At 45.1% G+C, this 57,671-nt stretch carries 55 protein-coding genes and 1 riboswitch (2 of these 56 cut by a window edge); of the genes, 11 read left to right on the forward strand and 44 right to left on the reverse strand.

The window, feature by feature from the left end:
• Positions 1-421, reverse strand: the 5' portion of a protein-coding gene (locus ACTQ50_RS01075) for a radical SAM protein (RefSeq protein ID WP_441482582.1). 185 nt of this gene lie to the left of the window's left edge; the window shows 421 of its 606 coding nt (coding positions 1-421); the start codon lies at positions 419-421; the stop codon falls past the left edge of the window.
• Between the two features lie 164 nt (positions 422-585).
• Here ACTQ50_RS01075 and ACTQ50_RS01080 point away from each other — a divergent pair, with 164 nt between their 5' ends.
• Positions 586-909 carry a winged helix-turn-helix transcriptional regulator gene (locus tag ACTQ50_RS01080; RefSeq protein ID WP_441482583.1) on the forward strand — a complete coding sequence of 108 codons (324 nt, stop codon included), beginning with the start codon at positions 586-588 and terminating at the stop codon, positions 907-909.
• 122 nt (positions 910-1,031) lie between these two features.
• On the opposite strand, the gene ACTQ50_RS01085 is transcribed toward ACTQ50_RS01080, so the two are convergent.
• Together ACTQ50_RS01085 and ACTQ50_RS01090 are read right to left on the reverse strand one after the other, a co-directional pair.
• Entirely contained in the window at positions 1,032-1,727 is a 696-nt protein-coding gene (locus ACTQ50_RS01085) for an MATE family efflux transporter (RefSeq protein ID WP_441482584.1), read from the reverse strand.
• 2 nt (positions 1,728-1,729) lie between these two features.
• Positions 1,730-1,957: an MATE family efflux transporter gene (locus tag ACTQ50_RS01090; protein WP_441482585.1), complete on the reverse strand. Its 228-nt coding sequence runs from the start codon at positions 1,955-1,957 to the stop codon at positions 1,730-1,732.
• A gap of 357 nt (positions 1,958-2,314) precedes the next feature.
• Here ACTQ50_RS01090 and ACTQ50_RS01095 point away from each other — a divergent pair, with 357 nt between their 5' ends.
• The gene (locus ACTQ50_RS01095; RefSeq protein WP_441482586.1) at positions 2,315-3,676 is read left to right on the forward strand and encodes an MATE family efflux transporter; all 1,362 of its coding nucleotides are present in this window, start codon (positions 2,315-2,317) and stop codon (positions 3,674-3,676) included.
• Positions 3,673-4,167, forward strand: a complete 495-nt coding sequence (locus ACTQ50_RS01100) for a nitroreductase family protein (RefSeq protein ID WP_441482587.1) — start codon at positions 3,673-3,675, stop codon at positions 4,165-4,167. The genes ACTQ50_RS01095 and ACTQ50_RS01100 overlap by 4 nt, the downstream gene beginning before the upstream one ends.
• A 79-nt stretch (positions 4,168-4,246) precedes the next feature.
• On the opposite strand, the gene ACTQ50_RS01105 is transcribed toward ACTQ50_RS01100, so the two are convergent.
• The 16 genes from ACTQ50_RS01105 to ACTQ50_RS01180 all read right to left on the reverse strand — a co-directional run bounded on the left by ACTQ50_RS01105 (position 4,247) and on the right by ACTQ50_RS01180 (position 21,541).
• Entirely contained in the window at positions 4,247-4,768 is a 522-nt protein-coding gene (locus tag ACTQ50_RS01105) for a CarD family transcriptional regulator (protein ID WP_441482588.1), read from the reverse strand.
• 159 nt (positions 4,769-4,927) lie between these two features.
• The gene (locus ACTQ50_RS01110; RefSeq protein WP_441482589.1) at positions 4,928-6,292 is read right to left on the reverse strand and encodes an MATE family efflux transporter; all 1,365 of its coding nucleotides are present in this window, start codon (positions 6,290-6,292) and stop codon (positions 4,928-4,930) included.
• Between the two features lie 217 nt (positions 6,293-6,509).
• Positions 6,510-8,204, reverse strand: coding sequence for an AAA family ATPase (locus ACTQ50_RS01115; RefSeq protein ID WP_441482590.1), 1,695 nt, complete (start codon positions 8,202-8,204; stop codon positions 6,510-6,512).
• Positions 8,205-8,270: 66 nt separating this feature from the next.
• Entirely contained in the window at positions 8,271-9,992 is a 1,722-nt protein-coding gene (locus ACTQ50_RS01120) for an MATE family efflux transporter (protein ID WP_441482591.1), read from the reverse strand.
• A gap of 272 nt (positions 9,993-10,264) precedes the next feature.
• The gene (locus ACTQ50_RS01125) at positions 10,265-11,674 is read right to left on the reverse strand and encodes an APC family permease (protein WP_441482592.1); all 1,410 of its coding nucleotides are present in this window, start codon (positions 11,672-11,674) and stop codon (positions 10,265-10,267) included.
• A gap of 161 nt (positions 11,675-11,835) precedes the next feature.
• A complete protein-coding gene (locus ACTQ50_RS01130) occupies positions 11,836-12,180 on the reverse strand; it encodes a P-II family nitrogen regulator (RefSeq protein ID WP_441482593.1) in 345 nt (114 codons plus the stop codon).
• A 144-nt stretch (positions 12,181-12,324) separates the two neighbouring features.
• A complete protein-coding gene (locus ACTQ50_RS01135) occupies positions 12,325-13,161 on the reverse strand; it encodes a helix-turn-helix domain-containing protein (protein WP_441482594.1) in 837 nt (278 codons plus the stop codon).
• A 108-nt stretch (positions 13,162-13,269) separates the two neighbouring features.
• A complete protein-coding gene (locus tag ACTQ50_RS01140; RefSeq protein ID WP_441482595.1) occupies positions 13,270-14,397 on the reverse strand; it encodes a tyramine oxidase subunit B in 1,128 nt (375 codons plus the stop codon).
• Positions 14,398-14,640: 243 nt separating this feature from the next.
• Entirely contained in the window at positions 14,641-15,768 is a 1,128-nt protein-coding gene (locus tag ACTQ50_RS01145) for an NAD(P)/FAD-dependent oxidoreductase (RefSeq protein WP_441482596.1), read from the reverse strand.
• On the reverse strand, positions 15,761-16,093 hold the full coding sequence (locus ACTQ50_RS01150) for a (2Fe-2S)-binding protein (protein WP_441482597.1): 333 nt from the start codon (positions 16,091-16,093) through the stop codon (positions 15,761-15,763). Before ACTQ50_RS01150 ends, ACTQ50_RS01145 begins: the two co-directional genes overlap by 8 nt.
• A 14-nt stretch (positions 16,094-16,107) precedes the next feature.
• A complete protein-coding gene (locus ACTQ50_RS01155; RefSeq protein ID WP_441482598.1) occupies positions 16,108-17,685 on the reverse strand; it encodes an FAD-dependent oxidoreductase in 1,578 nt (525 codons plus the stop codon).
• Positions 17,686-17,698: 13 nt separating this feature from the next.
• Positions 17,699-18,028 carry a (2Fe-2S)-binding protein gene (locus tag ACTQ50_RS01160; protein ID WP_441482599.1) on the reverse strand — a complete coding sequence of 110 codons (330 nt, stop codon included), beginning with the start codon at positions 18,026-18,028 and terminating at the stop codon, positions 17,699-17,701.
• 98 nt (positions 18,029-18,126) lie between these two features.
• Positions 18,127-18,402, reverse strand: coding sequence for a hypothetical protein (locus ACTQ50_RS01165; RefSeq protein WP_441482600.1), 276 nt, complete (start codon positions 18,400-18,402; stop codon positions 18,127-18,129).
• Positions 18,403-18,415: 13 nt separating this feature from the next.
• Positions 18,416-19,063, reverse strand: coding sequence for a hypothetical protein (locus tag ACTQ50_RS01170; RefSeq protein WP_441482601.1), 648 nt, complete (start codon positions 19,061-19,063; stop codon positions 18,416-18,418).
• Between the two features lie 667 nt (positions 19,064-19,730).
• Complete coding sequence (locus ACTQ50_RS01175; RefSeq protein WP_441482602.1) at positions 19,731-20,012, reverse strand: hypothetical protein; 282 nt, start codon at positions 20,010-20,012, stop codon at positions 19,731-19,733.
• 29 nt (positions 20,013-20,041) lie between these two features.
• Complete coding sequence (locus tag ACTQ50_RS01180; protein WP_441482603.1) at positions 20,042-21,541, reverse strand: efflux RND transporter permease subunit; 1,500 nt, start codon at positions 21,539-21,541, stop codon at positions 20,042-20,044.
• Between the two features lie 193 nt (positions 21,542-21,734).
• Here ACTQ50_RS01180 and ACTQ50_RS01185 point away from each other — a divergent pair, with 193 nt between their 5' ends.
• The 3 genes from ACTQ50_RS01185 to ACTQ50_RS01195 all read left to right on the forward strand — a co-directional run bounded on the left by ACTQ50_RS01185 (position 21,735) and on the right by ACTQ50_RS01195 (position 24,156).
• Positions 21,735-22,307: a TetR/AcrR family transcriptional regulator C-terminal domain-containing protein gene (locus tag ACTQ50_RS01185; protein ID WP_441482604.1), complete on the forward strand. Its 573-nt coding sequence runs from the start codon at positions 21,735-21,737 to the stop codon at positions 22,305-22,307.
• 147 nt (positions 22,308-22,454) lie between these two features.
• Positions 22,455-22,592, forward strand: a riboswitch (FMN riboswitch).
• A gap of 209 nt (positions 22,593-22,801) precedes the next feature.
• Positions 22,802-23,437 (forward strand): ECF transporter S component, encoded by a 636-nt coding sequence (locus tag ACTQ50_RS01190; RefSeq protein WP_441482605.1) that lies wholly within the window; start codon positions 22,802-22,804, stop codon positions 23,435-23,437.
• A 104-nt stretch (positions 23,438-23,541) separates the two neighbouring features.
• A complete protein-coding gene (locus tag ACTQ50_RS01195) occupies positions 23,542-24,156 on the forward strand; it encodes an NUDIX hydrolase (protein WP_441482606.1) in 615 nt (204 codons plus the stop codon).
• Between the two features lie 213 nt (positions 24,157-24,369).
• On the opposite strand, the gene ACTQ50_RS01200 is transcribed toward ACTQ50_RS01195, so the two are convergent.
• The 4 genes from ACTQ50_RS01200 to ACTQ50_RS01215 form a co-directional block, all read right to left on the reverse strand.
• A complete protein-coding gene (locus ACTQ50_RS01200; RefSeq protein ID WP_441482607.1) occupies positions 24,370-24,861 on the reverse strand; it encodes a hypothetical protein in 492 nt (163 codons plus the stop codon).
• Between the two features lie 131 nt (positions 24,862-24,992).
• Entirely contained in the window at positions 24,993-25,394 is a 402-nt protein-coding gene (locus ACTQ50_RS01205) for a hypothetical protein (protein WP_441482608.1), read from the reverse strand.
• Between the two features lie 254 nt (positions 25,395-25,648).
• Complete coding sequence (locus tag ACTQ50_RS01210; RefSeq protein WP_441482609.1) at positions 25,649-26,569, reverse strand: mechanosensitive ion channel family protein; 921 nt, start codon at positions 26,567-26,569, stop codon at positions 25,649-25,651.
• The gene (locus tag ACTQ50_RS01215) at positions 26,554-26,691 is read right to left on the reverse strand and encodes a DUF6783 domain-containing protein (protein WP_441482678.1); all 138 of its coding nucleotides are present in this window, start codon (positions 26,689-26,691) and stop codon (positions 26,554-26,556) included. Before ACTQ50_RS01215 ends, ACTQ50_RS01210 begins: the two co-directional genes overlap by 16 nt.
• On the opposite strand from ACTQ50_RS01215, the gene ACTQ50_RS01220 reads away from it, so the two are divergent.
• Positions 26,662-26,757 (forward strand): DUF6783 domain-containing protein, encoded by a 96-nt coding sequence (locus ACTQ50_RS01220; protein ID WP_441482610.1) that lies wholly within the window; start codon positions 26,662-26,664, stop codon positions 26,755-26,757. The genes ACTQ50_RS01215 and ACTQ50_RS01220 overlap by 30 nt on opposite strands.
• 12 nt (positions 26,758-26,769) lie before the next feature.
• On the opposite strand, the gene ACTQ50_RS01225 is transcribed toward ACTQ50_RS01220, so the two are convergent.
• From ACTQ50_RS01225 to prfB, 9 genes are all read right to left on the reverse strand, one after another.
• Entirely contained in the window at positions 26,770-27,033 is a 264-nt protein-coding gene (locus tag ACTQ50_RS01225; protein ID WP_441482611.1) for a DUF1294 domain-containing protein, read from the reverse strand.
• Positions 27,034-27,203: 170 nt separating this feature from the next.
• Positions 27,204-29,366 carry a Tex family protein gene (locus ACTQ50_RS01230; RefSeq protein WP_441482612.1) on the reverse strand — a complete coding sequence of 721 codons (2,163 nt, stop codon included), beginning with the start codon at positions 29,364-29,366 and terminating at the stop codon, positions 27,204-27,206.
• Between the two features lie 30 nt (positions 29,367-29,396).
• On the reverse strand, positions 29,397-30,224 hold the full coding sequence (locus ACTQ50_RS01235; protein WP_441482613.1) for a DUF975 family protein: 828 nt from the start codon (positions 30,222-30,224) through the stop codon (positions 29,397-29,399).
• Between the two features lie 161 nt (positions 30,225-30,385).
• Positions 30,386-31,273 (reverse strand): DegV family protein, encoded by an 888-nt coding sequence (locus ACTQ50_RS01240; protein ID WP_441482614.1) that lies wholly within the window; start codon positions 31,271-31,273, stop codon positions 30,386-30,388.
• A 51-nt stretch (positions 31,274-31,324) separates the two neighbouring features.
• A complete protein-coding gene (locus tag ACTQ50_RS01245; protein WP_441482615.1) occupies positions 31,325-32,536 on the reverse strand; it encodes a hypothetical protein in 1,212 nt (403 codons plus the stop codon).
• A gap of 31 nt (positions 32,537-32,567) precedes the next feature.
• Positions 32,568-33,776 carry an aspartate kinase gene (locus tag ACTQ50_RS01250; protein WP_441482616.1) on the reverse strand — a complete coding sequence of 403 codons (1,209 nt, stop codon included), beginning with the start codon at positions 33,774-33,776 and terminating at the stop codon, positions 32,568-32,570.
• A 96-nt stretch (positions 33,777-33,872) separates the two neighbouring features.
• Entirely contained in the window at positions 33,873-35,090 is a 1,218-nt protein-coding gene (locus ACTQ50_RS01255) for a homoserine dehydrogenase (RefSeq protein ID WP_441482617.1), read from the reverse strand.
• A gap of 7 nt (positions 35,091-35,097) precedes the next feature.
• Positions 35,098-35,550, reverse strand: coding sequence for an ACT domain-containing protein (locus ACTQ50_RS01260; RefSeq protein WP_226822327.1), 453 nt, complete (start codon positions 35,548-35,550; stop codon positions 35,098-35,100).
• Between the two features lie 64 nt (positions 35,551-35,614).
• Positions 35,615-36,743 (reverse strand): peptide chain release factor 2 gene (gene prfB / locus ACTQ50_RS01265; RefSeq protein ID WP_441482618.1). Its coding sequence is split into 2 segments (ribosomal slippage): positions 35,615-36,667 and positions 36,669-36,743, totalling 1,128 coding nucleotides; the frame shifts between segments, so codons are not numbered across the junction.
• Between the two features lie 388 nt (positions 36,744-37,131).
• Between prfB and ACTQ50_RS01270 the strand changes: the two genes are divergently transcribed.
• Together ACTQ50_RS01270 and ACTQ50_RS01275 are read left to right on the forward strand one after the other, a co-directional pair.
• Entirely contained in the window at positions 37,132-37,500 is a 369-nt protein-coding gene (locus ACTQ50_RS01270) for a NusG domain II-containing protein (RefSeq protein ID WP_441482619.1), read from the forward strand.
• A gap of 4 nt (positions 37,501-37,504) precedes the next feature.
• A complete protein-coding gene (locus ACTQ50_RS01275; RefSeq protein ID WP_441482620.1) occupies positions 37,505-37,990 on the forward strand; it encodes a Gx transporter family protein in 486 nt (161 codons plus the stop codon).
• A 142-nt stretch (positions 37,991-38,132) separates the two neighbouring features.
• Here ACTQ50_RS01275 and ACTQ50_RS01280 read toward each other — a convergent pair whose 3' ends face one another.
• From ACTQ50_RS01280 to dapF, 6 genes are all read right to left on the reverse strand, one after another.
• Positions 38,133-39,314 carry an FAD:protein FMN transferase gene (locus ACTQ50_RS01280; RefSeq protein ID WP_441482621.1) on the reverse strand — a complete coding sequence of 394 codons (1,182 nt, stop codon included), beginning with the start codon at positions 39,312-39,314 and terminating at the stop codon, positions 38,133-38,135.
• Between the two features lie 37 nt (positions 39,315-39,351).
• Positions 39,352-40,164 carry a 4Fe-4S binding protein gene (locus tag ACTQ50_RS01285; RefSeq protein ID WP_441482622.1) on the reverse strand — a complete coding sequence of 271 codons (813 nt, stop codon included), beginning with the start codon at positions 40,162-40,164 and terminating at the stop codon, positions 39,352-39,354.
• On the reverse strand, positions 40,161-40,787 hold the full coding sequence (locus tag ACTQ50_RS01290) for an FMN-binding protein (RefSeq protein ID WP_441482623.1): 627 nt from the start codon (positions 40,785-40,787) through the stop codon (positions 40,161-40,163). Before ACTQ50_RS01290 ends, ACTQ50_RS01285 begins: the two co-directional genes overlap by 4 nt.
• Before the next feature lie 3 nt (positions 40,788-40,790).
• Positions 40,791-42,644, reverse strand: coding sequence for an FMN-binding protein (locus tag ACTQ50_RS01295; RefSeq protein WP_441482624.1), 1,854 nt, complete (start codon positions 42,642-42,644; stop codon positions 40,791-40,793).
• Positions 42,645-43,089: 445 nt separating this feature from the next.
• Positions 43,090-46,644 carry a penicillin-binding Tp47 domain C-containing protein gene (locus ACTQ50_RS01300; RefSeq protein ID WP_441482625.1) on the reverse strand — a complete coding sequence of 1,185 codons (3,555 nt, stop codon included), beginning with the start codon at positions 46,642-46,644 and terminating at the stop codon, positions 43,090-43,092.
• A gap of 347 nt (positions 46,645-46,991) precedes the next feature.
• Positions 46,992-47,840, reverse strand: a complete 849-nt coding sequence (dapF, locus tag ACTQ50_RS01305; protein WP_441482626.1) for a diaminopimelate epimerase — start codon at positions 47,838-47,840, stop codon at positions 46,992-46,994.
• Positions 47,841-47,990: 150 nt separating this feature from the next.
• Here dapF and ACTQ50_RS01310 point away from each other — a divergent pair, with 150 nt between their 5' ends.
• Positions 47,991-48,821, forward strand: coding sequence for a helix-turn-helix domain-containing protein (locus ACTQ50_RS01310; RefSeq protein WP_441482627.1), 831 nt, complete (start codon positions 47,991-47,993; stop codon positions 48,819-48,821).
• Between the two features lie 136 nt (positions 48,822-48,957).
• On the opposite strand, the gene secA is transcribed toward ACTQ50_RS01310, so the two are convergent.
• Entirely contained in the window at positions 48,958-51,534 is a 2,577-nt protein-coding gene (gene secA, locus ACTQ50_RS01315; protein ID WP_295307458.1) for a preprotein translocase subunit SecA, read from the reverse strand.
• A gap of 332 nt (positions 51,535-51,866) precedes the next feature.
• Between secA and ACTQ50_RS01320 the strand changes: the two genes are divergently transcribed.
• Positions 51,867-52,499 carry a 4'-phosphopantetheinyl transferase family protein gene (locus ACTQ50_RS01320; protein ID WP_441482628.1) on the forward strand — a complete coding sequence of 211 codons (633 nt, stop codon included), beginning with the start codon at positions 51,867-51,869 and terminating at the stop codon, positions 52,497-52,499.
• A 141-nt stretch (positions 52,500-52,640) separates the two neighbouring features.
• Here the strand turns inward: ACTQ50_RS01320 and hpf are convergent, their stop codons facing one another.
• The 5 genes from hpf to ACTQ50_RS01345 all read right to left on the reverse strand — a co-directional run.
• Positions 52,641-53,168 carry a ribosome hibernation-promoting factor, HPF/YfiA family gene (gene hpf, locus ACTQ50_RS01325; RefSeq protein WP_118582188.1) on the reverse strand — a complete coding sequence of 176 codons (528 nt, stop codon included), beginning with the start codon at positions 53,166-53,168 and terminating at the stop codon, positions 52,641-52,643.
• A 94-nt stretch (positions 53,169-53,262) separates the two neighbouring features.
• Positions 53,263-54,033 carry a phosphoribosylformimino-5-aminoimidazole carboxamide ribotide isomerase gene (gene hisA, locus ACTQ50_RS01330; protein ID WP_441482629.1) on the reverse strand — a complete coding sequence of 257 codons (771 nt, stop codon included), beginning with the start codon at positions 54,031-54,033 and terminating at the stop codon, positions 53,263-53,265.
• A gap of 174 nt (positions 54,034-54,207) precedes the next feature.
• On the reverse strand, positions 54,208-54,636 hold the full coding sequence (locus ACTQ50_RS01335; protein WP_441482630.1) for a hypothetical protein: 429 nt from the start codon (positions 54,634-54,636) through the stop codon (positions 54,208-54,210).
• A 139-nt stretch (positions 54,637-54,775) separates the two neighbouring features.
• Complete coding sequence (locus ACTQ50_RS01340; protein ID WP_441482679.1) at positions 54,776-55,966, reverse strand: YgeY family selenium metabolism-linked hydrolase; 1,191 nt, start codon at positions 55,964-55,966, stop codon at positions 54,776-54,778.
• An 86-nt stretch (positions 55,967-56,052) separates the two neighbouring features.
• Positions 56,053-57,671 carry the 3' portion of an N-acyl-D-amino-acid deacylase family protein gene (locus ACTQ50_RS01345; RefSeq protein ID WP_441482631.1) on the reverse strand. 85 nt of this gene lie beyond the right edge of the window, so only the last 1,619 of its 1,704 coding nucleotides appear in the window; the start codon falls outside the window, past its right edge; its stop codon occupies positions 56,053-56,055.

Genomic DNA, 57,671 nt, shown 5'->3' on the forward strand with positions numbered 1-57,671 from the left:
CTTCATACTCTTTGAATTTCTGGTCGCACTCAGCCAATAACTGCCTGTAGCGAAGCGGCTCAATATTCGTATCCTTTTCTTCACTGGTGGGACAGTAACGTGCAAATGCGTATACATTTACTCCTGCCTTTACGACTGCATCAATGATTCCCGGTTTGCGGAACCAGTCATGGGTTTCCCGTAAACCGTCAATGGAAAGCTGATGTTTTTCACAGCCATACTCTTTCAAGCGCTGACAAACTTCATCTGTTAAATGAAATGGATTTCCCAGAATAGTAAAAGAGATATGATGCTCTTTCATCAGTTCCAGCAGTTTCCAGAAATCCGGGTGCAGGATCGGGTCACCGCCTGTAATATAGAAATACGGGATTCTATGATAAACTTCACAAAAGTCCAGACAATTATAAAAGGTGTCCTGCATTTGTTCCCAGCTCATGGAATCCAGTTTTTTGCAGTTATTTTCCGAAAAAATATAACCTTGGGGGGTACACCTAGGTTACAAAAAAGTAACCTATTGCCCTGATTCGGATGTTACATTATAATTGAATATAACATTTGAAATGAAACTGATGGGAGGTTTTATGTATGGTAACAAAAGACGAAATGCCAGCCTGTCCGGTGGCCACAACAGTTTCTTTGATCGGAAGTAAATGGAAACTGTTAATTATGAGAAATCTGCTTGCCCGTCCCTGGCGTTTTAACGAATTGAAAAAAGACCTGGAAGGAATCAGCCAGAAAGTCTTAACCGACAGTCTGCGTTCTATGGAAAATGATGGTATTATCAAAAGAACTGTGTATGCAGAAGTTCCGCCAAGAGTTGAATACTCACTTAGTGAACTTGGAGAGTCCTTGCGTCCGATCATTAAGTCTATGGAAGAATGGGGAATCTCATATAAAAATAATCAATAACCAGCAAAAAACAGGAAGATACTTTCGCCCAAAAGCTCTTCCTGTTTTTTCGTCTTAATAATATCTCCAGTCTTTCACATAACATCGGATTCCGATTTATAGAAATACTTTTTCAAACACCTTTAAGTTTTATCCACCAGTTTCTTCCGATAATACCTGTAAAACAAAGTTCCCGTGGTACAGACTGCCGCGAAATCTGCAATCGGCTCTGCCAGAAATGCTCCGATGGTGGGAACCGGGACAATATGAGGTAAAAGAAATATCAGCGGAATGAGCAGAATAATTTTTCTCCATATGGTTAAAAATATAGCAGTTTTTGCCTGGTCAAGAACTACGAAACTATACTGGCATGCAACCTGGATCCCGTAAATGCAAAGCAGACAAAGATAGGTCCGAAGGGGTGTTACAGAGTATTCTCTAAGCGCTGTATCGTTTGTGAATATTCCAATCACGCTCTCTGGAAAAAGCATGCATGCGCCCCATATCATACAGCTTCCTGCAATACAGGAAAACAGAAGATATTGAAAGGTTCTCCTGACGCGGGCGGTAAGACCTGCTCCAAGATTATAGCTTAAAACGGGCTGCGCTCCCTGCACCAGTCCGGGCAATAAAAGCATGACAAACTGCATCACGGAATTTAATATGCTCATTGAGGCAACCGCCATGTCTCCTCCATAACGCTGAAGCACTGTGTTAAAGCTGATTGCCACCATATTTTCCGTTATCTGCATGAGGGCCGGAGAGGTTCCCATAATGCGCTCTGCCAGTTTCTTATTGTTTTTCCCAAGCGCAATGGCAGCCTTTGGTGCACCGCCCATACTCACAAGTGCGGCAAATGCAGATAAAAAAAGATCACAGGTGTTGTTACACCAAGCCCTGCAAGTGCCTCTGCCCCCACATTTTCCATATGACCAATAAACATTTTATCTACCAAATTGTATAAAATATTGATCAACTGGGATAAAACCGCTGGAACTGCCATTTTTATGAACAATGGACCAATTGGCATTGTTTCAAGTATATTGGAATCCGTATTTTTGTTTTCCATAATAGCTTCACCTCTTGCTCCATTATAATAAAATGCAGCAGGGACTTGAAGTTACTAGGAAATTTATTAGCGAAAATAAAGTTACTGTTCACTCCGTTCACAGCAACATGCTTCGCGATGCACAGAAATCATACATTCGCATGATTTCCACTAAATTTTTCTTGCATTTCCTGTTCTTCTTCGTTTATAATATCCCTGTAAAAATAATAAAAGTAACAAAAGCCGGCTTATAGAAGCGTGAAATCATGAGGATTTGCTTGTCCTCACGGGTTTCACGCTTATTTTTTTTGCAATGGGAAGTTCTTATTGCTGCAAACTGCCGGACAGGATTCTTTTACACTACCCTAAGGAGGTCTTATGAACACCCAAAACAAACTGGCAGAAATGCCAATCCGTCCTTTGCTGTACACAATGGCAGTTCCGTTAATGCTGTCCTTGCTTGTACAATCACTTTATAATATTGTTGACAGTATTTTTGTCGCTAAACTATCTGAAACTGCACTGACTGCTGCGTCACTGGTATACTCGGTTCAGTTTTTGATGATTGCAGTAGGTGTAGGAACTGCTGTCGGGCTGAATGCCCTGCTTTCCAGAAAAATTGGGCAGCATAAGTCAGAAGAGGCATGTCAGGCTGCTACTACCGGACTTTTTCTCATGCTTATTACAGCCCTTGTCTTTTCCCTGGCAGGTATTTTTTTCTCAGATAGCATTGCTGCCAAAATGACATCAGATCCAGAACTGAGAGAGCTTTGCCAGCAATATCTCTCTATCAATCTTGTTTACTGCTGGGGAATTTTTCTGCAGACTTATGGACAGCGATTATTACAGGCTGTGGGAGACACCGTTTTATCTATGATTTCCCTGATCATAGGAGCGATTTTGAATATTATCCTTGATCCTATTATGATCTTCGGTCTGCTTGGATGCCCTGCAATGGGAATCCGGGGTGCGGCAATTGCAACTGTTATTGGCCAGATGGTAGGGGCCGTTGCAGCCCTGCTGTTCAATCGGTTCAAAAATCCGGTAATCCATGTGCGTCTGAAAAATTATCATTTCAGCTGGCAGGATGTAGCAGATATTTACCGCGTGGGACTTCCCACTATCATTATGCAGGCAATTGGAAGCGTTATGACTTTTGCAGTAAACAGCATTCTGCTTCACGTTTCTACAACCGCAGTTGCTTTCTTTGGCATTTATTATAAACTGCAAAATTTCCTGATGATGCCCATCAATGGTCTGGGACAGGCTGCAATTCCCATTGTTGGATATAATTATGGAGCGGAAAAAATCCAGCGCGTACAGCAGACATGGAAGGTTTTGCTTCCTACAGGAGCTGTCATTGCCCTGTTGGGAACCGTTATCTTCTGGTGTTTTCCTGGAAAACTACTGCAATTATTTTCCGCCAGCCAGGAAATGCTCACACTGGGAGTTCCTGCACTTAGAATCATCTCTGTTTCCTTTGTTCTGGCTTCCATCACAATACTGTGCGGATATTTCGCTTCCGGACTTGGAAACGGCGTGATCAACATGGTCAGCGCCGCCATCCGCCAGCTGGTTTTACTGGTGCCATGTCTCTGGATTTTTATAAAAACCTTTGGCATTTCACAGGGCTGGTATGCATTCTGGATTGCAGAGACCATCGCCTGCATTTACAGTTATTGCATGTCACATAAATTATTAAAAACAATTTCATCATTTAAATTGGAGGTAAAAAAATGAACCAAATCTTTCACAGAACAAGTATCAGAAATTATTTAGACAAACAGGTTGAACCAGAGAAAATAGACCAGATGCTTCGGGCAGCTATGGCTGCCCCATCCGCTGGGAATCAACAGCCATGGGAATATTATGTTGTCACCGATTCTTCCATCCTGGAAAAGTTAGCGAAAACAAGTCCATATGCAGGATGCACAGCGTCCGCTCCTCTGGCATTCGTAGCTTGTTACAGAAAGACATGTAAAATGCCTGAATACGCTCAGATTGACCTGAGCGCATCTGTTGAAAACCTTCTGCTAGAGGCTGATTCACTTGGTCTTGGCGCTGTATGGCTTGGAATCGCTCCGTTGGAGGAACGAATGGAAGCCGTCCGAGGTGTGCTGCAAATCCCGGATAATTTAACTGCATTTGCCATCATCCCCTGTGGCTATCCTGAATCTGTACATCCACAACAGGAACGCTTTGATTCCAAACGAGTCCATTATATTTTATAATTCGAAGTTCAAAAAGGGCGTGAACCTCTTCTAATTTGATTCACGCCATCATTTTATGCCTTATTAAACACATTTCTTTTTAATCTTTCTGCCTGCTTTTGTTTATATAGTCAACTATCGTTTCACAAACTTCCTGTTTCGGTTTGCCGAGTGCAGCTCCCAGTTCCATATATAGCAGATTCTCTGCAACCTGAAAATATCTGGCGTCTGTTGCGGTGCACTTTTTTCCCTGGGACAGCCTTTTCTGTTTCCGCTGGTAGATCATTTTTATAATGGCAACTAAAGCTTCGGGATCATTTGCTTTTACCGCTTCTTTGTATTTCTGCTCTCGCATTTTCTCGTTGTCTGTCCAGGCTGTGGGAATTTCGGGAATCCGCTCTATTAAATCCCAGGCTTCGTCTTTTGTCAGGCATAACCTAAGTCTTGAGACCTGACTGGAAACAGGAACATAGATTTTTTCCTTTTCATCTTCTATGGGTTTCATTAAATAGTACAATTTATCGTTCTTTTCGTCCTGAGGACTGGGATATAAAATGTCCTCTATTTCACATATGCCAGTAACCGGTTTGCTGACAAAATCTCCAACTTCATATTTCTGCATGTATGCCTTCTCCCCGCATTCCTTTCATAAAAGCGGACAGCATCTAGGCTGCTTTCCTGCAACGCTACGCTGTCCGCTGTTATTTTTATTATAAAACTAATTTTTCCCTTTTTCAAAAGTGATTTTCAACAAAAATATGTTCTCTTTATTTAGGCATTATTACAATGTATTTACCTTATTTTTTCTGATTCTTTTCAAGAATATATGTCCCACCAGGCATGCAACTGCTTCGGTAATCGGGAAGGCCCACCAGATTAGAAAGACTCCCATCTGACCGTTTCTAACAGGGATGGAAAAAATTCCTGCCAGTGGTAAGATAATCACAAGCTGTCTTAAAAGGGAAATCACCAGTGATTCCAACCCGCTATTTAATGCCTGATAAATTCCCTGGTATGCCACATTGATTCCTGCAAACAGGAAGCTGATGGAAATGATCCGCATGGCACTGATAAAGAATTCTCTGGAAGATCCGGCATTGAACAGGGTGGCAAATGCGCCCGGGAAAATCTCGGTGATTGCGATGCCGAGGATCATTAATGCGATGGTATAGGTGATGCCGTATTTGATTCCATCCTGGATTCGCTTTTTGCTGCGCATTCCATAGGCAAATGCAACGATCGGCGTGATCGCATCTCGGAGGCCAAAGGCGAGGAACAGGACGAACTGCTGGACTTTATAGAATAATCCATAAGCAGTCTGGGCAGATGGATTAAATTTCAGGATCAGGTTCATCATATAAACCATAATGGACATCAACGCCTGGGCAATGATGGCCGGAAGTCCAATTGCGTAGATTTCTTTTATGATTCTGCCATCTGGCTTCATGTATTTTGCGCCGTGCTCAAATTCTCTGTTCAGCTTCATATGGAAAATAAACAATAACACTGCGGATGCCACCTGACCAATGACAGTGGCGTATGCCGCACCTTTTACGCCCATTTCCGGGACCGGTCCCAGACCATAGATCATAATCGGGTCGAGAATAATGTTAATAACTGCACCGGCGATCTGTCCGATTGTGGAATACAGGGAACGTCCTGTTGCCTGCAATAACTTTTCAAATAAAGAAAAGAAAACGATTCCAAAGGAAATCACACAGCATATTCTCAGATAGGATACGCCCATCTCCAGCACTTCTGCATCTACTGTCTGGGATGAAATATATGCTTTTACCCCGAAGATACCGAACAATAGACATACTGCGTAAATAACAACACCAAGCAACAGACTGTTCCCTGCTACTTTTGCTGCCTTTTTGCTGTTCCCCTGTCCCAGTGTTCTTGCCAGAAGCGCATTGGTTCCCACTCCGGTTCCGACTCCAAGCGCTACCATAAGCATCTGGATAGGAAATACCAGCGTCAGCGCATTCAACGCCGCCTCACTTCCAACTCTCATATTTCCTACGAATGCACTGTCCACAATATTGTAGACCGCCTGTAATGCCATAGATAAGATCATGGGGATTCCCATCTGGATCATCAGCTTATTCACTGGCATGTCCTTCATTTTGTTACTCTCTGCCATTTTGTTATTACTCCTCTCTTTTCCGCATAAAAAAAGTGTACCCTGTCACATAAGTTGGACTTACGCTGACAAGCTACACACTTTTTAATGGCCAATATGAAATAAAAAAACGAGCAGCAGGAAACTGGATTTACGCTCTCTGCTACTCGTTCAATGTCATTATATTGTCTGAATTTCAAAAAGTCAAACAAAATTTTCTCTTAAAATTGATTACTTTTTATCCTATCAAGACCTTTTTCCCATGAAAAGCAAAACCATAGCACCGAATCCGCTCTGCGTTAATTCCTCTTGCCTCCAGTTCCTTTGCATACGCCTTGTCCTGAATCTGCTTCTTCGCAGCTGCCACAGTTTCTTCTAAGGAGTCCTCTCCCTCTTCCCGTACCTTAAATTCCAGAATAAACGCCAGATCATCATCTCTTGCGGGTTCCAACATAACATCATAGCGTCCGTAACCGCTTTCCCTGTTAGAAGATATCCGGTATCTTCCCATTAATTCAACAATCAATCCCAGCACAAATCCATGGTAAAAGCGCTCCGGTCTGTCAGACTTTGAATTTTGAGGGCTCGTGGAGCTTCCCACATCAAAAAAGCTGAAGGTTGCCATGGAAATATCATTCATGTAATGGTTCATTTCTTTTACATTACCACTCAGCAGTGCGCGGACAAATTCATTATAAGGCACATCTTCATCTGAAAACCAGTCTCTTATCATATTCTCAAACATCATCCGGACTTCCCGGTTTGTAATGTTTAAATGATAGATAAAGCGATCTGTCTTTTCATCAACGTGTACCTGCATTACTTTCAGATAACCGCTTGCAAGGAATAAACTCCAAATGGCATTTTTCTTCTTGCCAAGCTGTTCAAAGATGATTTCTTCATCGATTTCTGTTACAAGCTCCCTTCCCTCCAGAAGTTCTTCCATAATCATTTTAGTTTCAGCATTTCCCTTTTGAATCAGGGACGTGATCAGTTCATTAGAGCTGGTATTTACCCAGTAGGGCTTGAATTTTTTCTCTTCAAGGAAGCAGGTAATGGACCAGGGATTGTAGATATCACACTGATTTCCAAAAGAGAATCCGTCGTACCAGTATTTTACTTTTTCTTTCTGTTCTTCCAAACCATACGTTTCAAGTGCCTGGAAAACTTCAGTCTGGGTAAAGCCAAACTGCGTGCTGTACTTTTCAGACGTTGTTGTTACCACTGTAAGATTATTTAAGTCAGAAAAGATTGATTCTTTACTAACTCTGGTAATTCCCGTAAGCAGCCCTCTCTCCAGAAATGGATTGCTCTTAAATGTAGCATTGAACAATCCCCTCATGAAGTCCACCAGTTCTTTCCAGAACCCATTTACATAGGCCTCCTGGAGAGGTGTATCATATTCATCCAGAAAAATCAGTACCTTTTTCCCATAATAACGGCTTAAATAATCAGACAGAGAACTGATAACCAAAGCAGCCGTAGTATCCGACATTTCCAATGTCACAGAATCAAAAAATTCCAGATCTTGAGGTGACATAAAACCTTCATTCCGAATATGGGAATATTTTCCATACAATCTTACCAGGCTCTGTATAATGCCTTCTTTAACTGCTGAAAATGTGCTTCCTTTAATATTGGCAAAGCTCATGTAGATTACAGGATAGGTGCCCTGCAGTTTACGGTATTCTTCCCTCTTCCAGATAGATAAGCCCTGGAATAAATCGCTTCTTTTCTCATATGCTACCGAAAAAAAGCATTCCATCATACTCAAATTCAGCGTCTTTCCAAACCGCCGCGGACGTGTGATCAAGGTAACGGAGTCCTTATTCTCCCACCACTCCCTGATAAAATCAGTTTTATCCACGAAAAAGCAGTTATTTTCTCTAATGTACGCAAAATCCTGTGCTCCCAAGGACACAGTCTGGCTCATGAGTGGTCACCTCCATCTGGTAATTTGTTTAAGCTCAGTTTAACATGCTGCGATATGCAAAACAAGTTATATTGTCACATAAAGATAATTAAACACCAGCTTCCTCTGATATTCATAATACTTCGCCTTTTTCTTGATCATCTCCATTACAGCCCGGTCAACTTCGTCGCCGCGGAGGTCAAAGGGGTTGTAGGAATTGACATTGTCGCGGATCCGCAGGATGCATTCGCCGTTGTTGTCCATTACTTTTACGGATACATAATATTTCTTATCTGTTTCGCCGATGCCGAATTTCATAATGTTCAAAAGCAGTTCTTCCACGATCAGATGGATAAAGAAGGACTGTTTAAAATCAAGCTCCCATTCGTCGCATAACTGGTTCAGATTTGCGGACATTTTTTCCATACTGCCTTCTTCGATGGGGTAATATTCTTCGAAAACACGGTTGGTAAAGCTGTATTTTTCTTCTATGTAGTCTTTTATTTTTCCCAATATCTGGATTGACAAAACCAGCAGCAGGCATATGCCCTCACTGATTACATATACCAAAGCCAGCCCCACGATTCCCATTCTGCTGATCAGCAGGAATCCCGCTGCCAGCATAAGGATAAAGTTGCGCAAAAGGGATAAAACGGAAGCATATCTGGTCTTTCCGATCGTCTGCCAGAAGGAAGTAGTTACCACATTGATTCCTGCCAGAGCCACACTGACTGCATAAATACGGAAGGCTGCGGCTGCTGTTTCCAATGCCGGGCCATCATTTAATCCAAAGAAAACCAGTATCTGCTTTGCTCCAGACACAAAAAGCAAGGCAATGATAAGCCCTGCGGCTGCAACGATCCGCAATCCGTCATGGTACACAGCCAGCATTCCTTTCCAGTCCTTTTCCCCGCCTAAAATGGAGATAACCGTGGAAGCGGCTGCTCCGGCTCCGTCAAACACGGCGCTTGGAATGGTGCTCATGGTATAGATAACGCCAAATACGGCTACAGAAAAAGTACCGTCTTCTGAAGCGCCCTTTAACAACATGGTATTAAACACCAGCATAACCACCGCCTGAAAAATAAAAGCAGAGCCTACGCCAAATCCATTTTCCACATATTCTTTGATCTCCTTCCAGGTTGGAATATGAAAATGGAAGCTTAAAAGCGCCTGCTTGTTCCAAAAATGAGTAAGCAGCACCAGAGTTCCTACTGTTTCCGCAATACATAAAGACGCAGAAGCCCCAACAAGTCCCCAGTTCAGCACTTTCATAAACAGCAGATCCAGGCTTAAATTGGTGACAATAACGCCAGCTGAAGAAATGGCAGCCAGCTTTGGCGCGCCGTCTGTCCGCACTGCAATAGAGAGAATATTATATAACACATAGATCGGGGCAAAGGCAAACACCACGGTCAGATACTGCAAAGCCTGTGGCAAAAGCTCCGGTGTGGCACCAAGCAGACTGCATAATGCGCTGCGAAATACGAGAGATACTGCTGCGAAAAGCACACCTGTTATCAGTCCTGCACTTAATACGGAGCCGAAAACCCGATTTGCACCTTTCAGATCTGCTTCACCAAGTTTTTTCCCAATTAAGACGCCTGCACCACCGCCTAAGGTGATTCCCATAAGTAAATAAAGCAGAAATACCGGTGTGGCAATGTTCGCCACAGCCAGGCCGGTACTGCCTATAAAATTTCCTACCAGGGTTGCATCCACAAGGGTAGATACGGTCACTCCAAGAGAGAAGCATACACCCCAGAATAGGAAGGTTCGGTATGCACTTTTTGCATAATTTGTTTCCATGAGCACGTTCCTCCAGCCCTAAAACCTGTATAAAAACATGAATCGTCAAACTATATAATAAAATTATATCTTTCCTTCTCACTTAAAACAATACCATTTGCATAAATAACCTTTATCCTGCCTAAAAAGACGCTGCTGTCCACAGCCTGACAGTAATCGCTTTGCAGAACATTGCCAGTACACAACACTATTACACAAAAAAAGACGTCCTCTTTACCCACAAAGAAAACGTCTCATTCTTTATAAATTATTTATCTGCCGCGTTCTGCCCATTACCGCCACATTCCCCGCCTTTTCCGAATGGTATAATACATACTGTTCTCCATGGCCATAACTTTCTGAAGGGGTACGCTCTTGAAAACGGGCATTTTCATTTTGTATTTGATCCAGAAGAAGGAATAGATTCCAAGCACCAGGAAGGTGATGCCGGTTACCAGCCAGATCATGTTCCGCTCTACCGGATCTGTGGAAATATTCAGAATCATATATACAGTTCCGCAGATTCCGATAATTGGGAAAAGAGGGCCGCAGGGAACCTTGAAGGAACGAGGTGCCTTGGGCAGTCTTTTTCGCAGGATCAGCACATCCATATGCGCCAGGATGTAGGAGATCATCCAGAAAACAGAGCCAACCAGGATCAGGAAGGAGATGGCATCAGAGGATCCGTCACTGAGGGCGGCAAATACAAAGATGAATACACTTACAAAAATCACTCCGAAATAGGGCACCCCATGTTTATTTGTCTTTGCAAAAATACGGGGCATCATGTTCATTTTCGCCATACCCTGGCAGATACCGGCAAGACCGTTTACAGTAGAGTTCTGGGTACTGACAACAGCAAGGGCAGAAACAAGAGTCATCCACACTTTTCCTGCATTTCCCAGAAGATTTCCACCGTAAAGCAGATGGGGCGCTGCGGAATTTTCCAGTTCCGCCCATGGGGTGTAATTGTGGAAGCCAAGCACCATCACCGACTGCACCAGACAGATCAGGGCAAGTCCGATCATCATACCAAGGGGCACATTTCGCTTGGCATTTTTTACATTCTTGGATACCGGAATTACATACTCTGCACCGATAAACAGCCAGAAGGCAACTGCCACTGTGGACACAACACTCTTGAAATCCGCTGCCATGCTATAGGGCTGCTGCACCACTTCCCCAGTTCCAAGCCCCAGCATTCCAATCACACCCAGAATCAGCATAGAACCCACCAGAAGAAAGGCTACCAGATCCTGGATCTTGGCAAACATATCCACACCGTACAGGTTGGCAATCATAACCACCACCGTCATAATAAGCGTATACATCAGACTTGGAATCGGTAAATGAATAGTGGACGCCATGGCATAAGCAAAAATAGAAGCCTCAACGCCGGACGACATGATATTGCAGATCAGGTATCCGCCCACCATAGAGATCAGCGTGGGAAAAGGTCCCATACAGGCCAGTGTATACTGCGCCAGACCGCCTGTGGTATTTGGCATCAGTGCATTCAGCTCAGAGAGGGATGCCACCGTGGTCATATTCAGAAGACAGGCAATTACCATCGCCCCGATAAATACCACACCAATACTTCCAGCTCCCTGTCCTAGGGAAACCAGACAACTGGTGGCAATAACCAGTCCCACTGAGATGGAAACCACACTCCGCAGTCCCAAAGTTCTGTCCTTTTCTTCCATCCTGAATCACTCTCCTTTGTCACCCATGATATGCTCACTCTACGCTCAGCCGACACACAGCATTTGGACAATTGCTATTCCTGCAGCAGGTCATTTCAAGTGTTGCTTTGCACCGATCTGCGGGAAATAACACCTGTCTAAATGCGTTCGCCTTGAACGCCCTAAAGTGCATCAATTCCCTCATCACCAGTTCTAACCCGAATAACATTCGTAATATCATAAACAAAAATCTTTCCGTCCCCGATATGTCCAGTGTACAACTCCTGCTTGATCAGCTCCACAATCTCCGGCACCTTGGGCTTCTCTACAACCACCGCGATCTGCTGCTTCGGAAGCAGCTCCATCTCATAATTTTCATCCACTTCATACTCCTTGGTACCTTTCTCAATACCACATCCCAGCACCTGTGTCACGGTCATTCCTCTGACACCAGCTTTACTCAAAGCAGATTTCAAACCGTTAAATTTTGACATTCCTGTGATAATCTCAATTCTTGATAATTCCATAACAATCGTCCTCCTGCCTAGTCTATCTACTATTACTGCTCGCAGTTTTCAATAAAAACATTTTGCAAAATATAACCTATAAATAATAATTGTACATCCATATTTTTCAAATGTCTGAGGCTGAAACTTAAAAGATTTAATTTTCTATTCTATTTTCACCACTGTTGAATTTTTACTTCTGGTCTTCGCCGCCAGATAATTCTTATACTTCTCCGGCGTCGTCCCTGCAAAAACCCGGAAATCCTTCAACATATGGGACTGGTCATAATACCCGCAGTTCAAAGCCGTCTCCTCACTTCCCGCCTGCTCCGGCGACTTGGTGATCTCTCCCAGAAAGGCCTGAAAACGGATAAACCGCTCAAACTCTTTTGGCGAAATCCCATGTATCTCCTTAAACACTCTGCGGATGTAACACTCTGAATATCCCGTCTCACGGCTTAACATCTGGATGGAAATATTTCCATCTGTGGCGTAAATCCTCTGCCGCATATATTCTTCCAGCACATGGGACGAATCCCTTGAATTCTCCCTCTGATTATTGGAAAGATACTGCATCAGGATCTGCGCCCTCTGCTTTACATCCGATGCCTCTGCCAGACTCTCTGTAAGTCCGCTTCCATACTCATTCAGGTCGATCTCCACATCAGCATTTACCACTTCTTTTATGGAAAGAGATTTTGGCAAAATACATTTTCCCGGCAAAAATCTGGCCCCAAAATAATATCTCCCATCATCGAACTCCCAGTCCTTGGCCTTCAGCACCGTTCCACCAACCAGAACCTTTACATCCTTTTCCCCGATTCCGAAGACAAGATCTGTGCTCCCATCCGGCACTGCCCGAAAATTCCCCGAATTCCCGTTTTTCACATTAAACTCGTAAAAACTGGAAATTCCCATTCTCCTGTTCAGTATCTCCTGATAGTCTTCCGCGTCCAGTGTCAGGTAAGGCTGCACTGGGGTTACAATCTTCTTGTCTTCCATAGGCTCAGCTCCTGAATTTTATCCCTGCGAGAGCCATCCCAGGGAGCTGACCTGCCAGACTTCCTTTCAGAAGTATTCTGCGCCAGCTTACTTTGGCATAAGCTTTCCTCACGCCATCTCGGGTTTGTCCCACAGCGGTAATTTTATTCCGATGCCAAGCTTCACTGCATTGCGATAAACGGTTCCACCCCAGGCAATATCCTCAACAGGCATGCCTCCAACAGAATATACGATAATCTCATCATCACTTGTTCTTCCCGGATGTCTCTTCTCAATGATGTCTGTGATGTCGATAATGTCTTCCGCCTCTATTTTTCCATCATGCTTCAGATCCGTGAACTTGGTTCCAATGATCTGCACCTGCGGATAGGTGGGATAAGGATACTCTTCCTCCCAGGCCTCATAAAGCTTGGAGTTATCCACCACCAGCTTGCAGCCAGCAAGAAAATCATCGTCAAATCTTGCAGCTGACGGCATGCTGATCAGTGCACCCTTTTTGATCCAGTCCCCGCTGATATAAGGGAAGGAAGAAACATCGTCGCGGACAGTTGTGGTAAAGCTGATGATATCGCTGTCCTTTACTGCTGCCTCCACAGAATCACAGATCTCAATATTTTTGATCTGTGGCAGTTCCTCCCGGATAAACTTGGTAAAAGCATCCAGAGACCGCTGGCTTCTGCCCTTGATCTTCACCGTATCCAGGTTCGGGCAAACGCTGACAAAAGCTGCCAGAGATGTTTTTCCCATAACACCAGGTCCGATAATGGAAACTACCTTTGAGTCTTTTCTTGCCAGATATTTGGCTCCCACTCCTGGAATTCCGCCGGTACGGTAAGCACTTACCAGGTTCGCTGACATCAGCGCCAGCGGAGCACCGGTATCCTTATCGTTCAGCATCATCATCAGAATGGAACGGGGCAGGCCCACCTTCTTGTTATCTACGTTGGAGCCATACCACTTCATTCCAGCCAGCTGATAACTGCCGCCCAGGTACGCCGGCATTGCCATAAATCTTCTGTCATCTGCGTTCTTCGGCATTCCAGGGAACTGGGGATCATCTGGGAACATGATCATGCAGCCATGGGAATTGTGGTTTGCACCTCCCATTACGTAGTCACCTTTGTACAATGTAACCAAAAGATCCTCCATCACATCCACGCAGGATTTCATATCCTTTACGCCTGCTTTGATCATATCCGGTTCACTTAAATATAAGAAATCAATCTTGGAATCCATATCGCAAATCTCCTTTCTGAGTCTGTATCTGTCATATATACTCATCCAGGAGCCGCTTTATTTCGCTTGGCTTCGCTAGGATGGAGTATAGCACATCTTTTTATTTTTGTACACTGCCATTTTAACGTGTGAAATTTTTAACTTTTTCCAATTTATCCAAACATGTTATCAGAATTTGGGCAATGGTTATTGCGCCGGCGGGTGAGTAATAACCATTGTCCGAATGCGTCCGCCTTGAATCCCCTAAATTGCCGCATGAAACCTATCATACCTGAATGCTGATAAATCCAACTTTGTCTCCTCCTCCAATGCGGTCTCTGCCAGCAATTTTCCTACGACCGGTGAAATTCCAAATCCATGTCCGGTAAACGCACAGGCCACGATCAGCCCCGGCACCTCGTCCACATTTCCCAGAACCGGCACACCGTCAATGCAAACATCCTCATAACCAGCCCAGGTTCTCACGATCTTTGCATTTGCCAGCTTCGGGATATACTTCATAATTCCACGGCAGATACAAGGTGCTGTGATCCCCGAAGTCATATTATGTCCATTATCCTTATTCACCGTCTCAAAACCGGAAGCCCCGCCAAATACGAAGGAACCGTGATCTGTCTGATGTCCATAGAAATCAGCATCCGCTGTGCCCAGCATCTGCCCGAACATTTTTGGCTCTGCCTCAGTAACCAGCGCCTCGATCAGATCATTTGACATAGGAATGTCAATCCCTACAGTGCCAAGAATCTTTCTGCTTGCGTAACCAGCTGCCACAATTACCTTATCGCCCTGGTAAACGTTTTTCCGGGTAATAACCTTTCTCAGTTTTCCCTTCACCTTCTGAAGCTCTACCACTTCTTCCCCGGTGAAAAACTGAACGCCCAGCCGCCTTGCTGCCCTGTAATAGCCCAAAGTAGTCAAAAGCGGGTTCGCATGTCCATCTGTGGCACACCAGCTGGCTCCAATTACCTCATCACTTAAGAAAGGATTGATCTCCCGGACCTCTTTTCCGTCGATCATCCTTACATCCAGTCCGCAGGCCGTTGCCCGGTCTGTAAGTCCCTGAAGGATTTCCATATGATGAGCCGTTTTTCCTAGTCTCAGGTTGCCTTCCTTATGATATTCCACATTGATCCCCAGTTCTTCTGAAAGAACCGGCCACATATTTTTTACCGCATACATTGCCAGCGGCAGCTCCCTTGGATCTCGTCCGGACTGGCGGACACCACCGCCATTTCTTGCAGAGCCGCCATTTCCAATACTCTCGTCACGGTCAAGGACGATAACGGAAGTTCCTTTTTTCGCCAGATAATAGGCGGTAGCGCATCCAATTACGCCGCTTCCCACAATGATCACATCTGCTGTCTTACTCATCGTCCTCACCTTCCTTTGCGTAAATTTTCATCTCTAAAGGTCTAATAGGTGCTCTTGAAGTTGCTGGTTCCAGAAGTGCCGGAGAAACTCCAAGCTCCGTCGCCACGATCCTTTTTACCAGTTTGGCACAGGTCTGTCCCTGGCAAAGCCCCATTCCACAGCGGAGATATCGCCGGATTTCTGTGATGGTAAACATTCCATCGTGAACAGCTCTTCTGATCTCTCCTTTTGTTACTTCCTCACATCTGCATATAATTCTGTCATCGTCAGGCTCCGGGACGTATTCTCCCAGCTGAACGGTTCTGTCATAAATACTTTCCATCATACAATCCCTCCGCCTTATTTTGCTCTGTAAAATCTGGCCTTCATTGCCATGTCTGCCGGAACCTTTATGGTAAGAAGACTGGTATGGTCAAAGGCTTTCGCACTCTTTACCGATACCACCTCTGCCTCACAAACCGGCTGGCCGTTCCTTCCAAGTCCCAATCCTTTTTCCCCTTTTTCCGGTAAAGGAAGGAATTCATACGGAATGGTGACTGTGGCAAAACCAGGTTCAAAGGTTTCATCTACCAGGAAGATTGCCTGTCCGGAACAGGATGCTACGCACATTCCGCAGCCCACACAGGCGGCGTTTTCTTCCACTGCCGGAAGCGAGGTAATGTGTGCTCCGATCTTGATGCAATGCTTTGGACATGCATCCTGACAGGGGTTACAGGGAATGTTCTGTGTGCACTCCATTACCGGGTGAACACCTGCTCTGTGGGTAACACCTGGGAAACGCTCGATTTCCTCATCTGCCACATAGCCTTTTGTGAGAAGATTCATGGAAACGTCGATTCCCTCCTCTGTCTTTTCGATCAGCTTGCCTCTGTTCTTTGGGGCAAACATGCCCTGGCGAAGTCCGTCAAGAGCTGCCTCGTTTACCTTTGCCCCTTCTTCCAGTTCTGCCTCATCTATGTAGCCCAGATATTTGGAAGCTGCGATTCCTGCAATTCTTCCTTCGATCATGGCGGAGCTTGCTTCCTCGATTCCGGATACATCACCTGCTACGAAAATTCCTTTAATAGAAGTCTCTCCATATTCATCTACGATCGGCACCTGACCGCCCCGCTTCGGATTGTCTTCCATCTCACAGCCAGCCATTTTTAACAGCTGGGACATTGGGGAAAGGCCAACTGCCAGGCAGATGGTATCCACATCAAAATGCTTTTCCGTACCTGGAATGAACTGGAAATGGCTGTCCACCTCTGCAATGGTAACTCCGGTCACATGATCCTTTCCTTCTGCTTTCACAATGGTATGGGAAAGATAAAAGGGAACTCCGGTTCTGGCAACCTTTGCGGCATGTACGCCGTAACCGCCGATTCTCGGTGCCGCATCCACCAGCGCAACCACGTCACAGCCACACTGTTTCAGCTGGAAGCTGACTACCAGACCAACATTTCCGCTTCCCAGCATCAGGATCCGGTTGCCAGGCTTTACGCCGTGAAGGTTCATCATGGTCTGGGCTGCGCCTGCTCCGATCACACCGGGAAGCGTCCAGCCTTCGAAGGTGACCATGTTTTCCGCTGCGCCTGTGGCAATGATGGTGGCATCTCCTTTATAATGGAAAATTTCCTCGCCCTTTTTTACCACGATTTCTTTGTCCTGATACATTCCAATTACGGTAGAATTCAGCTCTACATCAACACCTGCACTGGCTGCCTCTGCCAGAAGTTCTTCCCCGATGACAAAGCCTCTGATCTTCGCCTTGTGCTCTTTGGAGCCGAAGAATTTATGAATCTGCTTAAAAAGCTGTCCACCAGGCTTTTCATTCTCATCAAATACAACTACCTTCAGTCCTCTTTTTGCTGCCTCAATTGCCGCTGACAGACCAGACGGGCCTGCGCCAACTACGATCAAATCATATCTTTTCATCTTGTCTGCCCTCCTATTTCTGTTCCTCAAACGGCTCTGCTGATACACCGTATTGTGTCTGAACCTTCATTCCTGCCTTCAGCGGGGTTACACAGGTTCTCACGTTTGGAACTCCGTCTACCACCATGACACAGTCGGTACATCTTCCAATGGCACAAAAGATACCTCGCGGTGTGTGCTCTTTCTTTGTATAACGGTGGATCAGGATTCCAGCCGCCTTCAATGCCGCCGCGATCGGTTCCCCTTCATAGCCCTGGATTTTTTGTCCGTCATATGTGAAATTTACTAATCTGCCCTTCTGCGGGACTCCTAAGATCGGATGCTCCGTAATACGTGTGCCCATGGTATTTCCCCCTTTTCAAGTACGAAAAAAGGCGCCTGCAAAACGAATTGCAGACGCCTTTGTCTTTATTGTTGGTTATTTTTCTTAAGTTGTCCGTATTATAGTTTATGTGAATGGATATGTATTGTAAAAAACGATACTATCACCTTTTGCTTTCTCCAATTTCCACTCTCATCTATATATTCTTCTCCTGGTTTTCGCCAAGCTCCAGATGCATCTCTATACATATCTTCTACATCTCTCCATGCTCCAGAAGAATCCCTATACATATCATCACTTCTATGCCAGGCTCCGAATGCATCTACATAATCATCATCTGGCTCCCTCCAACTTCCTGTCGAATCCATATATTTTTCTTTTTTCCAATATGGCATATGTTTTCTCCTCCTAATAATAATATTTTTTAAATTGTATATAATCTCCCCCATCATGTCCGGGTTTCACTATTCCAAAAGAAAATGCCCATCCATCAATTTGATCTGCCTTTAAATCCCATTCTAAAATACCATCATATTTATTTTCATTTATTTCATAATATGGTCTAAATCCGTTTTCATAATATCCACTTATATATAAATACACTTCTCTACGACTAATTTCACTTATGCATTTCCATTCATCAGGTGAAGAATACTCAAAAATTCTTTTTTTTACCAGTTTCTCTACACCATCAACAATTACACAATCATTAAATATTCCTATTGCTTTTCCCTCAGCAGCATTTATAATTAAAAAAAATTTATTTTCAGGACCTTCAGATATATAATAATAGTTCCACTCATAGTACCACTCATCCAGATTTATATAGAGTGGTTTATTAAATGAAACATTGAAATAACTTTCAAACATTTCTCGACAACTCTTAATATTATGAAAACAAATCCGATTCAATTCCGCTTTCTTTTTTTCTTCCTCTTGTGAAGAAAAATAAAAATATACCCCACCTCCAATTACAAGCAACGCTAAAACAATTCCTACTATGGGATAATTTGAAATTATCACCAACAGAATAAATATCATAACAATCCAGCCCATGCACAAAACTCCTTTTCACTTTCATTTACAGTAAAAATTTTCAACTTCATCTATCTATTTACATTAGCATTTTCATCCTTACTCTCTTATCATTTATTCAGCTTATTTGAGTCTATAAGCATGTTTTCTATCTTAGACAACAACCTTATAATTACAAATTATTTTCTCCTTTTGGCATGCAAAGCTTTTGCTTTCAATCTTATTTTAGTACAAATGTTTACTATTTTTAATAGTAAACATTTGTACTATATCAAGGTTTCCGTAGCCTATTTAGGTAGAAGTAACATTTTTGAGTTATATCCAGCGCATTCGTGATCTTCGTGAAGATGCAGATCAATCTCAAACTCAAATTGCAGAATATTGAAGAACCTCTCAGACGATGTGTTCTAGATATGAGCGCATTGCCAATGAAATTTTTCTTTTGACCTCCTTCTTATTTTTCAATATAGTACCAAATTTCTACTATAGACAGCCCGTGAATGATGGTGTGTTAAGGACAGTTAGGTAAAAATCGGGATTTTGTGAGCATAGCTCAAGCCCCATAAACACTGTCTGAGCCTTTAGGCGAGTTTGTTTATGGGGCTTGAAATAAGTGGCGGAGCAAAATCCCGATTTTTGCCGTTGTCCGCAACACACCACCGTTCACGGGCGTCCGCCTGCCACACACCTACTTAAAGAGGGAAAAATTGCTGATTGCCGTATCTACATTCTTCATAACTGTATTTACATTATCCATAACACCATTCATACTTTCCAGCAAATCTCCAGTTTCGGAAAGCAGGGTATCCACCTTATCCAGCTTCTCCTCATAGGAGCTTACTTTCTCCTCATAAGCCTCCAGCTTTTCTGACAGCATCCGTTTCTCCTGAAAATTCACCACCAGCCCGGCGCCCTGGATAAGGATCAGAACCGATAGGCATAAAATGATAATTTTGTTATAATTTTTCATAATAAATTGCTCCTTATATGATTTTTTTATCATTTCTTTCCCTGTTTCCGCTTCTTTCGTTCAATACATATTCCATCTGTCACATACAGGAAACAAGGCAGAACAAATAATACTGCGATCATAGAACAAATAGTACCTTTTCCAAGGAAATATCCCAACTGGGACAATAGTCCATGGGTGGAAATAATTCCAAGCAGGAACCCAACTACCGTCAGGATCACACCTGAGGTCAGGATAGACACCGTTACATTGGAGACCGTCTCCACAATGCTCTCTTTTTTGTCCAACGTCTGCCTGTTTTCCTTATAACGCTCCGTGAACAAAATCGCATAATCCACAGTAGCACCCAGCTGAATGGAACTGATAATCAGGTATGCAATGTAGAAAATAGACTGTCCGGTAATATAGGGAATGGACAGGTTGATCCAGATCGCAGTCTCGATGGTCAGCACCAGGATCACTGGCAGAACCACCGATTTCATAGTCAGAAGCAGCACCACAAATACCGCACCGATGGCAAGCAGATTTACCTTCACCATATCCGCTGTGATGGTATCCATCAGGTCATAGGTACTTACACCCTCACCAGCCAGATAATATTCATCCGGGTAATACTCCTGGGCAATATCACGGATTTTTTCCACCAGGGAAAAGGTCTGGTCGCCCTCATAATCTACGGCTACGTTCAGAACAATACGGTCGTACTTGTCAGACTGCAGCTTTTTCAGAAGGGTATCCGGAATGGAGCTTGCCGGTACAGCCGGTCCAACCATCTCACGCAGGGCAGTCATGGAATTTAATTCCGGGAGATCATTCAGCTCATCGATCAGCTTCTGCTCCGTCACGGTGTCGTCCTTTGGAACCATCAGCACATAGTTATCACTTTTTCCAAATACATCCTCAATCTTGGCGGTATCTTTTCCCAGACGGGTCTCGCTTCCAAAAATATGGGAAGATCCATAGTAATAAGCATTGCTGTTGCTGCCTATGTAAGACGGAATGATCAGGCACACAAAGATGATTCCCACTGGGTACATAGCCTTGCTGATCACTTTTCCAAGACCTCTGAAGGACGGCATGAAAGATTTATGTCTGGTTTTGTCCATCCATTTAAAGCTGACCAGGATCAGGCCCGGCACGAAAAGAAATACAGTCAGAAGACTGATGGCAATACCTTTTGCCAGTGCCAGACCAAGGTCAGGACCGATTCCGAAACGCATCATCACCAGGGCCAGGAAACCGATTACGGTGGTCAGACCACTGGACAGAATGGAGCTTGTGGAAAGAGCCAGGGCTTCCTTTTTGTCCTCCACTTTTATCATTACACGGGCATTTGGGATGGCGCCGTCAAACTCTTCGTTCATCACATCCAGGGCCACCGTAGATGGGGAAGTCTCCGGAAGGTAGTCGTTCATGTCGTAATCAACTTTTACCAGGTTCCGGCAGTAACCGCCCAAAAGCGCCGCGATTACAAACAATACCATAATTCCATATCGGCATTTGATTACACCGCTGTAAAATTTTTTCATTTTCTTCTCCTTTACTATTTTTTCGTAATATCCGTTTTCTTTTTGATATCATCTTTTTAATATTTATTTGACATTTGTCTTTTAATTTATTATGATAATGATATGGAGAAAAAATGCAACGTACAGTTATCTGGTGATTGTAAGATAATTGACGTAGTATTGAAAATGTCCATTTCGAAATAAAGGAGATATTATGGCGAAGGATAAGGATTTAAGATTTGTAAGAACCAATCAAATGTTATGCAATGCCTTTATTGAGCTTCTCAGCAAGAAGAAATTCGAAGACATTACGGTGAACGAACTGTGTGAAAAGGCGCTGATCCGACGCGCCACCTTTTATACCCATTTTCTGGATAAATATGACTTTTTTGCCTACTTCGTCCGGCAGAACCGGGATAATTTTATCCAGAACTGGACGGAGCCCATGGAAAATAAAAATCTGCGGGAATTTTCCATCCACATGTTCCGGCAGGTAGTCCATTATCTGTCTGCTCATATGGCCATGGTCCAGAATGCGTTCAGCAGCAACGCATTTTCCATTCTGCTGGACATTCTGGCGGAGGAGATCCGGGTGTCCTTTCTGGAAGAGCTGTCCCGCTCAGGATCTGCAGACCATCTGCAGCAGATCCTTCCTGAAATCGCCGCCTCCTATTATTCCGGTGGGATCATTCAAATTTTAAGATACTGGATCACCGCCAAAGGCCAGGTTTCGGAGGATACGCTGGTGGAGCAGTATTCGGCTTTGTTGGGGACGTTTTTGGCGTAAAGGAAAGGGAAATCAAATTTGCAAAGCCAACGTTTCTTGTTCTGTGTACAATATAGTTTAACTTTCAAACCTGGCGATTTTTTCAAAAAAATTAAGAATCCATATTGAAATTACAAGATATCTATTGTATAATCCACCATGAAAAGAAAATTTCTTCGGGGCAGGGTGATCGAAATCCTTTGAGGTCGAAATTCCCTACCGGCGGTATAGTCCGCGACCCGCTACGGCGGCTGATTTGGTGAAATTCCAAAACCGACAGTAAAGTCTGGATGAGAGAAGAACGCGCAGAATATTTAGATCGGTTGATATTTATTTGTACGTGCTCATAGCCCTGGAAGAGATTCCGGGGCTTTTTTATGTGGTTGGAATCATTTTCTATGCATTGGAAAAATGCCGTGTAAACAGTAACAACTATTTTCCTGCATGCTGAAGTAGATTTTAACCCATACTTGCAGAAATTTTCTTTAAATATTATAATTTAAGGAGCGATGAGTATGAGCGAACAAGTAATCAGAAATGGAAACGTAATGGAGCGAAGCCGCACCAGAACCATTGCACAGGTGGCAATGTTAGGTGCTGTGGCAGGTGTGTTGATGAATTTTGAGGTGCCGCTGCCATTTCTTGCACCGTCCTTTTACCAGCTGGATTTCTCCGAGATTCCAGCATTGATCGGTTCTTTTGCAATGGGACCTGTAGCAGGTATGCTGATCGAACTGGTGAAGATCCTGGTACATCTGGTAACCAAAGGAACTATGACAGCAGGTGTTGGTGATGTGGCAAACTTCCTCTTCGGTTGTTCTTATGTAATTCCTGCCGGGCTGATCTATCGTTATCAGCATAAGAAGACAAGAGCACACGCAGTAGCAGGTATGGCCGTTGGTGTAATTCTTACCACGATCCTTGCTTGTTTTGTAAATGCATTTGTACTGCTTCCTGCTTACGGCAAAGCATTTGGAATGCCAGTGCAGGCCTTTATTGAAATGGGTGCAGCAGTCCACAGCGGTGTAACCAACCTTCTTACTTTTGCAATTATGATCCTTGTACCATTCAACTTATTTAAATACACATTAACCTCAGTGATCGTGTTCTTTATTTATAAAAGAATCCGTGTGATTCTCCGCGGTGACTGATGAAGCTGTTCCAGGTTAGATTCGCGGGGCTTGCTGTCCAGATCGATAAGTAACTTCGTCAGACCTCTGCATTGAACAGCAACAACTGACGAAAAGAGGTTCCTATGGGAAAAATCAACAGCATTACCAAACAGACAGATAATCGTTATGTAAACCTTTATAATGTAAAAGCCACCAGCGTACACAACACCCCGGTAAACTATTTTGTAGCTTCTCGTGCCAAAGACGTAGACAGCTTGAAAATGGTAACTCGGAAGAATAATCCGGATGGTGTGATCATTTACAGTATTTATGGCGAAAAGCATGATAAAGTGGTTTTAATCCGCCAGTATCGTTATACTTTGGGCGATTATATTTATGAATTTCCAGCAGGTCTTGTAGAGCCAAACGAGAATTACCATGAAGGTGCCGTCCGGGAAATGTATGAAGAAACAGGTTTGAAACTTGATCCAATTCCGGTAGCAGAAGCTTACCAGAAGCCTTATTTTACCACGGTTGGAATGACAGACGAATCCTGTGCAACTGTATACGGCTATGCCAGCGGCGAGATCAGTTCCAAGGCGCAGGAAGACACCGAAGAGATCGAAGTGGTTCTGGCTGACCGTGAGGAAGTAAAGCGAATTCTGAAAGAAGAGAATGTAGCAATCATGACAGCATATATGCTGATGCATTTTCTGGAAGATAAGGAACCCTTTGAATTTTTGAATAAGATAAAATAAAAGCAGGGAAATCAGATTTTGATATGAAAGCTGAAGTTTTCATAATGTAAAATAAGATTAACTTGTAAAAAGATCCCCGAAATCATATCTCAGTATTATAGACTGGTTAAGTCTTTAAGAGGTAGAAGTTTCGGGGATTTTATTATTAATGTTCACGCTTTTCGGTTACGACAATGCAACTTCCCAATCAAGTATACGTATCGGTAAATACATTTATTCGTAATATTCAATATCCTGATCAGAAGTATCCTCTGTATAGTCTCCATTATCGGAACTGGTATCACCGCCATTGTCAATATAATCCCAGTTCTCACTGTCATCCTGTCCGGAATCATCGGAGGTATCTTCTGTATAATCCGGGATATCGGATGTGTCACTTCCTGAGCCATCTTCAGAATCATCTGTAGGATAAGTGATCTGGTCACTATCAGAAGAATCGCTGTCCGAAGAATCATAGCTGTCATCGTAGGAACTATCGTCCTGACTGTAATCGTAAGAATCATCATAATTACTGTCCTGACTGTAAATTGGAAATTCTTCCTGCTGTGCAGCCTCTGCTTCTGCGGCTGTTTCTGGAGCCTCTGTTAACGTAGTTTTAGCAGTCGGAACTCTGCTCTCCTTGGGAACGACTACGGAAATTCCAACCATAGCTACACTGAGCAGAATTGCAGTGGATGCAATGTGGAACTCATCTCTGTATTTCATAAACTTTACACCTCGTAAGTATCTTTTTTAACGGTTATTCAACAGATGTCCACATTATAACACATTTGCGGCAGGTTTTGTAATAAATAATCCTGGGAATTATCTCATGTTTATTAAGTGTTTCTAAAAAATCACCAGTATTGTCTCACATATCCCACAGCTTTCTCCTCCTTATTCCTGGCAGCAATCTCATTATATTCTTTTAAGTAAGAAAAAGAATCCCCAAGCATATGGCGAAGAGGCATGGCATAATGGATCTTATTCTGGTCTTCCAGCCCCCAAAGCACAAACTCCGTTCCATACGCGGTCTTCTTCACCACATCATATATCTTCTGTACTGTCTGGGCATGATTATTAAATTTCACTATGGAAGAAACGTCTGTGTCGCACTCCATAAGATCGTCTGGATTTAGTACCTGTCTGCCATCAAATAATGCAGCATTAAATAAATCTGCAAAGCGTGCATTATCTCTCCAGAAATTCTTTAGTATGATATCCAGTTTTACTTTGACTTTTCCTGCCGTTTCGGGCACCTCCCTGTGCTGCAGAAGATGTCCTGTTGACGGGCTTACACTTTTCGCGTCTGCATTCAGATCTTCTGCTTTTAAATTAAGATTATCGGGTTAAAAGCATGAATTTCTGAAATGAAATAGATATTATAGGACGCATAAAATGCCTTGAATATTAGTAGAAATATGCTTTGTTAATATACTAGCATACTTTCTATCAATATACAAGGCATTTATAAATTTTTTTCATATTTTATATTGTCAAAGTATTAACCGTTTTATTTGGAACTTTTCTCCACAGTAGTTGTCTCCACCACATGCACATCCATCTGTGGATAAGGAATGGAGATTCCGTTGGCGTCGAAGGACTCTTTGATCTTTTCGTTGAGGCGCCATTTGGTCTTCCAGTACTTGTCGGTGGGAACCCAGACGCGGAGGCCCATGACTACGGCGCTGTCGGCAAGTTCATCTACGAAGACGATCATGTCTTTGTCGGACTTGGTTCCGGGATCTTCCTGTAAAATGTGCTGCAGAAGCTTTTTGGCTTTTTTAATGTCGGAATCGTAGGAAATTCCCACTTTGATCTCCAGGTTGCGCAAATTCCGGGCAGTTACATTAATAATGGTGCTGTTGGACAGCTTTCCATTGGGAATGATCACATGTTTATTGTCAATGGTGATCAGAGTAGTGTAAAAGATTTCAATCTTATACACAGTTCCCTCTGTACCGTCAGCCTGATCCTGAATAATATAATCTCCTACCTGAAAAGGTTTGAACAAAAGCAGCATCACACCGCCTGCCAGATTCTCCAGACCGCCCTGCAGGGCAAGACCGATGGTAACACCGGCAGTTCCCAAAAGAGCAGCCACTGAGGATTCCTTCACACCGAAATTGGTTGCAATGTTAAATACCAGGATCAGATAGAGAAGAAATCTTCCAAAAGAGCAGATAAACTGGGCTACGCCTTTATCTATTCCTGCCTTTTCCATAGAACGCCTGGCAAGCTTCAGAAACCACTTGATCAGTTTGGTTCCCACATAAAAAGCCACAATGGAAAGAACCACTTTCATTCCGAAGCTGATCAAATCCGGAATATGACCGTTAAAGTAAGTCTTGATCTGTTCCCAGTTGGAGCTTACCTTATCCACTGTTTCCTGCACAGTCTCCTGGACTGCGTTTTCTATTACCTGTCCTTCCAAATTCTCATCTCCTTTTCGTCAGTCCTTTCCCTGAGCATGTTTGATTTTGCCCGAATAAGGGCACCGCAGCGGGCTGTGGTAACCGAATTCGGGTGAACTATACTGCAAAGTGGGACGTGCAGATTGCAGGAATGATTTTTCAAACGGACTCTAACACGTTTTCCACCGGCAATTCATTTTTTCGCTAAATTATCCACCGTCTACTGCAAGACTCTCCACAGTATCAACTGCACCGCCAGGATCAGCGGCACGCCCAGGCGGAATTTCCACTTTCTGGTCTTATGATGGAAAAACTGCATTCCAAGAAGGGCGCCGGCGGAGCCGCCAATGGCAGCCACCGCCAGAAGCTGGGCTTCCGGGATGCGCCACTGCTTTTTGATTGCTTTCTGCTTGTCTATGCCATACATCCCGAAAGCTATAATATTAATTATAATTAGATATACAAAAAGTATATTTTCCAACATTTTTTATCCAACTCTCTAATAACTCATACCCGGCATGAAACCTATGAGAATTAAGTTTGCGTCTTTCTATGCAGCGCGAAGCGTGTTGCTGTGAACAAAGTGAACAGTAATAATCTATAGTCTGCAGGGCATTGCCAGAAAGGAGAGAACTAGATTTTTCCCTCTTCTCTTTATTTATTCAGCCCTTTCATAGAAAGGCTGATCCGGTTCTTCTTCTCATCTACGCCAAGGACGCGAACCTCCACAACATCTCCAACGCTGACTGCTTCCAGCGGATGCTTGATAAATTTCTCACTCATCTGGGAAATGTGAACCAGTCCGTCCTGGTGAACTCCGATATCAACAAAAGCACCGAAATCAATTACGTTGCGGACCGTTCCCTTCAGGATCATGCCCTCTTTCAGGTCCTTGATATCCAGTACATCGGTACGAAGGATCGGCTTCGGCATCTCATCACGTGGGTCACGGGCCGGTTTCTCCAGCTCTTTTACAATATCGCGGAGTGTGATCTCACCGATTTCCAGCTCTTCTGCTGTCTTCTTGTAATCCTTGATCTGTCTGGAAAGTCCAGCCAGCTTGCCGCCAGCAATATCCTCAGCGGAATATCCAAGCTTCTCGAGGAGCTTAGAAGCTGCCTCATAGCTCTCCGGATGAACGCTTGTAGCATCCAGAGGATTGGAGCCGCCTGTTGTAATACGCATGAAACCAGCACACTGCTCAAATGCCTTCGGTCCAAGCTTCGCTACCTTCAAAAGCTCTTTTCTGCTTGTGAAGCGGCCGTTCTCCTCACGGTAAACAACGATGTTCTTTGCAATGGCCTTGGAAACACCGGAAATATACTCAAGAAGGGATGCAGATGCAGTATTTAAGTCTACACCGACTTTATTTACAGAATCCTCAACCACACCAGTCAAAGCCTCGCCCAGCTTCTTCTGGTTCATGTCATGCTGGTACTGGCCAACGCCAATAGACTTCGGATCGATCTTAACCAGCTCTGCCAGCGGATCCTGCACACGTCTTGCAATGGAGGTCGCACTTCTCTGTCCTACATCAAAATTCGGGAACTCTTCTGTCGCAAGCTTACTTGCAGAATAAACAGAAGCACCAGCCTCATTTGTGATCACATACTGAACCTTTGCCTCCGGGATCTCCTTCAGCATATCTACGATCACCTGCTCAGACTCTCTGGAAGCAGTACCATTTCCAACAGAGATCAGGGAAATACCGTATTTCCTGATCATAGCTTCCACCGTATCCTTTGCCGCGCGGATCTTCTTCTCATTGGTAGGAGCAGTAGGATAAACAACTGTAGTATCCAGAACTTTTCCAGTTGGATCTACAACAGCCAGCTTACAGCCAGTACGGAAAGCCGGGTCCCAGCCAAGTACAGTCTGTCCAGCGATTGGAGGCTGCATAAGAAGCTGCTCCAGGTTTTTGCCAAAGACTTTGATGGCGCCGTCCTCTGCTTTCTCGGTCAGATCACTTCTGATCTCACGCTCGATTGCAGGAGCGATCAGACGCTTGTAGCTGTCCTCTGTCACTTCCTTCAGGATTGGTGTGGTAAACGGGTTTTCACGGGTGATCACCTGCTTCTCCAGGTAACGGAGGATGTCTTCCTCCGGAGCTGCCACTTTGATCGTGAGGATTTTCTCCTTCTCACCACGGTTCAGGGCAAGCACACGATGTCCGGCCAGCTTCTTCACCGGCTCCTCGAAATCATAGTACATTTCATAAACAGACTGTGCCTCCGGATCCTTTGCCACAGAACTGATGGTTCCTTTCTTCGCAGTAAGGTCGCGGATGTGGATTCGGTAATCTGCCTCGTCAGAAATATGCTCGGCAATAATATCCTTCGCACCAGCGATGGCATCTGCCACAGAAGCCACCTCTTTTTCCTCAGAAACAAAGGCTTCTGCCTCTTCTTCAATAGACTTGTTGGTCATCTGGAGCATAATGATATTTGCCAGCGGCTCCAGGCCTTTTTCCTTGGCAATGGTTGCTCGTGTACGTCTCTTCGGACGGTACGGGCGGTAAAGGTCCTCTACGACTACCAGTGTCTGTGCTGCCAGGATCTGTGCCTTCAGCTCTTCTGTCAGCTTGCCCTGGTCCTCAATGCTGGAAAGGACCTGGTTCTTCTTGTCTTCCAGATTTCGAAGATAAGTCAGTCTCTCGTTCAGGTTACGAAGCTGCTCGTCATTTAAGGTTCCGGTAGCTTCTTTTCTATATCGTGAAATAAAAGGGATGGTGTTTCCCTCATCGATCAATTTAACAGCAGCTTCTACCTGCCATTTCTGCACCCCAAGTTCCTGGGTGATTGCCTGTAAAATATCCATTTTTTCAATCTCCTCTTGTTGCTTGTATTTCTAATTTCTGTAACCGTCATTATTTTCTGTATCATATCCGTTTCCAGAATCATTGGTCCAGTTATGAAAGCCGCCGTCAGCAGCTCCATCTCCTGGCAGTCTGTAGTCCAGTTCCCCATCCAGATCCCGGTAAAATGCCACCATGGACATTTCCATATAAGGCATGATCCAGAAAAGTGCAATATAGAACGTGAACACAGATAATAACAAAAGCGGGATAAAGCTGAGATTCAGCTTCACATATCTCCAGATATTTCCCTTCATCAGCCTTGCGCTCTCTTTCAGTGCCTGGATTCCTCCAAGCTCTGTGTCATCCGCCATGAGAAAATAGGTCATGGCAAATGGAAGGGAAATAAGAAATTTCAGCAAAGTGCTTACAGCCAGCAGTCCCAGAGTCATGGAAAGCCACTGGATCTGGGAATCCACAGTCAGTCCCGGATCTGTGGTAAAGCTCACATAATAGTAAGGGATCGCTGTGACCAGCTGGATCAGCGCCAGCACAAAGCCTGCAACGATCACCCTGTCTGGCTGGTTTTTGAAAAAGTAGCCCAGATCTCCCAGAGAAAACTCCTTTCCCCTGGAAATATTCAAAAGCATATACCCCAGACCAGCGGAAATGATTCCCACGATCAGTGACACCACCAGCATAAATACTTCGCTGAGAACCAGATCCAGCGCGGATGTGCCAGAAAATAAATTGGTAGAAAGGATTGTTCCTAAAGTATTCAGACCATACACTGCCAGAAGCCCAAGGATCACAGTTCCAACATGTCCCTGCAATGCCTTTTTTGCCTGCAGTTTGATTTCCTTCGTACTTCTTTTTTTCATAATCATCATTCTCCTTTACAGTGAAACAGCAGGCCGGGATTCTGATGCATCCCGGCCAGATATATTGCAGCACCATTTCGCTGTTTTCACTTTTGCTCCATTAAGCCATGCCAGTTGTTCCCAATATAGCATTCTTCCATCTGACATCTGTAATTTTTTAATTACGCCGTCCTCTTGCTTCCCCAGAAAAACAGCGCTACCGTACCAGGACCTGTATGGCTTCCGATGGTGGTTCCGATGTTGTTAATCTCTACTTTCCCATTTAATTTCGGGAAACGCTCTTCCACCAGCCTTGCCACTTCCCTGGCATCCTCTATGCACGCAGACTGGGAAATATAACATTTCCCATTATAGTCAAGTCCGCCCTCAGCGTACTCTTCCATTTTGTCTACAATAGCCCGGATCACCTTTTTCTTGGTACGGATCTTAAATCTTGGGATCAGTTTCCCCTGATCATCCATATTCAGCAGCGGGCAGATATTCAGCATAGTGCCGAAAAAGCCGCTGGCCTTGGAAATACGGCCTCCTCTGATATAAAACGTAAGGTCTGTGGAAAAGAACCAGTGATGCAGGTTCAGCTTGTGTTCCTCCGCCCAGGCATGAACTTCCTCAATGGATCTGCCCTCATCCCGAAGGTCTGCAAGTTTATCCATAAAAAGCCCATATCCGGAGGATGCTCCCAGAGAATCCACCACCAGGATCTTACGCCCCGGATATTTCTCCTCCAGATCCTCTTTTGCAACGTTAGCTGAATTGATAACACCAGAAATTCCCGAAGACAGGCAGATGTGGAGCACATCTTTGCCCTCTTTCAGAAATCCTTCGAAATATTCTTCAAATTCATCTGCATTTACCTGGGAAGTCTTGGTGGATGCACCATCCTGCATGGCCTTATAAAATTGGTCAAATGGCATAGACTGTCCCAGATCATCTGCATATTCTTTTCCATTTAATTCATAATGAAAGCAGATATAGGAAATATTTCTTTTCTCAAAATGTTCTTTCGTAAGGTCTGCTGTAGAACAGCAGCTGATCACATAGTCGCTCATATTTCCCCTCCTGTTACTAATTTCTGCAAAACCTCCAGATCGCGTTCTCCCTTATTCCGGAAGAATTTCATTTCTGTACGCAACACTTGCCACTGTATCCGGATCTTCATCCTTGTTAAACCAGAACTGTGCCCGGTTGTCAATCTTGGTATCTGCAGTCTTATAAATATTCAGGTAATCTCCGTCCTCATCACACGCATAGCCCTTTTCCTCAGCAGCTGCGATCAGGTCCGCCTTCTTCGCACCCAGGGTAAATCCGCCGGAAAGGGTAAGGGTAAGAGCATCACTGTCGTAATTTCCTACCTCAAGCTCCCGTACAAAACAGTTCTCGATGGCAGTTGCATTCTGGGTAAAATTGTAAACACTGAAATGCACACTCTGGTTATTCTTCATCATGTCTACAAATTCCAGATCCCGGCCAGCCACATAAGCACCGTCTTCCACGTCCTGAAGCTCCCAGCCATTCTCAAGGAATGCAGATACCGGAGCTGGAAGGGAATAAAGATCTCCGCAGAATTCCACCTGTGGGGCCAGCAGATCATCTCCAAGCTCTGTAGGATCGGTATAGGAAGATACGATTTCCGGAACTTCTTCGCTTACACTTCCCTTGTCATATCCTTCTGGCTCTACGAAGTTTCGCATATCTACCTGCTTCAGAGTATTGTCGTCCTTATATACATAGAAGTGAACTTCCTCGTAATAATCTTTCGAGTAGGAATACTTGGTATACAGGTCTCCCTCGTAAGTATCGCTTGGATCACCATAAGCAGCTTTGATATCATCAAAATTGGATTTTCCCATTACGATTCCGCCAGGCAGTTCTACAGGAGTAGCCGCCACATCGAAATCATAGCTTGCATCAATATCAATTCCTGCCACCAGACACTGGTTTAATGGCAGCTGATTGATTCCAAGATTGATCACATCTACGGAAACGCGGTCGTCCCCTTTGTAAAAACTGATGGAACCATAGGAATTAGTTCCAACGCCCATCTCCGGGTCCTCGTTCTTGCCAAGTGTCCAGTCTGCTACAAAATCCTCGTAATACATAGGGAACTGGTAAACCTTATCCCCGATCTTCACCTGAAAATCGTACAGGCTGTCGGACAACTCTGTAACCGTTTCTGCACCAGCCTCAGGCTCATCCGCAGCCTCTCCTGCTGCCTCTGTATTTTCGGCTTCCTGTGCCTCTGCATAAGCCGCGGACGGAACCGCACACAGGCACATTGCTGTAAAAAGCACTCCCAATACTTTTCTTTTCATACAGAAATTCCTCCTTAGAATGTATATTCGATCAGTCGGCAAGGCCGAAAGCATCGTGTACTGCATTCATAGCCCGGATTCCGTCTTTTTCGTTGATGAGGACGGTAATACGGATTTCGGATGTGGAGATCATGTTGATGTTTACCCCTTCATTGTAAAGGCTCTCAAACATCTTGGCAGCCACGCCAGGATTGCTGAGCATACCGGAGCCAACAATAGAAAGCTTGGCAATATTGCGCTCAGAGTGAAGCTCCTTGAAGCCAAGGCGCTCCTGGTTCTCCTCCAGAGTGGCAACTGCATCATCCAGATCATCCTTATTTACTGTAAAAGAGATGTCCTTTGTTCCTGCACGTCCGATAGACTGCAGGATAACATCTACGTTAATATTTTTCTTTGCAAGGGTATCAAATACCTTAAATGCAACACCAGGCACATCACGAAGTCCCAGTACTGCGATCCTCACAGCGTCTGTATCCAGCGCAACACCGCTGATCAGCATTCTTTCCACGCTAACAACCTCCTTAACTACCGTTCCTTCACTGTTATTCAGGCTGGAGCGGACCACAAGGGGCACTCCGTATTTCTTCGCCATTTCCACAGAACGGTTGTGAAGTACACCCGCTCCTGATGTTGCCAGATCCAGCATCTCATCGTATGTGATCTCTTTCAGCTTTCTGGCATTTGGAACCTTACGCGGGTCGGCAGTGTAAACGCCGTCCACATCTGTATAAATCTCGCAGGCGTCTGCATGAAGCGCTGCTGCCAGTGCCACGGCAGTGGTATCAGAACCGCCTCGTCCCAGGGTAGTATAGTCATCATACTTATCCACTCCCTGGAATCCGGTAACGATGACAATCCTGCGGACATCCAGCTCACGGCGGATACGCTCTGTGTCGATTCTTTTTAATCTTGCATTCTGATGGCTGCTTGTGGTATGCATGGTCACCTGAAAAGCATTCAGGGAAATTGCCGGAACGCCCAGCTTATGCATTACCATTGCCATCAGAGATACGGACATCTGCTCCCCAATGGTAAGAAGCATATCCATCTCACGCTTTGGCGGCTTGTCGTCCATATCATGAGCCATACTGATAAGCTCATCTGTGTATTTTCCCATGGCGGACAAAACAACCACCACGTCATTTCCTTTTTTATATTCTTCGATACAACGGTTGGCTACATTGTACATTCTCTCTTTGTCACCAACGGAGGTACCGCCGAATTTCTTAACTATCAGCATAGTTTATCCTTTCACGCTGTCAGTTTTATTTTTATCTGCACAGGCAGATAACCTGGCGCAGCTGTCCATCACCTGAACAGCTGCAGCTTAATCCTATCAGTCTTTCACACGGATCATGCCCAGAACGTTCTCTCCAAGCGCTTTCACACGCTCTTTGTACTCGCCCTGTGTCATAAGTCCGGTAACAAAACCAAATTCTTCCGGAAGGGAATCTGGCTCGATCACAGTCTCCACCTTGCCAAAGGCCTTATCCACTTCATCCAGGGAAGTATCCTTCACACGGACAAAGAAACGGCCTTCTACAGAATCTGGCTCCATGAGCGTCATCTCTTCATTATTCCAGTTATTGGGAATGGTATCATGAAGGTGCTTTGCAGCCTCCACAACGTCTGCTACAACTGCACTTGCAGTAGGAAGTTTGCCAGCTCCGCTTCCGTAGAACATAGCGTCGCCCAGCATATTTCCATGTACAAAAATACTGTTGAATACGCCGTTTACGCTGTAAAGAGGGTTCTCCTGTCCTACCAGGAAAGGTGCAACCAGTGCGTAGAAGGAATCTTCTCCTACTCTCTTGCTTGTACCAAGAAGTTTAATGCTTTTTCCCATCTCTCTTGCGTACTCCATGTCCTCTGGTGTGATCGTAGTAATTCCTTCTGTGTAAACATTCTCAAAATTCAGGAATTTTCCATATGCCAGAGAGGAAAGAATGGCGATCTTGCGGCATGCATCCTGTCCTTCCACATCAGCAGTAGGGTCTGCCTCTGCATAGCCCTTCTCCTGCGCTTCCTTCAGAACGGTGTTAAAATCAGCACCCTCTGTATTCATCTTATCCAGCATAAAGTTGGTGGTTCCATTTAAAATTCCAGTAACCTCGTCGATCTCATCTGCTGTAAGAGAACCGTTGATGGCGCGGATGATGGGAATTCCACCGCCGCAGCTTGCTTCGAAAAGGAAATTGATTTCCTTCTCCTTCGCGATTTCCATAAGCTCAGGGCCGTATTTGGCAACCAGTGCTTTATTGGAGGTACACACACTCTTGCCAGCCTCAAGTGCTCTCCTGGCAAAGGTATAGGCAGCACCGGTTCCACCCATTACTTCTACTACGATCTCAACTTCCGGATCATTTACGATCTGCTCAAAATCATGAACCAGGATCTCTTCTACCGGATCTCCCGGAAACTCGCGAAGATCCAGAACATACTTGATCTTAAGCTCTTCCCCGGCTCTTTTGTTAATCAGCTCATGGTTGGTGCGGATGACTTCTACTACCCCGCTTCCAACTGTGCCATATCCTAACACTGCAATATTTATCATCTGTCCGTTACTCCCTGCCTAATATTTTTAAATAATGGATTCCCTCCATCTGTTCAATGTCATCCACCATTGCCTCTGCGTCCCCTTCACCCTGAAGGATCTGCACACTTAAGGTAAGAGTGGCAATCCCACTGATGGGAATACTCTGATGTATGGTCAGAATATTGCCATGGTTTTCTGCAATAGCCCGAAGAACATTGGATAAAATTCCCGGCTCATCATCCATCTGTATAATAAATGTGATAGTTTTTCCTTTGGCTTCCTCGTGGAAGGGAAAAATATCATCTTTGTATTTATAGAAAGAACTCCGGCTGATCCCAACTGCATCTGCTGCCTCCTGAACAGTGGCCGCACGCTTGGATTCCAGCAGCTTCTTCGCAGCAACTACGTTCAGAAGTACTTCTGGTACCGCCCGTTCCCTTACTACAAAATACTTATTCTTATCTGTTGTCTTTGGCATCCTGCATTTCCTTCCACTTTCACTGCGCCCTGCAAATTCCTGCCGTCACAGCCGCCATTTTCATTTACTGCTGCTGCACTGGCTTCTTTGCAAGTGCGATCCATTTCAGATATGCATTAATAAAGATATCAATGGCACCATCCATAACTGCATCTACATTTCCGGTCTCCTCGTTGGTACGATGATCCTTGACCATGGTGTATGGCTGCATAACGTAAGAACGGATCTGGTTGCCCCAGCCGATATCGGTTACTTCGCCCCGGATTCCGGAAAGCTTGGCTTCTGCTTCCTGCTGTTTCAGAAGATACAGCTTCGCTTTCAGCATCTGCATAGCCTTGTCTTTATTCATATGCTGAGAACGCTCATTCTGACATTGTACCACGATTCCAGTTGGGAAATGGGTGATACGGATAGCGGATGAGGTCTTGTTGATGTGCTGTCCACCAGCACCACTGCTTCGGTAGGTATCAATACGGATATCTTCGTCGTTGATCTCTACATCCAGGTCTTTCTCAATATCCGGCATTACATCGCAGGATACGAAAGAGGTCTGACGCTTTCCAGCCGCATTGAACGGGGAAATACGAACCAGACGGTGGACACCTTTCTCGGATTTCAGAAGACCGTATGCGTTCTCTCCATTTACCTGGAAAGTAACGGATTTCACGCCAGCTTCATCGCCGTCCAGATAATCCAGCACCTCAATGGAAAAGCCTTTCCGTTCAGCCCAGCGTGTGTACATACGGTATAACATGCTGCACCAGTCGCAGGCTTCTGTTCCACCGGCTCCTGCATTCAGCTTGATGATCGCATTCTCGCTGTCGTACTCTCCGGAGAGAAGTGTCTTCACACGGATGCTGTCAAACTGTGCCTGGAACTCGTCTAACATTTCCTGGATCTCTTCGATCATGGACGGATCATTTTCCTCATAGCTCATCTCGATCAGGGTTTCCATATCTTCTTTCTGGGTTACCAGATTCTGATAGGTCTCCATGTCGTCCTTCATGCTCTTTAATTCTTTCATTTTCTTCTGGGAAACTTCTGCATTATCCCAGAAATCAGGCGCTTCCATTTCGCGCTCTAATTCTTCAACCCGCTTTTCTTTGTTAGCCAGGTCAAAGTGAATCCCTCACTTCCACTAATGGTTCTGTGTATGTTGCAAGAATGCTCTTGAACTGGTCTAATTCAACCATAGCTTCACCTTCTTTCTTATATTTCTCTGTAACTGTGGAGTATCTTCACAGCTACATTTCTTCAACAATGCCGCCAACTTAAAGCAATTGCCCCGGCGGCACACAGACTTTCAAACTATACAATAGCATATTCGGGGGGAAATTACAATAAAAAGCGGCGTGGGGCGGGGCAGATTCCCAGGTTTGGACCTTTCTGGCTGCGTTCTTAGACGATTCATCTGCCTGTTGCAATTTTTTCTCAAAAATGGATTTTAGAATGGGTTGAAAAATGTTTCGATTTCTTTTATCATTAACTGGTGTTTATGGAAAACGGGCTAAAGTGCTACAGAAAAATCTCTATAGAATTCTTCGGATTGCAGCAGTTTGGTTCTCTAAGAGAGGTATTTATTTGAAGAAAAAAGAAGCGTTATTTATTGGCGCATTGCTGGTTATTTCAGTGGTGCTTTGTATTTTCGTTTATGTGGTTCCCCATGGGACTCATGGTTCTATCCAGATCACGGTGGATGGGGAGCTTTATGGGACGTATTCACTGGACGAGGATCAGGTGATCCAGATCGGGGATACCAATGTGTGTGAAATTAAGGACGGCGAAGTGAAGATGACGGAGGCGGACTGCCCGGATCATCTTTGTATGAAGCAGCCGGCAGTTGGCAGTGCAGGCGGATATATTGTGTGCCTGCCCAACAGAGTAGTCATTCATGGAGAGGGCGATTCAGATTCACAGGGTTCTGATGGTGGATTTGACGCAGTGGTGTAAGTTTATGGATCAGAAGAAGACGGCGTATCTTGGGCTGTTTGCGGCCATTGCGATTATTTTTGGGTATGTGGAGTCGTTGATTCCGTTTTTTGCGGGAATTCCCGGGATGAAGCTGGGGCTTGCGAACCTGGCGGTGCTTTTTGTGCTGGAAAGGTATACCTGGAAAGAGGCGGCGTTGGTTTCATTGGTGAGGATTTTTATTATCGGATTCATGTTTGGAAGCGGCTCCAGTATTATGTATAGTCTGGCGGGGGCAACTGTCAGCCTGATGGTGATGGTTTTTGTGAAAAATAAGGTGGGCTTCGGGCACCTGGGCGTAAGTGTGGCCGGCGGTGTTTCCCACAATATTGGGCAGCTGCTGGTGGCGATTCCTGCCACGCATACCATGGGACTGTTGTATTATTACACTCCGGCGCTGATGGTGTCGGGAGTTGTGACAGGACTGCTCATTGGAGTGCTGACGAAAGAGGTTTTAAAAAGAATTCCGTAAGGTATTAATACCGAACGTGTTTGGACTGGGTATATTCCAGTCCAAATGCTGTTGGTTGAAAAAGAGCTGCAAACGATAGTTCCCTGACTATTGCTTGCAGCTCTTTCTATTGTTTTAATTTATTTTACGTTTCCAAAATATCCTATGCTTCGTTTACTGTGTATCCATCTTTCATGAGTTCAAATTTGTCCATCAAACCACTTGTCACATATATATTCTTATCTTCATCCACAAATACGGCTTCGGCACTGTATTTTTCCAGGAGGGACTTGGCGGCGTCCAGACCCAGGACGAAGCAGGCGGTGGAGAGACCGTCGGCCAGGTAGCCCTGGTCGCAGACGATGGTGACGGAGGTAAGACCATTCTGGACGGGGTAGCCAGTCTTGGGATCCAGGATGTGGTGGTAGCGGATTCCATCTTCTATAAAGTATTTCTCGTAGTCGCCGGAGGTGGAAAGGAACTGATTGGCGTCCAGGGTGATGGCGCCAAGATAGTCACCTTCAGTATCCCTGGGATCGGTGAGGGCTACTTTCCAGGGGGAGCCGTCAGGCTTTTCGCCGTAGGTCATGACGCTGCTGCCGCCCAGGTTCAGGATCATGCCGGAGACCTCTGGCTGGGTTTTCAGGTAATCCATGATAAGATCACAGCCCATGCCTTTTCCAACTGCTCCAAGATCCAGGGTACAGCCATCCAGAAGGGTTACCTGGTTCCCATCCAGCTGGATTTTCCCGTAGCCCACTTCGGGAAGAAGGGCGTCTATCTCAGACTGGTCTGGTACGTGAGGACTCTCGCCATCGATGTCCCACAGGCGGATGATCTTTCCAAGAGTGGGATCAAAGGCTCCGTCTGAGTCCTGGGAAAGCTGACGAATTTTCGCAAGGTCTGCGGCAAGATCAGTGTCAACCTCCACGGTCCCTCCGTCGGCATTGTTCAGCCGGGAAATCTGGGAGTTTTCGTCAGTCCAGGAAAGGAGGGTGGTTTCCATTTCGCGGAGTTTTTCCCCGATCTGGGTGTTGAGGTCCTCGCCAGAGGTATAGAGGGTTTCGGAAACTACCGTGTCCATTGCAAAGTCCGCATTGGTATATTTTTCAATATCAGCTGCATAAACAACTGTAGTTGTTTTTCCAGGCATTATTCCCGAGGCACCACTAAGCAGCAGACTGCTGCATAGAACTCCAACCACGCTTCTCTGTCTTAAATGAATTCCCCCACTAACCGAACTCAAACAACCATGTAACAAACCTTTCACTGGTTTCTTTTCACAATATACCTTATTTAAATCAATTTCATTCTGAAATTTCGCTTTTCTTCTTCTCTTACTCATATCCTGTTCTTTCTGCTGTTATTTTAATCTACTGTTCTCAAACTTTTGCTGCATTCTCCTGTACTGCTTCCCTCTCTTCCTTCACCTTCGGGATCCCGATCCGGATATTTTTCTTCGGACAGATTCCCTGGCAGGCGTGGCAGCAGATACATTCTCCGGAAAGAGGGGTATCTCCGTCAATGTCAAGGTGGGCCGGGCAGCGTTTTTTGCAGGCGCCGCATTTCGCCGGACAGGTGTTTCGGTCACGGTTAAATAGTGCGGAGGGTGCTATAGGCATTATAGCAAAAATTGCGCCCATTGGGCAGAGGAACTGGCAGAAAAACCGTTCCTGTGTACACATTCCGATCATGATCAGGATCAGCAGGATGATGCCAATCTTATAAGTGGCTCCAGGCAGTCTTCCCGCAGTCAGCATGGAAAATACGTCCCATGGGCTCATGCCCTGAAGCTGTCCATACCAGCCGGTAAGAATGGAAATCAGCAAAACTGCCAGCCAGATATACTTCACTTTCTGAAGAATGCGGATCGTCTTCCCAGAATAACCGTGGCGTCCCTTCTTATGAAATACTTTCTGTCTCACAAACACGGTCAGCTCATACAACGCATCTCCCAGCGAGCCAAATGCACATGCATATCCACAGAAATGCCGTCCAAACAGACTGGTTACCACAAGCAGTACGGCTGTCACATCCAGGAAAGAGTTCCAGGTGACCGCCTGATGCGCTGCGATTGCCTGGAAAATGGATTTTACACCGGCAAAGGCTGTGGAAAAAAGTGCCGGGGCAAAAATGAAAAACAGAAGCTGGATTCCGGCGCGGATCAGCCGGATTTTTCTCTGCCTTTTTTTCATTGATTTTCCGCCTTTCCAAGTGCATCATTTACAGCATTGATAATTCCAGTGGAGCTGAAGGTTGCACCGGAAATGGTATCCACATCCGTGCTCTGGGTAGCCAGAATGGTGCTGATCACGCCCTGTCCCTGGGAAAGATATGCGGAGTCCTCACCTGGCGCACTTACCACCTGAATGTCTGTGATGGTGTCATTTTCAAGAGTGACCTGAACCTGGATGTTTCCGCCAAAGCCCTGGCCGTCTCCTGTATAAGTTCCGTTTTTGTATGCAAGTTCTTCACTTTCCTCCGCTTCATCAGAAGAATCAGCTTCACTATCTGCATCAGCCTGATTTTCTGCATCTTTATCAGCATCAGCTTCCTCTTTCGCAGCACTGTCCTTCTTGTTCTTTGCTTCTTCCTCTGCTTTCTTCTTCGCCTCTTCCTGGGCTTTGGCAGCTTCCTCAATTGCACTTAAGATCTCGTCCTGCTGCTTTTCCAAAGCCTCCACTCTTGTGGTCAGGCTGGCAATCTGCTGGTCTTTTTCTGTATCACTGTCCTTTTTCTGCATGGAATTGTAGCCAAGTACCGCTCCAATGATCAGGATCAGACATAAAACTCTCATAATAAAACTCTGGTATTTCATGGGTTATGCTCCTTTTGCCTGGTTTAATGCATTTCTAAATGCCTGGATAATTCCCTGGGAAGAATAGGTGCAGCCAGATACGGTATCTATACTGTCCGCAGACTGGCTTCCCAGCACCTGTCCAATAATTCCGTTCCAGGCCTCATCCACATAGTCCTCGTCATCATAGGAGGTATAGGTTGCACTGACGATCTGACCACCGGAAATAATCACCGTTACCTGCACACTGTCCGGACCATCATTGCCCTCCCCAATGCCAGTATAGGTTCCATCCTTATAAAGTCCAGCCGGAGTTGGCTCCGGAGTACTGGTTGGTTCTGGCGCTCCTGTTAGCTGTGGTGCACTGGTTGGTTCCGGGGTTTCATCCGGTACTGGGGTACTGGTTGGTTCCGGGGTACTGGTTGGCTCCGGGATAATGGTTGGTTCTGGTGCTTCTGTCGGCTGCGGCGCTTCTGTCGGTTTTGGTGTGCTTGTAGGCTTCGGAGTTACAATAGGCTCCACTTCAGTAATTTTCGCCTGTTCAAGCGCCGATTTTGACGCATCCAGGATTCCTGTAGAGGAAAAGGTTGCACCGGAAACCGTATCGATTCCTTCTGCGGTCTGTTTTTCCAGAATCTGTGGCTGGATTTTTCTCCATGCTTTATTAAAAAAGCTTCTTGTATCCGAATTTGTATTTGTGATTTCAATAATTTTTCCATCTTTTACGGTCAAGGTTATATTAACAAGACCTGAATATCCATAGGCAGAGGCCATATAAGTGCCATCTTTCAATGTCTTCACTTCAGATGGTGTATCCGGATCATCGGAAGGATCATCAGATGGTATATCTGGGGAAACTGTGGGCTGCGGGGTTACTGTCGGCGCTTCATCGGATGGCGTCTGTGTTGGAACTGGCGTGATTTCGCCATTTTCCCCGGAGTCAGGATCTGCAGACGCCTGGGAAAGTGCCTGGGAAATAGCTCCAAGAATACCATTGGAAGAAAATGTTGCGCCACTGACCGCATCTACACCGGACAGACTTTGTCTTGCAAGCACATCTGCTTTAATATTTTTCCATGCCTTGTTAAAGAATTCCGGAGTATCTGTATTGGTATTTGTTATTTTTTTGATCTTTCCTTTTTTTATGGTGACTTTTACCGTTACAGGCCCGTCAACGCCTTCTGCCTGTCCCTCATAAACACCGTCTTTATAATGAACAGAAGTATCCTGCTGTGGCTTTTTTGTTGGCTTTGGAGTCGGGGTTACTTTCTTCTTACTGTTTGCAGCTTTTCCTAAGGCATTTTGTACCGCCTGGATGATTCCATTGGAAGAATAAGTAGCACCACTGACCGCATCCACATTGGGAGACTGGCTGGAAAGGATCCTGCTGATCACCCCTGTAGCATTGGATAAATAAGAGCCTGTTTCTCCAGAAGCACTTATGATATCTATTTCCGTAATTTTTCCCCCAGATACTGTTACCTGTACTGTGATAGTTCCTCCAAAACCAGTTCCGCTTCCCTGATAGGTGCCATCTTTGTAACCGTATTTCGGAACTTCTGTGGTAGGCGTGGTGGTTGTTCCCTGCCCCTGTCCTGATGCTTCTGCAGACTTTACAGGCAGAGTCTTGGCAGAGCCTTTTTTGATTCCACCTGTTTTCAATGTTGTTTTGGATTTCTTTTTCTTACTGGAAGAAGACTGATTTCCATTACTTTTCAGTATTTCGTCTTCGTCCTCTTCTTCATATGTATAAGCTGTTTTCAGCCAGTTTTCTACCTCTATTGATTTTACAATGCTTTTTTCATCTGCTGTCTGACTGGTCTTTGCATCCATATTCCGGGCACCTGCGGCGGCTGCCACTGCTGCGATCACTACCACAGCCGGGGCTAATTTAACCAGATTCTTTTTTCAAAGTGATTCTTATTGTCGTCTGTTTTTTTCATGCTGTCTCCTGCCTGGTACATCTTAAATTGCTTTGTAAAATTACTTTCCATTTACAAGTAAAAGCAGGGGCTGTTAACAAACGGCCCCCGTTTCTGCTTTTACCTTATTTAATGATACCAGTGTCAAAAGGTCAAAAAGCCGTTCGTGCTTGCACGATAAGGCGTTTGAACTTTGGACACGCCAAATATGAGAAAGTAGCGATTTACACAGTAAATCAGCGGATTTCGAATATTTGGAGGATTGCGGGAGCAGCGTAGCTGCTGAGCAATCCGGGGTATCAAATGAGTGGCAAAAGACCTTTTGACACTCATATCATTTAATGGTTGTGTGTAAAACAGCAGCCATTATTTTGTTACTGGTCACGGAATGAACGGTAACATTATTTTACTTTTACTTTGAATTTCTTAGATACGCCATTGCATGTAACTGTAATGGTTGCTGTACCCTTCTTCTTACCTGTTACAACACCCTTAGTGGAAACAGTTGCAACCTTCTTGTTGCTGGATGTGTATTTTGCAGTTCCGCTGATACCATTCTTTGTTACCGTAAGGTTTGTTGATTTCTGTCCCTTTGTATAGATCACTGCGCTATTTGCTTTTGCGGTAACGCCAGCCTTCGCAACAATGATGTCAACTTTTGCGGTAAGTTTTCCAGCAGTTACTGTGATAGTTGCTTTTCCTGCTTTCTTTGCAGTTACTTTACCGTTCGCATCTACAGTTGCTACTGCTGTGTTGCTGCTTGTAAATTTAGCAGCTTCTGTGATTCCGCTCTTTGTTACATTAATAGTAGTTGTATTTCCTGTAGTTCCACCAGCGTAAATAGTTGCGGCCTGTGCTTTTGCTGTAAGAACCGGAGCTGGAGTTGGAGTTACCGGTTTTGGAGTTGGGGTTGGCTTTACAACTTCTTTAACAGTAACGGTGCAGGCTGCGCTCTTCAAGCCCAGTGTTGCTGTGATAGTTGCGGTACCAGCCTTTACAGCTGTTACTTTACCGTTTTTATCAACAGTTGCCACTTTTTCATTGCTGCTCTTCCAGGTAACATCACCTGTCATGTTGGTAGTAACTTTCAGTGTTGTTGTTTTGTTCTTGTCTGTATCCAGAGACGCTTTTTCTGCACTCAGCTTGAATTCCGCTTTTACAAGGCTGTCAATAGCTTCTCTTAAATGTCCGATCTGCTCTTCTACACCGTAAGTTGTCTGCTGGCTGATGTTTGCAAGCATGTCCTCGCACTCTTCCAGCTCGTTTACAATATTGTCTTTTGCAGCAGCCCAGCTCTCAGGAGTGTAATCAGCCTCATTTAAAGCTTTTGCTTCTGCGATAATGTTTTCCAGTGGAGCGGAATCTGCATCGCCTGCAGGTTTTGCAATATTTTCAGATGCAGCCTGGAATTTTACAGTGTAATCTGCATAGCCAAGTCCGTAAACTGTCAGTGTCCAGTATCCGGTTTCATCATATCCTTCTGGAAGCTGGCATCTTAAGGAATCACTAAGTCCAAGCTGTACTCCCATCTTTCTATGCATCCAGTTATCTGCTGCAAACTTAGTTCCATAAGACTGGAGCGGAGTGCTGTATGTGCTGTCATTTCCATAATAGGTCCATTTTACAGCCTGCATGGCCTCACCAAGACCACCATAGTTTCCGGTAAGGTCAACTCTGAGGAACTCACCATAGGAACCATTTCCAGGTTTTACAGTAGCTGTAATGCCATCTGCTGTTTTCTGTGCAGTATCCTTCAGTCCGGAATCGGAACCGTTTGCTCTTGCGCTGAAAGTAAAGGAGCCATCCTCCGCTTTCACAGCTGTCTTTAATCCATTGGTACTTCCGGTTACTGCCGCAGTTGCTGTATAGGCCTGTAAGTTATCTTCTCCAAAACCTCCGAATAAGGTTCCGCCATTTTCCACAACTGTATAAGCATCTTTAAATGCGCTATAGTCTGCTCTCTTCACTTTTACAGGAACGTATTTCAGTCCGGATACTACATAATGATCAATATTTTCTCCATTTACAGTGCCTCTTCCAAAAGAAGCTGTACTTCCATCCGTAAGGATCATTGTTGATTTATCCTTCCAGCCTGCTAAGTTGTATGAGTTTCCAGCTGTTGTATAAATTGTTGCGATTGTCTGGAAGCTTCCTCTATGAAGTCCATGATTGGAAGTTGCTCTTGTTACTGCGTCAAATGCGCCAAGGTCTTTCTCGCCTCTTCTGTCTGCAGTATCAGAGGAAGCTGTGCTTCCTGCATTGAGAACATTTTCAGCAGCCCAGTACTGAGCCCATGTAAGACCTGCGTATGCATAAACGTTTTCGCTGTAAGTAAAGGTTACATTTTCATATCCTGTTGCATATACAGTTACTGTATCACCTTCATTTACATCCGCCTTGGAAAAATCAAAGGAACCGTCTTCCTTAACAACTGTCACAGCTCCTCTTCCGGTTGCTGCATACTCTTTTTCCCCAACTTTTACTTTGGAAATTGCTTTGATGTATGCTGCAAACTGCTCAGCTGTAATGTCTGTAGCTGCTGTCAGCTTCAGATCATATTCGTTATATACAGCTGGCTTAACATCTGTTTTTGCCTCAAATGCTGTGCTGATAGGGGCATATTTTCCGTTTGCATCAGAAACAACAACCTCATGCTGTCCCATTGTCAGCTTGTCAATTGTTACAACACCATCTTTTCCTTCAGCCTTTACGCCGTCTACGGTATAAGAAACTGCAAAATCGGAAGGAAGCGCAGCGGAAAGCTCTACCTTAAGAGCTGTATCAGATGTTTTTACATCTGCTGCTGTTGCTGTGATTCCAGTTGTTACCGGAACATAGGTATCCTCAATATCAAAATTGATGATTCCCTTGCTTGTATAGTAGGTTACACTGGAAATGGTTTTGCCCATCATGGATACGTAATGCGCTGAGCTTACCGGACCGCCGTGAACGGTTGTGGTAAATCCGGTGCTCCATGCCAGATGGCCGCCTCTCCAGATATTTTCAAGATGGCGGAGAGCATAAGTAGTTCCGTCTGTTGTATTGATCACAGCGCCGTAAACACTGTCAAGAACTGCATTTGAATCACTAGACTGTAAAGTGATATACTTTCCAAAGGTGTCATCATTCAGATCTAACTCATAATCGCCATATGATGTATCTGTTGTAAATGTAGATGCAATAGAAACTGTCTGTGCATCCATTCCCTGAACTGGTCCAAATGAGAAGTTTCCAGCCTCATCTACGGTCAGCTCTTTATAATAAGAAGGAGCTTCTGTTAAGATATAATAAGAATAATCAGCACTTTCGATCAGTGCATTTTTTCCAGTGTAGGTGTTGTTGCTGGTCTGTCCTCTGTTTGTAACAGAAATGGTTACGGAAGTATCATCGGTAACCTGTTTCAGGTTTGCAAGGACAGATGGATCACTGATCTTTACTGGGAACGTTACACCAGCAAGATTGGTTCCTGCTGCATCTGTATGATAAGCTGCATTACCGTTCATCATACCAGCTGTTCTGGATTTATTTAAGGTAGCTGAGGTAAAAGCATCTACTATTACATTGTTGTTGCTAAGCTGGGATCTGTAAAAAGCCTCATATGGGATGTTCATTAAAACATACTCCACACCTTCAACAGACTGTGTTTCCACCTCTGTCTCTCCGTCAGAGAACAGCGCTGCTTCGGAATCAGAAGTAAATTCATCTTCTGTTTCTCCATCGCCAAAACCGTCCTCTTCCTCTGCTGCTTCAAAGCCACTTTCAGCAGCATCTTCAGAAGCTACGCCCTCAGAATACCCGTCATAAGTATCTGTCTCCTCCTGGGTATATTCCTCTACAACGGCAACATCACCAGAGGTAAAGTCTTCTGCCATTACTCCGACAGGTGAGCTGGTCATTGCAACAACCACGCTCATGATAATCGGAGCAATTTTTCTAAATAACTTTTTATCAGTCATTTTCTTCCTCCTCTTTAACTTTCATTAGTGTTTTCTAACATTTGTTAATTTAACACATTTGTGTTAGATGTGTCTATCTTTTTTTATGTGACACATTGTACTTTTTTTATCAATAAGAAGGAAGAACTGGACTTTAGCTCGTTGCCCGCGAAAAAAAAAGGATTCAGATGCAGAAGTCTTCTTACTTCTATACCTGAATCCTTACTCACTTTTTCCAATATTTTGCTGCTGCCTTACATTTTATTACAACTCAGATTACGAATGCAGTCACACCAGTGGGAAAGCTATAGGCGCGGAACAGCAAACTTTCCTATATGATGACGGTACCAATAGGCGACATATTCTTTTTATGAGAAAAAGCTCTCCGCCACACTGATCTCCGCAATATATCCAACTGTGCCGGTCATAAAAATGGTTCCGTCGTCCTGGATGTCGATCTGGATCATGCCGCCGGGCTGGTTTACATTAATCCGGTTCTCCATGAAGCCTTTTCGGTAAGCTGCAATGGCTGCTGCACAGCTGCCTGTACCAGATGCTTTCGTGTATCCGCTTCCCCTCTCCCAGATTTCAATATCCAGATTGCCCTTGTCGATCTGGCGGCAGATCTGCAGGTTCACTCTTTCCGGGAAATCATCTGCATTTTCCACATATGGTCCAAGCTCCCGCACTTTTTCCGGGGATACCTGGTCCATAAAAATAATGCAGTGTGGGTTTCCTACGGTAAGGCAGGTCGCCTTGTATTCCTTCTGGTTGAAGGTAAATGGCTCATCGATCACCTCGCGAATCTCACCCGTTACTGGAATTTCTTTGGAAAGGAAAGAGGCCTTTCCCATGTTTACACGGAACTCTGTGGCTCTGGCGTTTAGGCACTCTACCTCAATTGTTCCGGATAAAGTCTCAATGGCAAATTTTTTCTCTGTCACATACTCATTGTCCATAAGATATTTTGCAAAAATACAGACACCGTTTCCACTGATAGCGACTTCGCTTCCGTCGGAATTGAAAATGCGCATTCCCATTTTTCCATTAATCTCAACTGGTCCGTAAAGCACGCCGTCTGCGCCAAGGCCAAATCCACGCTGGCAAAGAAGAGCTACTTTTTTGCCCTGCAGCTGCAGTTGGTTTTTCTTTGCATCCAGTACCAGATAATCGTTTCCAAAGCCCTGATATTTTGTCATGATAATGCTGTCTCTCATTGTTTTCAATTCCTTTCTTCGTAAAACCCATCTTATGTATCCAGTATATCGTTTATTTTTCCAATGTATATAGAAGAACTTGCGAAATATATTGCAAAAAATGCGGTTATTATTTTATAATAGAGACATCTTACGAAGGAGCTGCTGCCTATGAACTATTTCAACGAACCCACGGAAAAAACCGGCTATCTGGAGCAGGACTTCCGGCTTTTTCACATCAAAGACCAGACCAAACGGGAATTTGCCTACCATTACCACGACTTTCACAAGGTGATCATCTTTCTCTCAGGAAAAGCAGCCTATCACATTGAGGGAAAGTCCTACTACCTAAAGCCCTGGGACATCCTTCTGGTAAACCGCCACGCCATCCACAAGCCGGAAATCGACTTCTCGGTTCCCTACGAGCGCTTCGTCCTGTGGATCCGGGACGATATCGCCCAGGCTGACCTGCTCCGCTGCTTCCAGAAAGCCATCGACCGAAGCTTCAACCTGATCCGCCTGGATTCTGATACCCAGGAAAAATTAAAGCAGCTTCTCTATGAATTAGAAGCCGCCCTAAAAGACGAAAAATTAGGGAGCGACCTCCTTGGAACTGCCCTCTTCACCCAGTTCATGGTTTATGTAAACCGCATTTTCCTGGAGAAACAGTACATCTACGACGCCCGCTCCTACAGCAGCGACTCCCAGGTGGAAGAGCTTCTCCGGTACATCAACCACAATCTGACCGAAGATCTCTCCATCGAAACCCTGGCCCGGAAATACTACCTGAGCAAGTACCATATGATGCGCAAATTCAAAGAAGAGACCGGCTACACCATCCACAACTACATTATCAACAAGCGTCTCCTCCTGGCCCGCACCAAAATTGCCGAAGGCATCCCCGTCTTAAAATCCGCCCAATTAAGCGGCTTTTCCGACTACACCACCTTCTCCCGGGCATATAAGAAGCAGTTCGGAACTGCGCCCAGCCAGATGCCATAAATTTTTCAGCTTCAAAAATTATAAAAAAGAACGGAATTCAGATCTTTTTCATTCTGAATTCCGTTCTTTAATTTTACGTGGACAGAACTCGCGAGGCATGTTCTGTTCCCTTTAAGATTCTATAAAGGCTGTTTTATTAAACATTCGCGGTCTTTCTACCACAGCACTGTTTGTACTTCTTACCGCTTCCGCAAGGACACGGATCGTTCGGATAAACCTTGATCTCTTTTCTCTGAACCGGCTTACGAACGCTGGAATCGTCCTTATTGGTACCAGTAACCTTAGCCACCTGCTCACGCTCGATCTTCTGCTCAACATGTACATGATACAGCATTCTGACAGTATCTTCCTGAATAGAAGTGATCATGCTGTTAAACATATCAAATGCAGCCATCTTGTACTCAACAACCGGATCTCTCTGGCCATAAGCAGTCAGGCCAATACCCTGACGAAGGATCTCCATGTCATCAATGTGATCCATCCACTTGCTGTCAATGCTCTTCAGAAGGATAACACGCTCAAGCTCACGCAGCTGCTCTGGCTCCGGGAACTCTGACTCTTTTGCTTCGTAAAGCTTCACAGCCTCTTCCTTGATGAGATGCTTCATCTCGTTCTTTTTCTTGCCCTTCACCTTCTCAGTGGTAAGCGGTTCGATAGGGATGATCTGACGGAGAACGCTGTTAAACTCGTCCAGATCCCACTCTTCGGAATCTACATCATCGGAAAAACACATATCTACTGCATTATCTACAATATCTGTGATCATCTTATAGATGGCATCACGCATGTTCTCACCGTCAAGTACCTGGCGGCGCTCTTTGTAGATGATCTCACGCTGCTCGTTATTAACCTGATCATAATCAAGAAGGTTTTTACGGATACCAAAGTTGTTAAACTCAATCTTCTCCTGTGCCTTCTCAATTGCATTGGAAAGCATCTTATGCTCAATCTGCTCATTCTCAGCTACGCCAAGGGAGGTGAACACCTTCATCAGACGCTCAGATCCGAACAGACGCATCAGGTCGTCCTCAAGGGAAATGTAGAAACGGGATTCTCCCGGATCTCCCTGACGTCCGGAACGTCCACGCAGCTGGTTATCAATACGTCTGGACTCATGACGCTCTGTACCGATGATCTTCAGACCGCCGGCAGCTCTTGCCACGTCATCAAGCTTAATATCTGTACCACGACCTGCCATGTTGGTTGCGATGGTAACTGCACCTGCCTGACCAGCCTGTGCTACGATCTCAGCCTCAAGCTCATGGAACTTGGCATTCAGTACGTTGTGCTGGATGCCCTCTCTCTTCAGCATACGGCTGAGGAGCTCAGAAGTCTCAATGGTAATAGTACCAACCAGTACAGGTTGCTGTTTCTCATGAGCTTCCTTAACGGACTGGACAACTGCATTAAATTTTTCTTTCTTTGTCATGTATACGGCATCGTCTAAATCCTTACGCTGAACCGGCTTGTTAGTCGGGATCTCAACAACGTCCATTGCATAGATATCACGGAACTCTTTCTCCTCGGTAAGGGCAGTACCGGTCATACCACCTTTCTTATCGTATTTGTTAAAGAAGTTCTGGAAGGTGATGGTTGCAAGGGTTTTGCTCTCGCGTTTTACCTTAACATGCTCTTTCGCCTCGATTGCCTGGTGGAGACCATCGGAATAACGACGGCCTGGCATGATACGTCCGGTAAACTCATCGACGATCATAACCTCGTCATCTTTTACAACGTAATCCTGGTCACGGTGCATCAGATTGTGGGCACGAAGTGCAAGGATAATGTTGTGCTGGATCTCAAGGTTCTCCGGATCTGCAAGGTTCTCAATATTAAAGAATTTCTCAACCTTCTTCACACCCTGCTCGGTAAGGTTAACGATCTTATCTTTCTCATTTACAACAAAGTCACCGGTCTCGATAACTTCCTCGCCCATGATCGCTGCCATCTTAGTCATCTCATGGCTGGCTTCTCCACGCTCTAACTGCTGTGCAAGGATGTCACAAACCTCGTACAGCTTGGTGGACTTGCCGCTCTGACCGGAAATGATCAGAGGAGTACGGGCCTCATCGATCAAAATGGAGTCGACCTCATCGATGATACAGTAGTGAAGGTCACGCTGTACCAGCTGCTCCTTGTAGATAACCATGTTATCACGAAGATAGTCGAATCCAAGTTCGTTATTGGTTACATAAGTAATATCACAGTTATAGGCTTCGCGGCGCTCCTCCGGCTTCATATCGTTCAGAACCACGCCTACGGTCAGTCCAAGGAATCTGTGAACCTGTCCCATCTCATCGGCATCACGCTTTGCCAGGTAATCATTGACTGTGACAACGTGAACCCCTTTACCCTCCAGGGCGTTTAAGTAGGATGGCAAGGTAGCTACAAGGGTCTTACCTTCACCAGTTTTCATCTCGGCGATACGGCCCTGATGAAGTACAATACCACCGATAAGCTGTACTTCGAAATGCTCCATTCCAAGTACACGCTTAGCCGCCTCACGGACAGTCGCAAATGCCTCTGGTAAAAGGTCATCCAGGGTAGCTCCTTCTTCCAGGCGTTTCTTAAATTCTCTAGTCTTACCGCGAAGCTCTTCGTCGGTTAATTTCTGCATTTCGGGACGCAGATCCTCGATTTTCTTAACGAGAGGCATGATACGCTTTACCTCACGCTGGCTGCGGGTTCCGAAAACTTTTGAAAACATGTTCATTTAGCTTTTATACTCCTGTCTATCTTTTTAGATGCTATATTGTGTAATATAACGAATTACATTTTTTGTAGAATTATACATTTTGTTTAACATACCAGTTTATTCTATCACTTTTTGGCATGGAAAACAATAAATATTTGGTGAACAAAATATGTCTGAAATCGCGCCTTGTTTTTATAAAATAGCCTGACGGGATTTACCAGAAAGATGCAAATGTGCTATAGTAAAGTAAGCGCGGCCATCTGAGGTTTGCAGTTACCAATGACAAGACATTCCAGTTCACCTTTGATGATAACATTTTGATCAGCCCCAATTTCAGGAGAATTTTATTTATGATCTATCTTTTTCAGGAACTTCGTACATTTTCAGTGCAATCCTTTGAGCGAAGCCTGCAGTTACTCCCGCCAGAACGCAGGGAATATGCGTTCCATTTCAAACATCCAGAGGACCAGAAGCGTTCTGCCCTGGCGTGGCTGCTTCTGGCATACGGATTGCGGAAAGAATATGGAATGGAAGCGGTTCCAAAATTTCGGAAAGCAGCTTCCGGGAAGCCTTTTCTCCTGGGTGCGCATATGCCTTTTTTTAGTCTCAGCCACAGCGGAGATTTCGTCGGATGTGCGCTTCATGACCAGGAAATCGGACTGGACATCCAGAAAATTACGGAGCCCAGGGATTCTCTGATCCGCAGGGTCTGCACCCAGGAGGAACTTGCCTCCTTAAAGTCTTCCCAGGATTTCTGCCGGATCTGGGCGATGAAGGAAAGCGCGGTCAAGCTTACTGGGGAGGGGATTACCGGAAACTTCCGGGATATTCTTACCCTGCATCCGGATATGCGCACCCACGCAGTTCCTTTGGAAAATGGGGCCGGTTTTCTGGCTTACAGTGTTTATGGCGAAACCGAACTTCCAATTCAAATAATTTCGACTGCGGAATTATTCTTAACCTCTTCCAGGTCGCTTATGTAAACCACTCTTTAGAGTTGCTCTTCCGCCCACAAGTCATATATCCAGTTGATTTCTTCTCCTGGATTAGCGTAATAATCCCGGAGACATATGCCTCCGGGACTCCATTGTTTCACATATTTAATTTTCAAAAAGCAGTTCTGCTTAATCCTCCGGCTCGATCAGTCCGTAGGTGTTGCCTTTACGTTTGTAAACCACATTCACCTGATCGGTCTCTGCATTGCAGAATACGAAGAAATTATGTCCAAGAAGCTCCATCTGAACGCATGCATCTTCTGGATACATCGGCTTGATATCGAATTTCTTGGTACGGATGATCTTAACTTCCTCATCCTCTTCGTAGTCCTTGTCCAGGTATGCCTTCTGGAAGTTGGCAGCTGACTGCTGCTTGTCCACGATCTTGTTCTTGTATTTCCTGAGCTGACGTTCGATTACTTCCTCTACAAGGTCGATTGATACATACATATCGTTGCTGACCTGCTCGGAACGGATGATGTTGCCCTTAACCGGGATCGTCACCTCAATTTTCTGTCTTTCTTTTTCTACACTAAGAGTTACGACAACTTCAGTGTCAGGAGTGAAATACCTTTCCAGTTTACCGAGCTTATCTTCTACTGCTGTACGAAGCCCGTCTGTCACTGTGATGTTCTTTCCGCTGATAATGAATTTCATGCTTCCATCCCCTTTGCTGTTTGATGGGTATATTATAACACATTATTCTTAAAATTAACATCATTTTCTGAAAAAATTACGAATTTTTTCACATTTATAAGTTGCCTATCAATTTTTCAAAAGGTATGGTGCCGCCAAACAGATCCAGGGCACTTCCCACGGTCACGTCCACTTTTCCGCCTGCTGCCATTTTCAGGTTCTGGATATCCTCCATGCTGCCAACGCCGCCAGCGTAAGTGACTGGATGTCCATTGTATTCACCAAGCAGCTTCGCCAGCGGGACTTCTATACCTTTTGCCTTGCCTTCTACGTCCACTGCGTGAATGAGGAATTCATCACAGTAAGCTCCCAGTTTTTCCATCAGTTCCAGAGTTACTTTTTCCTCTGTAAATTTCTGCCAACGGTCTGTGACCACGTAGTAGGCAGCGTCTTTTTTACGGCAGCTAAGGTCAAGAACAAGGTGTTCTTTTCCTACTGCTTCCACCATTTTTTCCAGGTTTTCCCAGGAAATGTGACCGTCGCGGAAGACGTAAGAGGTGACGATCACATGGCTGGCACCGGCAACAAGATAATCGGCAGCATTATCCGTGTTTACACCGCCGCCAATCTGAAGACCGCCTGGATAGGCTCCAAGGGCCAGCATCGCCTGGGCTTTCGTAGCCTGGAAATATTCAGAATCCGCACTGTTCAGAAGGATAATATGTCCTCCCTTCAGCCCCTTTTCTTTATACAAAGAAGCATAAAAAGCCCCATCCTGCTCCGACACAAAATTCTCCTGCGCCTGATTCCCCGCATCCTTCAGGCTTCCTCCTACGATTTGCTTTACTTTTCCATTATGTATATCTATGCATGGACGAAATTTCATGATGATCCTCCTTTTCTTGCATCTTTTTTCTAGAGCGTGTTTGAAAAAAGGCTTTCTGCAAGATGTATCTATCCTGTATTTTACTCACAAATTTATTGAAATCATATCACAAAAAGGCGTTGAATGAAACACCTCTCTTCATTCAACGCCTTTTCGTTTTACATCTATTTCTTATTATCTACCATTCGCCGCATTGTCCACAGCGTCTCCAACGCCTTCCACTGCATCGCCCACGCCATCCCCTACATCACGGACACCGTCAGCTACTCCATCGCCTAATTCTTCCACGCCTTCGCCGATTGCGCCGGAAACGGAGTTGTTATTTTCGGTCACATTATCTTCAGGAACAGCACCGTCACCTGCTGTACCAGCGTCATCCGGTACTGCGGTATCACCTGTCACATTGCCGTCTGTTACATTTCCATCTGTACCATTATCCCCTGCGTCATCCAGCATATTATCATCTTCTGCATTATCCATGACATCATTGGTGTTGTTTGGAACCTCGTCTGCCGCATTGTTATTGTCGTTTCCGCATGCTGTGAGCATACATAATGTAAACACCAGCAAAGTACCTATGAGCATACGTTTTACTTTTTTCATCTCATCTGTCTCCTTTTCTATAAGAATACTTTCAGCTGAAAATACTGCTGTGTATTCCTAATATGTGCAGATGAAGAAAAACTATTCTGGAAGAAATTTCTATTTTATTTTCAAAACTTAACCAAACAAGAATTAATTACTAAAGCAGCAGCGCCTCCATCACCGCATAATAGCATTCCACCGCCCCATAAAGCTGGTCCAGTTCTACATATTCATCCACAGTATGCGCCAGGTCCTCTCTGGACGGGCCAAGGCCGATGGTGGGGATGCCTTTTTCGCCGGCGTAATGGCTGCCGTTGGTGCAGAAGCTGTACTGGGTAAGTTTGGGATCGTAGCCTGCTTCCCGGACTTTCTTCAGGATTTTCTGGATGTAGTCCTGCTTTGGATCATAGTACCAGCCTGGGAAAAAGCGCTCGCCCTGGATTTCCTCATCTGTGTAGCACTTCTCGCTGCCTACGGAAAAAGAGGCCTTGGCAGAAAACTCCGGATCTTCCTTTTCCAGCTGGCGGATCAGCTCCTGGATGGGAGCCAGAACGCTCTCTCTGGTCTCCCCGGTAAGCAGTCTGCGGTCCAGGGTTGCCCTGCAATACTCCGGAACTACGGAAGCGCCAGGATAGGGGGAAGAAATAATATCGGTTACTTCCAGGATTCCCTTTCCCAGATGCTCATGGACAGGCGGCTGAAGCTTGTCAATTTCGCCAATGAGCCTGCACATTTTCTTTACTGCATTGATCCCCTTTTCCGGATTGGCGGAATGGGCTGCTTTTCCGAAGGTTTCCAGAATGATCTCCGCACGTCCACGCTGGCCGGTTTTGATGTTCAGTTCGGAAGCTTCACCGATCACCACATAGTCTGGTCTCACCAGCTCGCTGATGCTTCTGGCTGCCACGCCCTCGAAGCACTCCTCATGAACCACTCCCGCCGTATAAATTTCCCCGGCAAAATCCTTTCCATGATCCTCCATAAAGTAGGCAGCCGCGCAGAAAAAAGCAGCAACTGCCCCTTTCATATCTGAGGTTCCACGGCCATATAATCTGCCATTTTCCACTACCGGCACGAAAGGATCATGCTTCCAGGCCTCCTTATTATCAGCCGGAACCGTGTCCATATGTCCATCAAAAAGCACCTTGTTTCCAGGCCTGTCGCCTTTGATTTCCCCTACCACATTGCCGTATTGATCTGTGAAAAAATCGTCAAACTTCTTCTGGCGCATAAAGTATTTCAACGCTCCGGCGACCGCGTCTTCCTCACCGGAATAACTTCTATTGGAAATCAGTTTTTTGCAGAGGGCAAGAACCTCCGCTTTTCGCTCTTCTGTTAATTTCATAATGACCTTTCCTTCTTCCATTTGCAACCTTATACATTTTCCTATAATGCCATGGAAACGCTCCCACAAAGCCGAGAAACAAATTTCGCTTAAGCATTTCTCCGCACAATTCTGCCGCTTCTGGAATTTTTCCATTTATCCTGCTCTACCGCAATCTCTCCGCCCACCAGCACATAATCAAATCCTGTACAATACTGATCCGGGTTCTGGAAATCCGCGTGAACCTTTAACCGGTCCAGATGAAATACATTGATGTCTGCGGGCATTCCTTTTTCCAGGGTTCCCAGTGGAAGTCCCAGAACCTGGGCCGGTTTTGCCGTCATTTTGTATACTGCATCTTCAATAGAAAAAACTTTTTTATCCCGCACATAGTCGGTGAGCAGCTTGGGAAAAGCACCGTAAACTCTTGGGTGATATTTGCCGCCAGCAGGATAGATGGCATCAGAGATCAGATTTGCCCGGCTGTCTTTCAGAAAATACAGCATGTCCTCCTCTGAGGCAATGGTGTCCAGCATGGTGACCTGACAGCGCTCTGCCAGGAGGATATCATACAGGGTATCATAAGGATCCTGCCCAAACTGTTCTGCGATTTTTGCAATAGACTCCCCTGCAAAGCTTCTGAATTTCTCTGTATGTAAGGTGCTGGCATAGATCCTGTCAAAGCCAGCCAGCTCCACAATGTTCTCGAAAATATCAGAAGGCTGCCTCAGAACCTTTGTAATCTCTTTCCTGCAGGATGGATCTGCCAGCCTTGCACAGATGGCGTCTGTGCCCCCTTCCTGGAACTGTGGTGGAAGAAGATGCACCAGCTGGGTGGAACCAGTCAGATAGGGATACAGGTCAAAATCCACCTTCACGCCGCGCTCTGCGGCCTGGTCAAACAGCTTTAGGATCTTCACCGGTGTCTCTCCCCAGTTTTTTCTTCCGATGCATTTCATGTGGCTTACATGCAAAGGGATCTGTAGCTCTTCCGCCACAGAAATCACTTCCTGCAAAGCCAGAAGGATCCCGTCTCCTTCATTTCGGATATGGGTGGTAATGGGAATGTCAGTGCCCTTCAAGGGCTGCAGTGCCTCCACAAGCCCGTCTCTGTCATATTCAAATTCCGGGGCATAGGCAATTCCAAGGCTGATCCCAAGGGCTCCTGCTGCCAGGGATTCCTCCACTGCCTTCCATACCTGGTGTACTTCTTCCTTAGAGAGCTTCCCAGGGGCATAGCCTTTTACTCCGGCCCGGATGGTTCCATTTCCTGCAAGCATTCCGGTGTTGACGCTGCGCTTTTCCTTTGCCAGTGCGGACATGTAGGCAGACATGGTTGACATAATTTCAAGAGCATCTCTCTCACTTTCTTTCGCTGAAATTTTGCAAGACGCCTCTTTCTTTTTTGAGGAAAGTACGCTTTCAGTATCCTCTATAGTTCTATCTTTCCCCAAACGAAAATCCCCGGTCACGCTGCTGAGAAATCCGGCGATCTCTTTCCCAAACTTCTCTCCAGCCGGAGCCACCGAAAGCCCGCAGTTTCCATTCACCACAGTGGTCAGTCCCTGCCGGTTCAAAAGCTCGTCATCCCCGTTTCCAAATGCCTGCCAGTCCCCGTGTCTGTGAATGTCAATGAAGCCGGGGGTTATATAACCACCGGCTGCATTCAGCACACGCTCCTTCGGAAAATCGGCAGGAATCTCCACATGAGCTCCCACTTCCGCGATTT

The sequence above is a fragment of the Blautia sp. Sow4_E7 genome (assembly GCF_052116245.1).
Lineage (GTDB): Bacteria > Bacillota > Clostridia > Lachnospirales > Lachnospiraceae > Blautia_A.

Bases quoted from the DNA above. Each gene is read 5' to 3' on its own strand.
- ACTQ50_RS01245 (WP_441482615.1), bottom strand. From the start codon at position 32,536: ATGAAAAGAAAAGTATTGGGAGTGCTTTTTACAGCAATGTGCCTGTGT.
- ACTQ50_RS01300 (WP_441482625.1), bottom strand. From the start codon at position 46,644: ATGACTGATAAAAAGTTATTTAGAAAAATTGCTCCGATTATCATGAGC.
- ACTQ50_RS01080 (WP_441482583.1), top strand. From the start codon at position 586: ATGGTAACAAAAGACGAAATGCCAGCCTGTCCGGTGGCCACAACAGTT.
- ACTQ50_RS01120 (WP_441482591.1), bottom strand. From the start codon at position 9,992: ATGGAAACAAATTATGCAAAAAGTGCATACCGAACCTTCCTATTCTGG.
- ACTQ50_RS01100 (WP_441482587.1), top strand. From the start codon at position 3,673: ATGAACCAAATCTTTCACAGAACAAGTATCAGAAATTATTTAGACAAA.
- ACTQ50_RS01185 (WP_441482604.1), top strand. From the start codon at position 21,735: ATGGCGAAGGATAAGGATTTAAGATTTGTAAGAACCAATCAAATGTTA.
- ACTQ50_RS01200 (WP_441482607.1), bottom strand. From the start codon at position 24,861: ATGAAATACAGAGATGAGTTCCACATTGCATCCACTGCAATTCTGCTC.
- ACTQ50_RS01230 (WP_441482612.1), bottom strand. From the start codon at position 29,366: ATGGATATTTTACAGGCAATCACCCAGGAACTTGGGGTGCAGAAATGG.
- ACTQ50_RS01280 (WP_441482621.1), bottom strand. From the start codon at position 39,314: ATGAGTAAGAGAAGAAGAAAAGCGAAATTTCAGAATGAAATTGATTTA.
- ACTQ50_RS01160 (WP_441482599.1), bottom strand. From the start codon at position 18,028: ATGGGCACACGTATTACGGAGCATCCGATCTTAGGAGTCCCGCAGAAG.
- ACTQ50_RS01110 (WP_441482589.1), bottom strand. From the start codon at position 6,292: ATGGCAGAGAGTAACAAAATGAAGGACATGCCAGTGAATAAGCTGATG.
- ACTQ50_RS01105 (WP_441482588.1), bottom strand. From the start codon at position 4,768: ATGCAGAAATATGAAGTTGGAGATTTTGTCAGCAAACCGGTTACTGGC.
- ACTQ50_RS01285 (WP_441482622.1), bottom strand. From the start codon at position 40,164: ATGAAAAAAAGGCAGAGAAAAATCCGGCTGATCCGCGCCGGAATCCAG.
- ACTQ50_RS01235 (WP_441482613.1), bottom strand. From the start codon at position 30,224: ATGAAAAAAAGAAGTACGAAGGAAATCAAACTGCAGGCAAAAAAGGCA.
- ACTQ50_RS01135 (WP_441482594.1), bottom strand. From the start codon at position 13,161: ATGGAAGACAAGAAGATTGTAACCCCAGTGCAGCCTTACCTGACACTG.
- ACTQ50_RS01155 (WP_441482598.1), bottom strand. From the start codon at position 17,685: ATGAAAAGATATGATTTGATCGTAGTTGGCGCAGGCCCGTCTGGTCTG.
- hpf (WP_118582188.1), bottom strand. From the start codon at position 53,168: ATGAAATTCATTATCAGCGGAAAGAACATCACAGTGACAGACGGGCTT.
- ACTQ50_RS01225 (WP_441482611.1), bottom strand. From the start codon at position 27,033: ATGTTGGAAAATATACTTTTTGTATATCTAATTATAATTAATATTATA.
- ACTQ50_RS01095 (WP_441482586.1), top strand. From the start codon at position 2,315: ATGAACACCCAAAACAAACTGGCAGAAATGCCAATCCGTCCTTTGCTG.
- ACTQ50_RS01290 (WP_441482623.1), bottom strand. From the start codon at position 40,787: ATGAAATACCAGAGTTTTATTATGAGAGTTTTATGTCTGATCCTGATC.
- ACTQ50_RS01195 (WP_441482606.1), top strand. From the start codon at position 23,542: ATGGGAAAAATCAACAGCATTACCAAACAGACAGATAATCGTTATGTA.
- ACTQ50_RS01145 (WP_441482596.1), bottom strand. From the start codon at position 15,768: ATGAGTAAGACAGCAGATGTGATCATTGTGGGAAGCGGCGTAATTGGA.
- ACTQ50_RS01260 (WP_226822327.1), bottom strand. From the start codon at position 35,550: ATGCCAAAGACAACAGATAAGAATAAGTATTTTGTAGTAAGGGAACGG.
- ACTQ50_RS01150 (WP_441482597.1), bottom strand. From the start codon at position 16,093: ATGATGGAAAGTATTTATGACAGAACCGTTCAGCTGGGAGAATACGTC.
- ACTQ50_RS01250 (WP_441482616.1), bottom strand. From the start codon at position 33,776: ATGCTGATAGTTAAGAAATTCGGCGGTACCTCCGTTGGTGACAAAGAG.
- ACTQ50_RS01085 (WP_441482584.1), bottom strand. From the start codon at position 1,727: ATGGGCGGTGCACCAAAGGCTGCCATTGCGCTTGGGAAAAACAATAAG.
- ACTQ50_RS01320 (WP_441482628.1), top strand. From the start codon at position 51,867: ATGATCTATCTTTTTCAGGAACTTCGTACATTTTCAGTGCAATCCTTT.
- ACTQ50_RS01255 (WP_441482617.1), bottom strand. From the start codon at position 35,090: ATGATAAATATTGCAGTGTTAGGATATGGCACAGTTGGAAGCGGGGTA.
- ACTQ50_RS01335 (WP_441482630.1), bottom strand. From the start codon at position 54,636: ATGAAAAAAGTAAAACGTATGCTCATAGGTACTTTGCTGGTGTTTACA.
- ACTQ50_RS01310 (WP_441482627.1), top strand. From the start codon at position 47,991: ATGAACTATTTCAACGAACCCACGGAAAAAACCGGCTATCTGGAGCAG.
- hisA (WP_441482629.1), bottom strand. From the start codon at position 54,033: ATGAAATTTCGTCCATGCATAGATATACATAATGGAAAAGTAAAGCAA.
- secA (WP_295307458.1), bottom strand. From the start codon at position 51,534: ATGAACATGTTTTCAAAAGTTTTCGGAACCCGCAGCCAGCGTGAGGTA.
- dapF (WP_441482626.1), bottom strand. From the start codon at position 47,840: ATGAGAGACAGCATTATCATGACAAAATATCAGGGCTTTGGAAACGAT.
- ACTQ50_RS01190 (WP_441482605.1), top strand. From the start codon at position 22,802: ATGAGCGAACAAGTAATCAGAAATGGAAACGTAATGGAGCGAAGCCGC.
- ACTQ50_RS01180 (WP_441482603.1), bottom strand. From the start codon at position 21,541: ATGAAAAAATTTTACAGCGGTGTAATCAAATGCCGATATGGAATTATG.
- ACTQ50_RS01275 (WP_441482620.1), top strand. From the start codon at position 37,505: ATGGATCAGAAGAAGACGGCGTATCTTGGGCTGTTTGCGGCCATTGCG.
- ACTQ50_RS01165 (WP_441482600.1), bottom strand. From the start codon at position 18,402: ATGCCATATTGGAAAAAAGAAAAATATATGGATTCGACAGGAAGTTGG.
- ACTQ50_RS01115 (WP_441482590.1), bottom strand. From the start codon at position 8,204: ATGAGCCAGACTGTGTCCTTGGGAGCACAGGATTTTGCGTACATTAGA.
- ACTQ50_RS01130 (WP_441482593.1), bottom strand. From the start codon at position 12,180: ATGGAATTATCAAGAATTGAGATTATCACAGGAATGTCAAAATTTAAC.
- ACTQ50_RS01175 (WP_441482602.1), bottom strand. From the start codon at position 20,012: ATGAAAAATTATAACAAAATTATCATTTTATGCCTATCGGTTCTGATC.
- ACTQ50_RS01140 (WP_441482595.1), bottom strand. From the start codon at position 14,397: ATGGATTCCAAGATTGATTTCTTATATTTAAGTGAACCGGATATGATC.
- ACTQ50_RS01125 (WP_441482592.1), bottom strand. From the start codon at position 11,674: ATGGAAGAAAAGGACAGAACTTTGGGACTGCGGAGTGTGGTTTCCATC.
- ACTQ50_RS01090 (WP_441482585.1), bottom strand. From the start codon at position 1,957: ATGGAAAACAAAAATACGGATTCCAATATACTTGAAACAATGCCAATT.
- ACTQ50_RS01170 (WP_441482601.1), bottom strand. From the start codon at position 19,063: ATGGGCTGGATTGTTATGATATTTATTCTGTTGGTGATAATTTCAAAT.
- ACTQ50_RS01240 (WP_441482614.1), bottom strand. From the start codon at position 31,273: ATGAGCGACTATGTGATCAGCTGCTGTTCTACAGCAGACCTTACGAAA.